General features: G+C 50.0%; 52 protein-coding genes and 1 pseudogene. 31 read left to right on the plus strand and 22 right to left on the minus strand.

Features of this window, described 5'->3' with window-relative positions; genetic code table 11:
- Window positions 1-722 precede the first annotated feature (722 nt).
- From ACO6UY_RS12555 to ACO6UY_RS12575, 5 genes and pseudogenes are all read left to right on the plus strand, one after another.
- On the plus strand, window positions 723-2,282 hold the full coding sequence (locus tag ACO6UY_RS12555) for a SulP family inorganic anion transporter (RefSeq protein WP_422444086.1): 1,560 nt from the start codon (window positions 723-725) through the stop codon (window positions 2,280-2,282).
- Between the two features lie 165 nt (window positions 2,283-2,447).
- Window positions 2,448-2,873, plus strand: a complete 426-nt coding sequence (locus ACO6UY_RS12560) for a DUF962 domain-containing protein (protein ID WP_422444088.1) — start codon at window positions 2,448-2,450, stop codon at window positions 2,871-2,873.
- 269 nt (window positions 2,874-3,142) lie between these two features.
- Entirely contained in the window at window positions 3,143-5,074 is a 1,932-nt protein-coding gene (locus ACO6UY_RS12565; RefSeq protein ID WP_422490129.1) for a hypothetical protein, read from the plus strand.
- A gap of 1 nt (window position 5,075) precedes the next feature.
- Window positions 5,076-5,216, plus strand: a pseudogene (locus ACO6UY_RS12570) (Mpo1-like protein); the annotation flags it as partial.
- A gap of 268 nt (window positions 5,217-5,484) precedes the next feature.
- Complete coding sequence (locus ACO6UY_RS12575) at window positions 5,485-7,443, plus strand: hypothetical protein (RefSeq protein WP_422490131.1); 1,959 nt, start codon at window positions 5,485-5,487, stop codon at window positions 7,441-7,443.
- A gap of 34 nt (window positions 7,444-7,477) precedes the next feature.
- Here ACO6UY_RS12575 and recG read toward each other — a convergent pair whose 3' ends face one another.
- Together recG and ACO6UY_RS12585 are read right to left on the minus strand one after the other, a co-directional pair.
- Window positions 7,478-9,562, minus strand: coding sequence for an ATP-dependent DNA helicase RecG (gene recG, locus ACO6UY_RS12580; protein ID WP_422444094.1), 2,085 nt, complete (start codon window positions 9,560-9,562; stop codon window positions 7,478-7,480).
- A 17-nt stretch (window positions 9,563-9,579) separates the two neighbouring features.
- The gene (locus ACO6UY_RS12585) at window positions 9,580-10,488 is read right to left on the minus strand and encodes a hydrogen peroxide-inducible genes activator (RefSeq protein WP_422444096.1); all 909 of its coding nucleotides are present in this window, start codon (window positions 10,486-10,488) and stop codon (window positions 9,580-9,582) included.
- 195 nt (window positions 10,489-10,683) lie between these two features.
- Between ACO6UY_RS12585 and ACO6UY_RS12590 the strand changes: the two genes are divergently transcribed.
- Window positions 10,684-11,541, plus strand: coding sequence for an SDR family oxidoreductase (locus ACO6UY_RS12590; RefSeq protein ID WP_422444237.1), 858 nt, complete (start codon window positions 10,684-10,686; stop codon window positions 11,539-11,541).
- 669 nt (window positions 11,542-12,210) lie between these two features.
- Here the strand turns inward: ACO6UY_RS12590 and ACO6UY_RS12595 are convergent.
- From ACO6UY_RS12595 to rpoZ, 3 genes are all read right to left on the minus strand, one after another.
- Complete coding sequence (locus ACO6UY_RS12595; RefSeq protein ID WP_422490133.1) at window positions 12,211-12,597, minus strand: RidA family protein; 387 nt, start codon at window positions 12,595-12,597, stop codon at window positions 12,211-12,213.
- Window positions 12,598-12,772: 175 nt separating this feature from the next.
- Window positions 12,773-14,905 (minus strand): bifunctional GTP diphosphokinase/guanosine-3',5'-bis pyrophosphate 3'-pyrophosphohydrolase, encoded by a 2,133-nt coding sequence (spoT, locus tag ACO6UY_RS12600; protein ID WP_101748582.1) that lies wholly within the window; start codon window positions 14,903-14,905, stop codon window positions 12,773-12,775.
- Between the two features lie 85 nt (window positions 14,906-14,990).
- Window positions 14,991-15,242: a DNA-directed RNA polymerase subunit omega gene (rpoZ, locus tag ACO6UY_RS12605; RefSeq protein ID WP_066016900.1), complete on the minus strand. Its 252-nt coding sequence runs from the start codon at window positions 15,240-15,242 to the stop codon at window positions 14,991-14,993.
- A gap of 221 nt (window positions 15,243-15,463) precedes the next feature.
- On the opposite strand from rpoZ, the gene ACO6UY_RS12610 reads away from it, so the two are divergent.
- A complete protein-coding gene (locus ACO6UY_RS12610; protein ID WP_422490135.1) occupies window positions 15,464-17,281 on the plus strand; it encodes an aminopeptidase P family protein in 1,818 nt (605 codons plus the stop codon).
- A 317-nt stretch (window positions 17,282-17,598) separates the two neighbouring features.
- On the opposite strand, the gene ACO6UY_RS12615 is transcribed toward ACO6UY_RS12610, so the two are convergent.
- The 3 genes from ACO6UY_RS12615 to ACO6UY_RS12625 form a co-directional block, all read right to left on the minus strand.
- Window positions 17,599-19,155, minus strand: coding sequence for a hypothetical protein (locus ACO6UY_RS12615; protein WP_422466689.1), 1,557 nt, complete (start codon window positions 19,153-19,155; stop codon window positions 17,599-17,601).
- A gap of 145 nt (window positions 19,156-19,300) precedes the next feature.
- Window positions 19,301-19,915 (minus strand): guanylate kinase, encoded by a 615-nt coding sequence (gene gmk, locus ACO6UY_RS12620; RefSeq protein ID WP_101748579.1) that lies wholly within the window; start codon window positions 19,913-19,915, stop codon window positions 19,301-19,303.
- A 119-nt stretch (window positions 19,916-20,034) separates the two neighbouring features.
- Window positions 20,035-20,892, minus strand: a complete 858-nt coding sequence (locus ACO6UY_RS12625) for a YicC/YloC family endoribonuclease (protein WP_422444246.1) — start codon at window positions 20,890-20,892, stop codon at window positions 20,035-20,037.
- 274 nt (window positions 20,893-21,166) lie between these two features.
- Between ACO6UY_RS12625 and rph the strand changes: the two genes are divergently transcribed.
- Together rph and ACO6UY_RS12635 are read left to right on the plus strand one after the other, a co-directional pair.
- Window positions 21,167-21,883 (plus strand): ribonuclease PH, encoded by a 717-nt coding sequence (gene rph / locus ACO6UY_RS12630; protein WP_422466687.1) that lies wholly within the window; start codon window positions 21,167-21,169, stop codon window positions 21,881-21,883.
- 86 nt (window positions 21,884-21,969) lie between these two features.
- Window positions 21,970-22,557, plus strand: coding sequence for an AAA family ATPase (locus tag ACO6UY_RS12635; protein WP_422490137.1), 588 nt, complete (start codon window positions 21,970-21,972; stop codon window positions 22,555-22,557).
- Between the two features lie 185 nt (window positions 22,558-22,742).
- On the opposite strand, the gene ACO6UY_RS12640 is transcribed toward ACO6UY_RS12635, so the two are convergent.
- Both ACO6UY_RS12640 and ACO6UY_RS12645 read right to left on the minus strand, forming a co-directional pair.
- Window positions 22,743-23,957, minus strand: a complete 1,215-nt coding sequence (locus ACO6UY_RS12640) for a hypothetical protein (protein WP_422490139.1) — start codon at window positions 23,955-23,957, stop codon at window positions 22,743-22,745.
- Window positions 23,958-24,448: 491 nt separating this feature from the next.
- Window positions 24,449-25,222 (minus strand): exodeoxyribonuclease III, encoded by a 774-nt coding sequence (locus ACO6UY_RS12645; protein WP_422466683.1) that lies wholly within the window; start codon window positions 25,220-25,222, stop codon window positions 24,449-24,451.
- Between the two features lie 563 nt (window positions 25,223-25,785).
- On the opposite strand from ACO6UY_RS12645, the gene pyrE reads away from it, so the two are divergent.
- The 5 genes from pyrE (at window position 25,786) to ACO6UY_RS12670 (ending at window position 31,103) form a co-directional block, all read left to right on the plus strand.
- Window positions 25,786-26,463, plus strand: coding sequence for an orotate phosphoribosyltransferase (pyrE, locus tag ACO6UY_RS12650; RefSeq protein ID WP_422466681.1), 678 nt, complete (start codon window positions 25,786-25,788; stop codon window positions 26,461-26,463).
- 152 nt (window positions 26,464-26,615) lie between these two features.
- Window positions 26,616-27,155, plus strand: a complete 540-nt coding sequence (locus ACO6UY_RS12655) for a (2Fe-2S)-binding protein (RefSeq protein ID WP_163372303.1) — start codon at window positions 26,616-26,618, stop codon at window positions 27,153-27,155.
- Window positions 27,152-29,407: a molybdopterin cofactor-binding domain-containing protein gene (locus tag ACO6UY_RS12660; RefSeq protein WP_422444257.1), complete on the plus strand. Its 2,256-nt coding sequence runs from the start codon at window positions 27,152-27,154 to the stop codon at window positions 29,405-29,407. The genes ACO6UY_RS12655 and ACO6UY_RS12660 overlap by 4 nt, the downstream gene beginning before the upstream one ends.
- 75 nt (window positions 29,408-29,482) lie before the next feature.
- Entirely contained in the window at window positions 29,483-30,484 is a 1,002-nt protein-coding gene (locus tag ACO6UY_RS12665; RefSeq protein WP_422490141.1) for an XdhC family protein, read from the plus strand.
- Entirely contained in the window at window positions 30,408-31,103 is a 696-nt protein-coding gene (locus ACO6UY_RS12670; RefSeq protein ID WP_422490142.1) for a nucleotidyltransferase family protein, read from the plus strand. The genes ACO6UY_RS12665 and ACO6UY_RS12670 overlap by 77 nt, the downstream gene beginning before the upstream one ends.
- A gap of 29 nt (window positions 31,104-31,132) precedes the next feature.
- Here ACO6UY_RS12670 and slmA read toward each other — a convergent pair whose 3' ends face one another.
- The 4 genes from slmA to coaBC all read right to left on the minus strand — a co-directional run bounded on the left by slmA (window position 31,133) and on the right by coaBC (window position 34,545).
- Window positions 31,133-31,723, minus strand: a complete 591-nt coding sequence (gene slmA / locus ACO6UY_RS12675; protein ID WP_422461646.1) for a nucleoid occlusion factor SlmA — start codon at window positions 31,721-31,723, stop codon at window positions 31,133-31,135.
- An 8-nt stretch (window positions 31,724-31,731) separates the two neighbouring features.
- Window positions 31,732-32,634: an acetylglutamate kinase gene (gene argB / locus ACO6UY_RS12680; protein WP_422461648.1), complete on the minus strand. Its 903-nt coding sequence runs from the start codon at window positions 32,632-32,634 to the stop codon at window positions 31,732-31,734.
- A gap of 166 nt (window positions 32,635-32,800) precedes the next feature.
- A complete protein-coding gene (gene dut, locus ACO6UY_RS12685; RefSeq protein WP_422490144.1) occupies window positions 32,801-33,256 on the minus strand; it encodes a dUTP diphosphatase in 456 nt (151 codons plus the stop codon).
- 38 nt (window positions 33,257-33,294) lie between these two features.
- Window positions 33,295-34,545, minus strand: coding sequence for a bifunctional phosphopantothenoylcysteine decarboxylase/phosphopantothenate--cysteine ligase CoaBC (gene coaBC / locus ACO6UY_RS12690; RefSeq protein WP_422490146.1), 1,251 nt, complete (start codon window positions 34,543-34,545; stop codon window positions 33,295-33,297).
- Window positions 34,546-34,699: 154 nt separating this feature from the next.
- Here coaBC and radC point away from each other — a divergent pair, with 154 nt between their 5' ends.
- Window positions 34,700-35,347, plus strand: coding sequence for a RadC family protein (radC, locus tag ACO6UY_RS12695; protein ID WP_276508144.1), 648 nt, complete (start codon window positions 34,700-34,702; stop codon window positions 35,345-35,347).
- A gap of 23 nt (window positions 35,348-35,370) precedes the next feature.
- On the opposite strand, the gene yihA is transcribed toward radC, so the two are convergent.
- Window positions 35,371-36,030 carry a ribosome biogenesis GTP-binding protein YihA/YsxC gene (gene yihA, locus ACO6UY_RS12700; protein ID WP_269672081.1) on the minus strand — a complete coding sequence of 220 codons (660 nt, stop codon included), beginning with the start codon at window positions 36,028-36,030 and terminating at the stop codon, window positions 35,371-35,373.
- Between the two features lie 513 nt (window positions 36,031-36,543).
- On the opposite strand from yihA, the gene ACO6UY_RS12705 reads away from it, so the two are divergent.
- The 7 genes from ACO6UY_RS12705 to ACO6UY_RS12735 all read left to right on the plus strand — a co-directional run bounded on the left by ACO6UY_RS12705 (window position 36,544) and on the right by ACO6UY_RS12735 (window position 41,828).
- Window positions 36,544-37,149, plus strand: coding sequence for a c-type cytochrome (locus tag ACO6UY_RS12705; protein ID WP_422444274.1), 606 nt, complete (start codon window positions 36,544-36,546; stop codon window positions 37,147-37,149).
- A gap of 174 nt (window positions 37,150-37,323) precedes the next feature.
- Entirely contained in the window at window positions 37,324-38,109 is a 786-nt protein-coding gene (locus tag ACO6UY_RS12710; protein WP_422444276.1) for a thiol:disulfide interchange protein DsbA/DsbL, read from the plus strand.
- A gap of 336 nt (window positions 38,110-38,445) precedes the next feature.
- Entirely contained in the window at window positions 38,446-39,321 is an 876-nt protein-coding gene (locus tag ACO6UY_RS12715; protein ID WP_422461650.1) for an endonuclease/exonuclease/phosphatase family protein, read from the plus strand.
- Window positions 39,322-39,686: 365 nt separating this feature from the next.
- The gene (locus tag ACO6UY_RS12720) at window positions 39,687-40,262 is read left to right on the plus strand and encodes an adenylyltransferase/cytidyltransferase family protein (protein WP_422467017.1); all 576 of its coding nucleotides are present in this window, start codon (window positions 39,687-39,689) and stop codon (window positions 40,260-40,262) included.
- Window positions 40,259-40,873: an NUDIX domain-containing protein gene (locus tag ACO6UY_RS12725; protein WP_422444282.1), complete on the plus strand. Its 615-nt coding sequence runs from the start codon at window positions 40,259-40,261 to the stop codon at window positions 40,871-40,873. The genes ACO6UY_RS12720 and ACO6UY_RS12725 overlap by 4 nt, the downstream gene beginning before the upstream one ends.
- Window positions 40,863-41,429 carry a hypothetical protein gene (locus ACO6UY_RS12730; RefSeq protein WP_422490149.1) on the plus strand — a complete coding sequence of 189 codons (567 nt, stop codon included), beginning with the start codon at window positions 40,863-40,865 and terminating at the stop codon, window positions 41,427-41,429. Before ACO6UY_RS12725 ends, ACO6UY_RS12730 begins: the two co-directional genes overlap by 11 nt.
- Before the next feature lie 54 nt (window positions 41,430-41,483).
- Window positions 41,484-41,828: a hypothetical protein gene (locus ACO6UY_RS12735; RefSeq protein ID WP_422444286.1), complete on the plus strand. Its 345-nt coding sequence runs from the start codon at window positions 41,484-41,486 to the stop codon at window positions 41,826-41,828.
- Window positions 41,829-41,893: 65 nt separating this feature from the next.
- Here the strand turns inward: ACO6UY_RS12735 and ACO6UY_RS12740 are convergent, their stop codons facing one another.
- Entirely contained in the window at window positions 41,894-42,091 is a 198-nt protein-coding gene (locus ACO6UY_RS12740) for a peptide deformylase (RefSeq protein ID WP_422490157.1), read from the minus strand.
- Complete coding sequence (locus ACO6UY_RS12745) at window positions 41,998-42,279, minus strand: peptide deformylase (protein ID WP_422490159.1); 282 nt, start codon at window positions 42,277-42,279, stop codon at window positions 41,998-42,000. Before ACO6UY_RS12745 ends, ACO6UY_RS12740 begins: the two co-directional genes overlap by 94 nt.
- Here ACO6UY_RS12745 and ACO6UY_RS12750 point away from each other — a divergent pair.
- From ACO6UY_RS12750 to ACO6UY_RS12760, 3 genes are all read left to right on the plus strand, one after another.
- On the plus strand, window positions 42,214-42,393 hold the full coding sequence (locus ACO6UY_RS12750; RefSeq protein WP_422490161.1) for a hypothetical protein: 180 nt from the start codon (window positions 42,214-42,216) through the stop codon (window positions 42,391-42,393). The two genes, ACO6UY_RS12745 and ACO6UY_RS12750, sit on opposite strands and share 66 nt — an antisense overlap.
- Before the next feature lie 119 nt (window positions 42,394-42,512).
- Window positions 42,513-43,367 carry a formyltetrahydrofolate deformylase gene (purU, locus tag ACO6UY_RS12755; protein ID WP_422444292.1) on the plus strand — a complete coding sequence of 285 codons (855 nt, stop codon included), beginning with the start codon at window positions 42,513-42,515 and terminating at the stop codon, window positions 43,365-43,367.
- A gap of 110 nt (window positions 43,368-43,477) precedes the next feature.
- A complete protein-coding gene (locus ACO6UY_RS12760; RefSeq protein ID WP_163372288.1) occupies window positions 43,478-43,762 on the plus strand; it encodes a Lar family restriction alleviation protein in 285 nt (94 codons plus the stop codon).
- Here ACO6UY_RS12760 and znuA read toward each other — a convergent pair.
- Entirely contained in the window at window positions 43,755-44,696 is a 942-nt protein-coding gene (znuA, locus tag ACO6UY_RS12765; protein WP_422461658.1) for a zinc ABC transporter substrate-binding protein ZnuA, read from the minus strand. The genes ACO6UY_RS12760 and znuA overlap by 8 nt on opposite strands.
- A 291-nt stretch (window positions 44,697-44,987) precedes the next feature.
- Window positions 44,988-45,164 (minus strand): hypothetical protein, encoded by a 177-nt coding sequence (locus ACO6UY_RS12770; protein WP_163372284.1) that lies wholly within the window; start codon window positions 45,162-45,164, stop codon window positions 44,988-44,990.
- Between the two features lie 227 nt (window positions 45,165-45,391).
- Between ACO6UY_RS12770 and uvrD the strand changes: the two genes are divergently transcribed.
- Together uvrD and ACO6UY_RS12780 are read left to right on the plus strand one after the other, a co-directional pair.
- Window positions 45,392-47,569: a DNA helicase II gene (uvrD, locus tag ACO6UY_RS12775; RefSeq protein WP_422444297.1), complete on the plus strand. Its 2,178-nt coding sequence runs from the start codon at window positions 45,392-45,394 to the stop codon at window positions 47,567-47,569.
- 223 nt (window positions 47,570-47,792) lie between these two features.
- Window positions 47,793-50,042: a WD40 repeat domain-containing protein gene (locus ACO6UY_RS12780; protein ID WP_422461660.1), complete on the plus strand. Its 2,250-nt coding sequence runs from the start codon at window positions 47,793-47,795 to the stop codon at window positions 50,040-50,042.
- Between the two features lie 70 nt (window positions 50,043-50,112).
- Here ACO6UY_RS12780 and ACO6UY_RS12785 read toward each other — a convergent pair whose 3' ends face one another.
- The gene (locus ACO6UY_RS12785; RefSeq protein WP_422444301.1) at window positions 50,113-51,087 is read right to left on the minus strand and encodes an ankyrin repeat domain-containing protein; all 975 of its coding nucleotides are present in this window, start codon (window positions 51,085-51,087) and stop codon (window positions 50,113-50,115) included.
- A 232-nt stretch (window positions 51,088-51,319) separates the two neighbouring features.
- On the opposite strand from ACO6UY_RS12785, the gene ACO6UY_RS12790 reads away from it, so the two are divergent.
- Complete coding sequence (locus tag ACO6UY_RS12790; RefSeq protein WP_422444303.1) at window positions 51,320-52,441, plus strand: TRAP transporter substrate-binding protein; 1,122 nt, start codon at window positions 51,320-51,322, stop codon at window positions 52,439-52,441.
- On the opposite strand, the gene murI is transcribed toward ACO6UY_RS12790, so the two are convergent.
- Window positions 52,417-53,319: a glutamate racemase gene (murI, locus tag ACO6UY_RS12795; RefSeq protein ID WP_422490151.1), complete on the minus strand. Its 903-nt coding sequence runs from the start codon at window positions 53,317-53,319 to the stop codon at window positions 52,417-52,419. The genes ACO6UY_RS12790 and murI overlap by 25 nt on opposite strands.
- A 276-nt stretch (window positions 53,320-53,595) precedes the next feature.
- Window positions 53,596-54,579 carry an ankyrin repeat domain-containing protein gene (locus ACO6UY_RS12800; RefSeq protein WP_422444307.1) on the minus strand — a complete coding sequence of 328 codons (984 nt, stop codon included), beginning with the start codon at window positions 54,577-54,579 and terminating at the stop codon, window positions 53,596-53,598.
- Window positions 54,580-54,755: 176 nt separating this feature from the next.
- Here ACO6UY_RS12800 and cdd point away from each other — a divergent pair, with 176 nt between their 5' ends.
- From cdd to ACO6UY_RS12815, 3 genes are all read left to right on the plus strand, one after another.
- Window positions 54,756-55,664: a cytidine deaminase gene (gene cdd, locus ACO6UY_RS12805; RefSeq protein ID WP_422467027.1), complete on the plus strand. Its 909-nt coding sequence runs from the start codon at window positions 54,756-54,758 to the stop codon at window positions 55,662-55,664.
- Between the two features lie 35 nt (window positions 55,665-55,699).
- Window positions 55,700-55,963 carry a hypothetical protein gene (locus ACO6UY_RS12810; protein ID WP_422444311.1) on the plus strand — a complete coding sequence of 88 codons (264 nt, stop codon included), beginning with the start codon at window positions 55,700-55,702 and terminating at the stop codon, window positions 55,961-55,963.
- 191 nt (window positions 55,964-56,154) lie between these two features.
- Entirely contained in the window at window positions 56,155-57,447 is a 1,293-nt protein-coding gene (locus ACO6UY_RS12815; RefSeq protein ID WP_422490153.1) for an FAD-dependent monooxygenase, read from the plus strand.
- Window positions 57,448-57,671: the final 224 nt, after the last annotated feature.

Here is a 57,671-nt window from a genome sequence, read left to right on the forward strand (position 1 = left end):
ATCTTGTTAAAGAACTGATTAAATCGTGGTGATTTAATCGCTGATTCAGCAGTCAGTGCCGATCAGCAAGGCCGCCTATCTTACCGTGGCGACTTTCGTTGTCAAGCGATCATTTTCAGAAGCTTTCCAACTCACTGACGTTGCCCAAAGCCCTGTCAGCGGAGGCGCATCTTACCGCGCCAGTTTGATTTGTCAACCGGTTGTTTTTCGTTCATCTCCAAACAACCCATTTTCAAACCGCACTTCCCGGTCAGCGATGATGATTCATTCTGCCGATCCGTGGTGACCGTTTGGGTCAGTCCGTGGAAGTGGGGCGCATTATACGGCAGATGTTTTATGTAACAACCTGAGGACAATACCTATAATTAAGCCACACTCCGAAGCAGGGGTGGCTGATAGCCTTTATGTAGGGGAGAGCCATGACATTGCCTTTACAAACCCCCTTCTTTAGAATGCCCTTCACAAAACAGACAATAGTTTGCGCCTGATTTAAAAGCGGCAAGTGGCTTCAGGATACTCAATCGTCCCAATGTGGCAGCAATGCTCCCAGCCAGCTTGCCGACACTCCATGTGTCTCGTTTGCTCCCGGTTCTTTTCACAATACTCCACCGGGCAGTAAGACATATGACAGCTCTACTATTCTCCAATAGTAAACAATCAATACCGGCACCTATATGCCGTTAACACCTTTCAAGACTCATATATATTACTGGAGACACCACTTGTTCGAACCCCACGCCAGAAACGTTGCCACCATAAAGAATGATCTTCTTTCCGGTTTAACGGTAGCACTTGCTCTTGTTCCAGAAGCTGTCGCCTTTGCCTTCGTTGCCGGGGTCGAACCTCTGGTCGGCTTATATGCCGCCTTTCTTGTTGGTCTGATTACAGCTGCCATTGGTGGCCGCCCGGGGATGATATCCGGAGCAACGGGCGCCCTGGCCGTGGTTATGGTCAGCCTGGTTGCCAGTCACGGGGTACAGTACCTGTTCGCGGCGGTGGTTCTGATGGGCATTATTCAAGTGCTCGCCGGCCTATTCAAACTCGGCAAGTTCATCAGAATGGTTCCCCATCCGGTGATGCTTGGCTTTGTAAATGGTCTGGCCATCGTGATCTTCCTGGCGCAGCTGAGTCAGTTTGGTGTTCAGGGTGAAGTCGGCTGGTTAACCGGCTCTTTCCTGGAAAATAGTGTTATTGATGTTGCCTGGATGAAAGGCAGTGAGCTCTATTTGATGCTCGGGCTGGTTGCCTTAACCATGGCCATCATCCATTTTCTGCCCAGGCTGACCACGGCCATTCCCTCTTCTCTGGCCGCCATCATGGTGGTCACCGCTCTCGCCCTTGGTTTGAATCTGGATACCAGAACCGTTGGTGATGTTGCCGGTATTGCGGGCGGGCTTCCGGCATTCAGCATTCCTTCAGTGCCGTTTACTTTTGAAACCCTGACGATCATCTTACCCTACTCTCTGATTCTGGCCGCTATTGGTATCATTGAGTCACTGCTGACCCTGAGAATGGTTGATGAAATCACCGAAACACACGGCAGCAGTAACCGGGAGTGTGTGGGCCAGGGTGTGGCCAATGTGGTTACCGGTTTCTTTGGCGGCATGGGTGGCTGTGCGATGATTGGCCAGAGTATGATCAATGTGAACTCTGGTGGCCGGGGCCGTCTGTCTGGTATTTCTGCGGCATTATTCTTGCTGAGCTTTATCCTCTTTGCTTCTTCATTAATTGAAATGATTCCGGTGGCGGCCCTGGTTGGTGTTATGTTCATCGTTGTTATCGGAACCTTTGAGTGGAGTAGCTTCCGAATCATCAACAAAGTGCCCAAAGGGGATGCCTTTGTGCTGGTGCTGGTTTCGGTAGTGACCGTTCTGACGGACCTGGCTGTGGCGGTTATTGTCGGCGTTATTGTTTCTGCCCTGATTTTTGCCTGGGAGCATGCCAAACAGATCAAAATCACAAAACTGGAAGACCAGGATGGCTCAACGATTTATAAGGTGCATGGTCCACTCTTCTTTGGTTCCACCACACACTTTCTGACGCAGTTTTCGCCTAAAGACGACAACAGAGATGTGATTATCGACTTCCGGGACTCCAGGGTCTGTGACCATTCCGGACTGGAAGCCATTGATACGCTGGCCGAGCGCTATATGAACAGTGGCAGGACGCTACACCTGCTTCACCTCAGCAATGACTGCAGAAAGCTGCTGAAAAAGGCGGGTAACCTGGTGGAAGTGAACGTCATCGAAGATCCCAAGTACTTTGTTGCTACCAATGCCTGATTATCATCCAGCATGACTCAGAGCCCGGACTTAACTCCGGGCTTTTTAATTGATGCAACTTTATACCCGTGGATAGCTGACCAGACACCAATTGAGAACCGTTGCACCAAATGATAAATTACCTCATGGTGTCAATAATAAGAAATATAAAGAGGCGTCTTAGCTATGAAAACCGTCGAGCAGTGGTTCACGGAATATGGCGAAAGCCACCAGAATCCCACCAATAAATTGATCCACTGGATCTGTGTGCCAGCCATCCTTTTCAGCATTATCGGTATACTATGGGCATTCAGCCCCGTTGCCACCTGGGCGATGATGGCCGTTACCCTGCTGTTCTATTTCAAGCTCTCCTATAAACTGTCGCTGGCCATGATTGTTGTCTTTGCCGCATCAGCAGCCATCTCTCAAGCGCTTGGAGCTTATGTCTTACAGGCCAGTATTGCGATTTTTGTCGTCGCCTGGATCTTTCAGTTTATTGGTCACAAGGTTGAAGGGAAAAAGCCGTCGTTTTTTGAGGATCTGCAGTTTCTGTTGATTGGGCCATTGTGGTGCCTGGGCTTCCTGTTTAGAAAGCTCAATATCAATTATTGAATCCCTTCTTTTAAAGGGGTGACCACTGTCGCTCATCCCTCCTTACCATGGCAATGGCCTCTTCAGCATCTTTCCAGCCCCCTTGGCTGGACAAGATCTGATCGAAAGCAGGTAACGCCTGTTTTATCGGTAACTTTCACAGGTATAAACAGTTGATCGCAGTTAAATTACGCCATTTGTACTTTTGATTCTGCCTCGCAGATTGTGCCTGATAATCCTTGCAGCAGGACTATACTTGACTGCCTGAGTCACCTTGGGGGGTTAACATTATGCTACCTGCAACAGGGTTAAAGACCAGTACCGATGTCGATACAGCGGGCAATGAAATCAAGCCTGAAGTAGTCCGTGATATGGCTCGCTTTGATCACCGGTGGGTTCGCGTACCCCAAGAAGTGTTCGACAAAATCGCCAGCTATTTATCAATCAACGATATCAATAATTTTGGGCAAGCATCGACGACAACAGGCAATCGTCTGCGGTCATGCGGCCTGGCAGAGGTCCAATACTTCCTCTCCCTGACCAGGCAAAGGCAGTCTTCGTGCCGGGCAATCATTCAGTCCAGTCAGCGACTCCTTGAGCACCTCAGGACGTTGTCCATATTTTCTGTTCGACGCTTTCCTGCGCAACTGGGCCCGGCCTTTTACTCATTTTATGCCAGCCATTTGCGCCAGCAGATTCTTGATGGGGCAGCACTGACCCTTATACCCAGTGGCAGCATAAATTTTAAACCCTACAGGCATCTTCTGCGTGATCATATTCCCGTCATCATTGAGAGGAAGGTGGAGAATTACAGTGATATTCTGGCTCTTGAGCATGGTCACTGGGTCAGGAAAGCTGAAATCATACAAGATGATTTTGTCATTTCTGAACATCAGTATGCCGACCATATCTTATTTGTCCCGCAACCGGTAAGTGTTGAGTGGGCGGGACTTTTTCACCGCAACTACAGTGGTAAAGAGCATTTACTGTCTGTTTATGAATGCAGGAATGGTGAGTGGGTTGAGCAACAGCAACTGACAACGGGTGACGTTTTTCCTCAATCCAGGTTCAAGTCTATTAGTGAAATATACCTGTCACCTGATGCCAGGTCACTGGTCTGCATTAACACGGGGCGAACGGGTGCAATTCTTTGTCGTGGGAGTGATGGTCAGTGGGTCAATAGAGGCAACATTAATACAAGTCGTAATCATTTCTGGCTGTTCAGTGCCGACAGCAAACATCTTGTGGTTTATGATGAATCATCCTTTACGCTGATGAGCCAGGCAGACGATGAATCCTGGTCACAAACGGGTGATATTACTGTCAGTGATCGTTATGAAGACCTGAAACTCACACCCAATGGCGAGAAAATGAGCGAGTATCAGTTTTCTCTGGAAGTGGTATTCAGCCCGGATAACCGTCATTTTGCCATATGGTTTGACGATGATTATGTTGAAGATGCTATTGAGCGAGATTATTTCTTTGTCGTTATTTTGGCCCCTGACCCCCTAGGGCAGTGGTGTGAAAAACAGAGAATTATAAAAACCTGCGAGTCGCCACGTAATTGCTACCATCTCAAACCCCATTTCAGCCCCGATGGTCGGCTTATGATCATCACCAGTCAAGATAGTTTGGATATCTGGGAATTAAATACTGACGACCAATGGCTACCCGCTGTTCAGGAGGAGTCCCAATGCGGTTGTGGTGAGATTCACTTTTCTGCGGACCCCTGTGAATTCATCAGACAGGAGTGGAAGAGCGTAACGATCTGGCGCAAGGCTGCGTCCGGTATGTGGGTCCAGACAGAAACATTTACGGCAAAGTCCCTGACAAAAATCAGTCCCAACGGTGAAACCATTGTGTGTAACGATCTTGCAGGCCATACGGATATCTATCAACGTAAACCTGTTGGTGAAACCGCCGGTGAGTGGGTTCGGCAACGCTTCGAATTTTCCGTCACAAAAGCACGTTTCAATCAAGAAGGTTACTTGCTGGCTTTGCTTCCTGAAGCGGATTCGCACAGTCTGATTCTGTTCGGATTGACGGCAGAAGGGAGCTGGCTGCAAATGGCCAGCTTGCAAACAGAAAACTGGATTATGAAATTTTACTTCAGCCCGTGCAGCCGCACCATTCAGGTCTCCAGTTGGCACCCTGACAATGGCGATGATGAAGTGCAAGAGGTGGTTTCCTTTTGGCAAATTTGTCAAGAATCCCACCAATAAATTGATCCACTGGATCTTTCAGTTTGTTGGTCACAAGGTTGAAGGGAAAAAGCCGTCATTTTTTGAGGATCTGCAGTTTCTGTTGATTGGGCCATTGTGGTGCCTGGGCTTCCTGTTTAGAAAGCTCAATATCAATTATTGAATCCCTTCTTTTGAAGGGTGGACCACTGCTCATCGGGCCCACCCCTTGTCATGGTTGCCTCTTCAGCATCTTTCCAGCCCCCTTGGCTGGACAAGATCTGATCGAAAGCAGGTAACGCCTGTTTTATCGGTAACTTTCACAGGTATAAACAGTTGATCGCAGTAAAAGTACGACATTTGTACTTTTGATTCTGCCTCACAGATTGTGCCTGACCATCCTTGAGCAGGACTATACTTGACTGCCTGAGTCTCCTTGGGGGTTTAACATTATGTCACCTGCAATGAGGTTAAAGACCAGTACCGATATCAATACATTGGGCAATGAAATCAAGCCTGAAGTAGCCCGTGATATGGCTCGCTTTGATCACCGGTGGGTTCGCGTATCCCAGGAAGTGTTCACCAAAATCGCCAGCTATTTATCAATCAACGAAATCAATAATTTTGCACAAGCATCGCCGACAACGGCTGATCGTCTGCGGTCATGCGGCCTGGCAGAGGTCCAGTACTTCCTCTCCCTGACCAGGCAAAGGCAGTCTTCGTGCCGGGCAATCATTCAGTCCAGCCAGCAACTCCTTGAGCACCTCAGATCGTTGTCTATATTTTCTGTTCGACGCTTTCCGGCGCAACTGGGCCCGGCGTTTTACTCATTTTATGCCAGCCATTTGCGCCAGCAGATTCTTGATGGGGCAGCACTGACCCTTATACCCCGTGGCAGCTTAAGTGTTAAACGCTTTACCCATCATCTGCATGATCATATTCCCATCCTCACCGAGAGGAAGGCGGACAATTACAGTGATATTCTGGCTCTGGAGCATGGTCACTGGGTCAGGAAAGCTGAAATCAAACACGATCACATTACCAGTTTTAGTCATCAGAATGCCGACCATATTATATTTGTCACACAATCCGTTCCGGCAAGCTTTGGGAGTATGGGATTGTTTTGCTACAAAAGTGGTGAAGAGCACTTACTGTCTGTTTATGAATGCCGGAATGGTGCGTGGGTTGAGCAACAGCAACTGACAACGGGTGACGTTTTTCCTCAATGTCAGTCAGCGTTTACGACTTCCATGTACCTGTCACCTGATGCCAGGTCACTGGTCTGTATTAAAGCGGGACAATCTGGTGCTATTCTCGGTCGGGGTACCGATGGCCGGTGGGTCAATAGAGGCAACATTCATACAGGTCTTAATCATGATTTACTGTTCAGTGCCGACTGCAAACATCTTGTGCTTTATAGTGGATCATTCATTACGGTGATGAGCAAGGCAGACGATGAATCCTGGTCACAAACGGGTGACATTACTGTTAAAGATCCTGATGATGACCTGAAACTCACATCCAGTGGCGATAAAGTGAGCGAGTATGATTTTGATCTCCAAGTGCTATTCAGCCCGGATAACCGCCATTTTGCCACATGGTTTGAAGATGCCGGCGATGATTGCTACAACGCTTCTATTCGACGAGATTATTTCTTTGTCGTCATTTTTGCCCCGGACCCGGAAGGGCAGTGGCGTGAAAAACAGAGAATTATTAAAACCTGCGATTGTCCAAGTCGTTATTACGATATTCAACCTGATTTCAGCCCCGATGGTCGCTGTCTGATTATCACCACTGAAGATGATCTGGATATCTGGGAATTAAATGCTGACGACCAATGGCTGCCTGCTGTTCAGGAGCCCCCCCCTTGCCGTGGTGGTATGATTCATTTTTCTGAGAAGCCTTATGAATTCATTAGAAAGAGGTGGTGGTGCTTAACAATCTGGCGCAAGGCGGAGTCCGGAATGTGGTGCCGGACACAAACATTTCCGGCTGAGTCCCTGACAAAAATCAGCCCCAGCGGTGAAACCATTGTTTGCAATGATCCTGCGGGCCATACGGATATCTATCAGCGTAAGTCTGTTGGTGGACCTGCCGGTGAGTGGGTCAGCCAACGCATCGATTTTTCCATCAAGGAAGCAGATTTCAATCAAGAAGGTTACCTGCTGGCTGTAGTTCCTGAAACAAATACTCACAGCCTGATTTTGTTCGCGTTGACGGCAGACGGGAGCTGGCAGGAAAGGGCTCGTTTGCAAACAGAAAACAGTATTGCGAAATTCTGCTTCAGCCCTTGCAGCCGAAGTCTTAAGGTCACCGTTTTGCCCCCTGAAAATGGAGAAGCTTTTGTGCCAGAGGTTGTTTCCTTCTGGCAGATCATGCCCGATACAGGTTCACGGGAGGCCGACCAATAATTAACTGACCTGCTGTGGATTCCCCTGAATCTGGTCAAACATTCGCGTACTCTTCCCCCTTGCTCAGCCAGCGATTCACCAACGGCTCTACCGCTTCTGGTGACTGGTGAATTAATTCCTGAGCAGCCGTGCGCACAGCCATCAGCAAGTCACGATCCCGCTCCAGATCGGCAACCCGGAATTGTGCCAGACCTGTTTGCCGGGTACCTAAAACCTCACCCGGGCCTCTTAGCTGCAGATCTTTTTCAGCGATCACAAAGCCGTCATTCGAATCCCTCATCACCTGTAAACGTTCCCTGCTTTGCCGGGATAAAGGCGCGTGATACATCAACAGACAGTGGCTGGCAATATTCCCTCGACCCACTCGCCCCCGAAGCTGATGCAACTGGGCCAGCCCCAGCCTTTCCGGGTTTTCAATGATCATCAGGCTTGAATTGGGTACATCAACACCCACTTCAATAACGGTGGTTGCCACCAGCAGGTGCAGATGCCCCTCCTTGAAAGCGTTCATCACCTCCGCCTTTTCGTTGGCTTTCATCCGGCCATGAACCAGACCTATAGACAACTCTGGAAGTGTTTCTCGCAATTGCTCTGCCGTCACTTCTGCGGCCTGACACTGCAATGCTTCAGACTCTTCGATCAGCGTGCATACCCAATAAGCCTGGCGTCCTTCAAGGCAGGCGGCCTTGAGGCGTTTAATGACCTCTTCACGACGGTCGTCACCTATAACGACGGTGTTGATGGGTGTCCGTCCCGGTGGCAGCTCGTCAATCACAGAAACATCGAGATCGGCGTAAGCACTCATGGCCAATGTTCTGGGGATCGGGGTGGCGGTCATAATCAGCTGGTCCGGCAGCCCGCCATTTTTTGCCCCTTTTTTTCGCAGTGCCAGGCGTTGATGAACGCCAAATCGATGTTGCTCATCAATCACTGCCATGCCCAGCTTATGGAATATCACATCGTCCTGAAACAGGGCGTGAGTGCCGACCACAACCATGGCTTCGCCAGAAGCGATCCGGGCTAAAATCTCCTGACGTTTTTTACCTTTGGTTTTTCCGGACAGGAAAGCCGTGGCAATACCCAGCGGCTTAAGCCAGTTTGCGAAGTTAAGCTGATGTTGTTCAGCCAGAATTTCCGTTGGCGCCATCACTGCGGCCTGATAACCATTTTCCACCGCCTGCAGTGCTGCCAGGGCGGCGACAACGGTTTTGCCCGAACCAACATCCCCCTGCACCAGTCGCAGCATGGGCTTTTCCAGGGCCATATCCTGGCTGATATCATCGGCCACTCGCTGCTGGGCAGAGGTCAGGGAAAAGGGAAGTTGCGCCAATAACTGTTGGGTTAACCGGCTTTTTGGTGGCATGGCAAAACCTCCGATCGCCTGTACCCGCCTTCTGAGCTGCTGAAGACTGAGGTTATGGGCCAATAACTCCTCAAAAGCCAGACGTTGCTGGGCAGGATGCCGCCCTTCGCTGAGCAGTATCATCGACTCTTCCGGTGGCGGCTGATGCAGGAGTCGAACGGCTTCCACCAGTGAGCTGAGGTGATATTGCTGCCGAATCTGCTCCGGGAGAAGCTCTTGCAGAGAGCTTTCATCGGCGAGCAGCTTCAATGCCTGCTCGCACAAACTGCGGATTCGCTGTTGGGTCAGACCTTCTGTAGCCGGATAGACCGGCGTTAATGTCTCTTCAACGTCCGCCGGGGCATCGGCCTTGATCACCCGATATTCAGGGTGATACATCTCAAGCCCCGTAGCACCCCGCCGGGGTTCTCCGAAGCAGCGAATCTCAACCCCATGCCGGAGGTTGTTTTTCTGGGCAGCGGTAAAGTGAAAGAACCTCAGGCTTATGGAGCCGGACCCGTCGCCAACCCGGCAAAGCAGGCTGCGACGTTTGCCCATCACGATATCCGATGCCAGCACCTTCCCCTGAATCACCACATCGGTTTGAGGCTGAAGTGTGCCGATGGGTGTCACCCTGGTTCTGTCCTGATAACGCATTGGCAGGTGAAACAGCAGGTCCTGAATAGTGACAATGCCGATTCTGGCCAACTTCCCGGCCAGGGCATCACCAACGCCTTTTAACGTGGTTACCGGAATATCGTGTAATGACCTGTTCATACTCACCATAGGCCCACTTATTGATTAACCGAACACTGCCTCAAGGCATCAGAAAGCACATCAATTGCCTTCGGCCTCGGGAAGCTGGCGCGCCAGGCCAGGGCCACCGTCCTGCCAGGTGCTGGCGTACGAAATGGCCGGGTGCTGAGAATATTGGGCGCGTAGTGATGATCGACAACGGCTGACTGTGGCAGCACACTGATCCCCATACCCGACGCCACCATGTGTCGGATGGTTTCCAGTGAGGTTGCTTCAATACCACTGCCATCATCGCCCGCCTCTTTTTTACTGGCCAGCATCGGGCAGGCCTCCAGCACCTGGTCACGGAAACAGTGGCCTTCGCCCAGCAGCAGCAGCTTTTCCTGGGCCAGGTCAGCCGGATCAATTTCGCTCTGACGTTCCCAGGGATGACCACCTGGCAACAATACCCGGAAGGGCTCATCATAAAGCGGCCTGGTTAACACATCCGGTTCATTAAAGGGCAGGGCAATGATAATGGCATCCAGCTCACCCAGACGCAGTTTTTTGCGCAAAACAGCGGTAAAGTTTTCCTCAATATACAGCGGCATATTGGGGGCGGACTGTGCCAGTTGAGGAATCAGATGGGGAAAAAGGTAAGGGCCAATGGTGTAGATCGCGCCCACTCGCAGGGGAGAACTGAGCTGATCCTGACCGGTTTTCGCCAGTTGTTTGATGGCCGAGGCCTCTTCCAGAACTTTCTGGGCCTGACTGACGATCAATTCACCCATTGGGGTAACACGAACCGCATTCCGGGTTCGCTCAAACAGGGCAACACCCAGTTCATCTTCCAGCTTTTTGACCCCGACACTCAGTGTTGGCTGGCTGACAAAGCACTTACTGGCAGCTCTGCCAAAGTGCTGCTCCTGGGCAAGGGTGACAATGTAGCGAAGTTCTGTCAGTGTCATAATGATTTTCAACTGTTTTGATAAGACAGCTCGATAAACAGCCCTGAGTTCATATCAAGCCTTCAGCTCCTGAAAGCCCTGAAAGACTGGCAAGGATGCTCGTGCCATCTATAATACTGTAAATTTATACAGCCATATAAACGAAATTGCCATTATGTTTTTTCCGAAGATTATACCAACCAATAGACTATAGCTATGAATAAGCTCAATATACTGATTGCGGGTTGTGGCGATGTTGGCTGTGAACTCGCCCGGCAGTTAACCGCCATGAAATGCTTTAATGTCTGGGGGTTACGGCGAAATATTGCCAGGTTACCTGCTGACGTTAACCCCATCCGGGGTGACCTGTTTAATGCCAAAATGCTCGGTGACTGGCCTGAACAGATTGACTACGTGGTCTATGCCGCCGCCTCTAATGGACGAACAGAAGCGCATTATCAACAGGCTTACATTGATGGGCTGCAAAATATTCTTAACCGTCTGGTGAACGAGCAATACCAGCCAAAACGTATTTTTTTCACCTCCAGTACCAGCACTTTCCACCAGAGTAATGGCGAATGGGTGAACGAAACGTCGGCCACCCAGCCGGTGAAGTTCAATGGTCGAATCATGCTGGCCGCAGAAAAACAGTTACAGCATGCTCCCTTCCCTGGCACGGCCATACGTTTTGGCGGGATTTATGGGCCTGGCCGAAACCGGCTGATCAGCCGGGTGTTGAAAGGTGAAGGCTGCCCGATAAAGCCCGCCGTATACAGTAACCGAATTCACCAGAAAGACTGTGCCGGCATCATCGCCCACCTTATTCGGCGCGATATGGACCATCTGCCGGTGGATAACTTATATCTCGGCGTTGACAGTACCCCGGCGACCACGTTTGATGTGCTGCAATGGCTTGGTGAGCAGTTGAATGTGGCATTAGACAATAGCCATTATCCATCGCCACAAAGGGGTAATCGACGGTGCTCTAACCAGCGGATTATTGAGACAGGTTATAAATTTTACTTTCCTGATTACAAAAGTGGTTATACCAGCCTTCTCCATAACAGGGATTAAATCAGGCAGGTTCTGCGGGCAGACTGACAGCCAGCAGAGCCTGATCATCCACAGGCTAAAAAAACCTGAACGACCGTTAATACAGGCTTATTAACGGCTTACCAAGATATAATTCACAGAGTTATCCACAAGACAGGTTGATGGGCATGTCGAACCACAATTCGCTTTATTATTTTTGAACTATCGCTTTAAAAATCTTTCTAATGGTTATTAACCACTGGAAAGAGCACAAGATTGTGAGCGCCGCCCCATCAACTTCTGTCGCACCAATACACAACAGGGTGCAGAGCCTCAATGCAGAAAACACCAAGAGCACTTTGTCAGCGCATTGCCACTCAGGACGATCTGTTAATGAAATTGCCGGAGGGCAGGGTGATATAGCAATGCACTCATTACCGGCAGGGCAAGGCTGTATCAAGAATGAATCAGGCAAACATCACTCAGAAATTTTTGATATGCAATGGCAGAGCCACTGCCAGTTCTATTCTGAGTGCTCACACTGCCTGAGACTTCAGACTAAGCCCAGTATCGACAACGCAACTCGACCCATTGTGATTATTGATACATCAGAAAGCTGCCAAAGAATCAAACCAAAAAGCAATGTTCGCCGCAGAATATTCGTAAAGCCCCTGACTCAAGATGACCAGGAGCTGCTATCACTGCAAAAACTTATTTCAGTTCCAGAATAGCCTCTACCTCAACCGGTACACCTTTTGGCAACTCTTTGACACCAATAGCGGCACGGGCAGGATAAGGCTGTTTAAAAAACTCAGCCATGACCTCATTGACTTCAGCAAAGTTCGCCATATCGGTCAGGTAAATTGTCACCTTGGCAGCATCGCCAAGGGTTCCGCCAGCCGCCATGGCAATGGCTTTCAGGTTTTCAAAGCAGAGGCGGGTCTTCTCCTTAAAGCTTCCCTCCAGTAATTCCATGGTGTCTGCAACCAGTGGAATCTGGCCCGAGATATAAACAGCGGTTCCTGCTTTTACTGCCTGAGAATAGGTGCCAATAGCCTTGGGAGCCTTATCAGTATTAATCGTCTGTCGGTTACTCATCGATCTACTCTCTTAAGCTTGGGAATCAGAAGCCCATGGAAAAAAAGAAAAAGAAGACACCCGATACTAGGGTGTAAACATTATTTTTCAAGGATTTAGAGCGATATTTACGGGATACTGTGTTTTTGCGGTGCAGCATCCGGTTTTTTCTTGTAATGCTTTAATTCACAGACGTTTATGAATCCCGACGTCGTCGAATAATCGAGTAAACTCCTTTAATAACCCGAAGTCGTTTAATAATTTTGGCCAGATGAACCCGGTCACGAACACTGAGCAGCAACTGAACAATGCTGCAACGGGAGTCCTGCTCGACCATACTGATCTTCTCAATATTGCCTTCCACCGCGGTAATGGCGGTAGCCAGAGAGGCAATCATGCCACGGTGATGCTCCAGCTCTACGCTGAGTTCTACGGTAAACTCACCGGAGACGTCCTTGTCCCACTCAACTTCCAGAACCTTCTCGGGATTGTGTCGAATTTCAGAGACATTCGGGCAGGTATCCGTATGAATAACAATGCCACGGCCCGAGCTGACATGGCCAACCACCGGGTCTCCCGGTATTGGATAGCAGCACTTGCCAAAGCTGATGACCATGCCTTCAGAGCCACGAATGGAGAGCGGTTTCTCACTGTTGGACAGGTCCAGCTGACTCTTGTTCTCAGGCAGGCTACCGGGCTCAACCAGTATCTTGGCAACGATATAGGCCATACGGTTACCGAGACCAATATCTTCCAGCAGCCCATCAAGGTCATCCAGATCAAACACGGACAGTTGCTGGCGAATGACCTCTTCACTGATTTGCTCAAGGCTGCTGTCAAAACTGACCAGTGCTTTGCTCAGCAAACGTCGGCCCAGGGCAATTGACTCATTTCTGCGCTGATGCTTGAGGAAGTGGCGAATGTTGGATCGTGCTTTACCCGTGACAACAAAATTCAACCAGGCCGCATTGGGTCGTGCGCCAGGCGCGGTAACCACTTCAACGGTTTGACCACTCTGCAACGGCTGACTGAGTGACGCCAGACGTTTATTGATACGACAAGCTACACAGGTATTCCCCACATCGGTATGAACGGCATAAGCATAGTCAACCGCTGTCGCACCTTTGGGCAGCTCTAAAATATGCCCTTTGGGGGTAAAGACATACACCTCATCCGGGAAGAGATCGATTTTCACGTTCTCGATAAACTCCAGAGAGTCTCCGGCATTTTTCTGCAGTTCCAGTACGCCTTTGAGCCACTGCCGGGTTCTGGCATGACTGCCTGACAGCGCTTCTTCTCCAGACTTGTAAAGCCAGTGGGCAGCAATGCCATTATTGGCCATGTCTTCCATTTCCTGGGTCCGGATCTGGATTTCTATGGGCACACCGTGCATACCAAACAGGGTGGTATGAAGCGACTGATAGCCATTGGCTTTCGGGATGGCAATGTAATCTTTGAACCGCCCGGGAATGGGCTTATAGAAGTTATGGACAATGCCCAGCGCCCGATAGCAGCTGTCTACCTTGTCCACAATGATTCGGAACGCAAACATGTCCATGATGTCGTCAAAGGACTTACTCTGGTTCTTCATCTTGCTGTAGATGCTGTACAGATGCTTTTCACGCCCCACTACCCGGCCTTTCAGGCCTTCTTCTTCAAGACGGGCCGCAATCGCCTGCTGAACCTGGCTGACCAGATCTTTACGGTTGCCACGGGCATTACGCACAGCCTGTCGAATCAGCCGGGCCCGCATGGGGTACATGGCAAAGAAGCCCAGATCCTCCAGCTCTATTCGGAGCGTGTGCATGCCAAGACGGTTGGCAATTGGCACATAGATATCCAGCGTTTCTTTGGCTATACGACGGCGCTTGTCAGGCCTCAGCACACCCAGCGTGCGCATATTATGGAGGCGGTCTGACAGCTTAACCAGAATGACGCGGATATCCTTGGCCATGGCCAGCGCCATTTTCTGGAAGTTTTCTGCCTGGGCCAGCGTCTTGTTTTCAAAGTTCATGTGGGTCAGCTTACTGACCCCATCCACAAGGTCCGCAATCACATCACCGAACTGCCCGGCAATGTCCTGCTTTTCGATACCGGTGTCTTCAATGACATCGTGCAACATGGCGGCCATCAGGCTCTGATGGTCCATGTGCATATCGGCAAGAATGGAGGCTACTTCCAGGGGATGAATAATGTACGGATCGCCGCTGCGGCGGGTTTGTCCGTCATGGGCCTGCTCCGCATAATAGTAGGCCCGACGAACCAGGTTGACCTGCTCGGGATTCAGATAGGACTTCAAGCGGCCGGCAAACTCATCGATGGTCAGCAAAGTCCGCTCCTTAAGCGCAGATCATCCATTGCACCTTCTTATCTTCTAAAGCTTGTGATCCAAAGATAGTACGAAGGTAAAACGCTTATTGTTCTACACCAGCGAGAAACATTGCTGCTTCGTCGTCATCAACCGTGCGGTCGTCAACGGAAAGAGGGGTTACCAGGCCTTCGGCGATTTCACGCAGAGCAACCACGGTTGCCTTATCATTTTCCCAGTCTACCTTGGGGTCCTTGCCACCAATGGTCAGCTGGCGGGCACGCTTGGAGGCGACCATCACCAGTTCAAAGCGGTTATCTACGTTATCCAGACAGTCTTCTACAGTTACTCGAGCCACGTTTTACTCCATCAATTAGAATCAGGTTCAGAAACAGAACCTTAATGCCGGTTTGCCTGACCCTTTAGTGTACTTTACGACCTGTAGCCAGACAAGCTTTAGCAGGGTTAGTGTTTGCTCCATGAAGGGTGCGGATTATAGTATTCGTAAGCATCATCTAAGTAGAAAAAAAACCTGCCCAACACTAACTCGCCGAATGGCCAAAAGCCTGGAATAGATACATGGTGAATACCCCGAACCGCTCTGACTCAACCAAGAGCCCAAAGAGCACCAAAAAGCTGCAAGATCTGCGTGGCGCAATGGCTGAATACGGCATTGACGTCTGGATTATCCCGTCTTCCGATGCCCATAACAGTGAGTACGTAGCCCCCCACTGGGAAGGGAGAGCCTGGCTCTCTGGCTTTACTGGCTCTGCTGGTACGATCGTAGTGACACAGGATAAAGCAGCCCTGTGGACAGACGGCCGCTACTTTATTCAGGCCTCAGAACAGCTGGCAGGCTCAGAAATCACCCTGATGAAAGATGGTCAGCCCGGCGTCCCATCAATGGTTGACTGGGTGACAGAAGCAGTCTCTGAGCAGGGTTGCATTGGCTTCGATGGTGCCACTCTGAGTCTGAGCCACGTCAGAAATCTCGAAAAGAAACTGGCGGCTAAATCCGTTACGTTGAAATTTGATCACGATCTGCTGAATGGTATCTGGACCGACAGGCCAGCACGGCCTGCTGAGCCCGTCTTTATTCACCAGGATACCTATGCCGGTAAAACCCTCACAGAGAAGGTGACAGAGGTTCGAGAGATTCTCAAGGAGCGAAAAGCAACAGAGCTTCTTATCACCACACTGGATGATATTGCCTGGCTGTTTAATCTGAGGGGGTCTGATATTGACTGTAACCCGGTATTTCTTGCCTATGCACTGATTTCACCGGACAGCATCACGCTGTTTACCAACAAAGAGCGAATAGCAGCGGATGCGCTGTCAGCCCTGGCCAAGGCTGGTGTAGAGCTGGCGGCCTATGATGACGTCCTGGATAGGTTGTCAACGCTTGCGGATAGCACCCGCCTGATGATCAACCCGGCCACCACGGGTTACCAGCTGGCCTCCGCGATTCCTGCATCGATTCACCTGATCGAAGACAGATTGCCCACCACCGACCTGAAGTCCATCAAAAACAGCACTGAGATAGAGCGGATGAAGGAGTGCCATCGTCGTGATGGCGCTGCCATGGTTCGCTTTATCCGTTGGCTGGAAACCAATATTCCCACAGGGCAGCTGAATGAAGTCAATATTGATGAACAGCTGCTGCAGTTCCGCTCAGAGTCAGAGCATTTCCGGGGGGTCAGCTTTCCCTCGATTGTCGGTTATGCCGCCCATGGTGCTATCTGTCACTATCGGGCGGATGAAGAGTCTGCTTACTCCATTCAAACCAAAGGGTTGCTGTTAATCGACTCAGGCGCTCAATACCCGGATGGAACAACGGATATCACCCGCACATTTGCCTGCGGTGAGATGACGGATGAGGAGAAGAGAGACTATACCCTGGTGATGAAAAGCCATATCGCCCTGGCAACGGCCAGGTTCAAGGAGGGAACACGGGGAATACAGCTGGATGCCATTACCCGGCAGCCTTTGTGGAGTGAAGGTATCGACTTTAATCACGGCACCGGCCACGGAGTGGGCTATTTCCTGAATGTGCATGAAGGCCCCCAGAGCATCAGCCCGAGATGGTTTGACGTTGCCCTGAAGCCCGGCATGCTGGTGACCAACGAGCCCGGCATTTACCGTGATAACAAACATGGTGTCAGGCTTGAGAATATTATGCTGATCGCGGAGGACATTGAGAATGAGTTTGGCAAGTTCTATAAACTCATCCCGATGACCCTTGCGCCCTTTGACACTCGCCCGCTGCTGAAAGATTTGATGACGGATACAGAAATTAACTGGCTGAATGGGTACCACGAAATGGTCAGGGAGGCGCTTTCACCTGAACTTCAGGGGCAAGATTTTGAATGGCTGAGGGAAGCGACCAAGGCTTTGTAAAATAAGGAAACAACACTATACCGCTCGCTGGCATAACAAAAGGCTAGTGCATGGTTTTTGACGTGTACAATCTCCGTTCACCCTGAGCGGAGTCGAAGGGTGCTTGGCACAATCTATCAGAGTCCGGAGTTTCCGCCTTTAGGCCCTATGGGTCCTTCGACAGGCTCAGGACTAACGGAGTGCGGAGGCACAACAACCCGTCAAACTCATTGAAACCATGTACTAGTGCGTAGTTTATAGCCAGATTGATTAAAGCCCGGAGACTCCCATATTCTGTAGCTGGGCAAATGGAACCCAATATTATTTCATTGGGTTTACTACTTATCCTCAATTCTGTGCTTCTCAGCAACGTCTTCAAAGAACTTGATCAGATCCTTAACTGCGGCCTGATTCTTAACATCAGAAGGCTTGTGCTGAATAGCTGCAGGAGCTTCTGGATTGTGATCCTCCTTATCAATAGCTTCTTTTAATACTTCCGTGACTGAGGTCGACCGTTTATTAGCTTCAGGGCTCTTTTTCCTGTGCACAGGCTTACGTGACCCACTGTTTCTATCAAAACTTGTTTTATCATCAACTTTATGAGTTGGCACTGCATCATTTTTATGCACAGGTAAAGGTTTTAAGTCAGAAGATTCTTTTATACCCCCAAGAAGCCCTGAAACCTCTTCATTCAGAAGTAAAAAAAGGTCGGTTCTTTTTTTCAGATAAACATCTTCCGCTTGAATACCCTTTTTCTGGTTGGCTGCATTTTTAGCTATAGACTCAGCTTTACTACGAAGGGTTGAATCCATCTTCCCCATTATTTGGTTAACCAACTTCTCTCCTTCATCAAAATTTACTTTATTTTTTTGCTTTAATTGTTTCTTTAAGCCAACCCTGATTTCAGACCTGACTTGCTTCATCATAATTTCATAGCAGCTTTGGAAAAACTCTTTTTGGCCATGCATCCCCCCTACTTCTTTAGACACCAGCAGTTGATGCTTTCTCTCTAAATCAGCCCGTTCAATACCCGCAGATTTGATTCTGTGTTTCAGGCCTTCCGCCTCACCTTTTTTTGAACCAGCTAACTTCGTCTTCAGACTAGAAATTTTATTGTCTAAATTTCTTATGTCAGCAGTGTATTTATCCACAGAAATAATTTGAGTATTCAGGCAGGAGCCAAAAAGAAACGCTTTATCCTCTGGGGTCATCATTCCAAGGGAAAGAACGGCTGTCACCTGGCTGTTTACAAACTCAGCAGAAGAGGTTTTCAGGCCACTCAGCATTTGTTGAAGAAGCTCTGCTGTTAAACCAAGCGTTTTTTCCTTATCCTTATCCCGACCAGCGGTAAATTCAAAGCTCATTACCTTGGCAGACAGTTTTACAACGTCGTTATATAACTGCTCTCTTATTTCTGGTGAAGGAGGAGCCTCTCTGGAGTAAGATCTCCTCAGCAGCTGGAAATACTTTTGGATTGCACCTCTTGCCTCTTCTGCTGATTTAGCCTTGATCCCTTTGTTAGCCACTTTGGAAAGGAATTTTGGTGGTTTATCTCGATCAGACTGATGACTTTTCTCACCATTACGCTTCATAAAAGTGTCAGAAAGATGATCCAGAGCATCGACCTGTTTTGGCTTTATTGCTGCATGATCAACCTGGTAATGTTCAGTATTCGTTTTTCTAATTTGACTGTCACAGGAGACACTACCAACTTTATGATGATTATCCTGTGCGGAATTCTGACCTTTGTCAGACTTCTGATGTTTCTGATCATACCTTGGAACGTTTCCACCAGGTACTCTGTTCACACCCATAGCATTACTTCCTTTTAATTCTATGGATTTAAATATAGCTTGTTGCTTAAAGCTGATAAGTAGCTGGCCAAATGGGATCATATATTTCTACCTGAATGAACAGTCACTATGCAAGGACAACACAGGGAGCATAGCCGTTACATGACCCAAGTTGTAACGCCACGGAGTGACATACACCTGATCAGAAAATATGACCTTTTTTGATCAACTACTTACCCTTAATCACTCAGTTTATGAGACCTTTAATCAGATCTTCTTTATAGTGCTGCATCCAATTAATTGACAGGCGCTGGCTGCGAATAATGGTTTGCAGATCCCGCAAGGCAAGATCAAACTCATCATTGATTACCAGGTAGTCAAACTCACCATAATGGGACATTTCACTGACTGCCTGAGACATGCGCCTTTCAATGATCGAAAGGTCATCGGTAGCCCGCCCGATCAACCGTTCCCTCAGAGCCTCTAGAGAAGGCGGCAGGATAAAGATTGATACGGCATCAGGCAACAAACGGCGTACCTGCTGCGCCCCCTGCCAGTCAATCTCCAGAATAACATCTTCACCTTTGTTCAGCTGTTCACGAACCCAGTGTGCCGAGGTTCCATAATAATTTCCAAAGACTTCAGCATGCTCAAGAAACATGCCTTTGCTCAACATGTCCCGGAAGCCTTCGACAGAGGTAAAGTGATAGTTTACGCCATCCTGCTCACCAGGCCGGATACCCCGGGTGGTATGAGAGACCGACACACGCACATGGGGCGTAGATTCCACCATGGCCTTTACCAGGCTTGTCTTGCCAGCGCCGGAAGGGGCAGCGATTATATAAAGTTTGCCAATATTCATGAACACTCCAGGGAAGCCTCCCTGTTTTAAACCTATGTACTTCAGGATAAGTCAGACTAAGAAATAAGCCCTGTTATTTACCACAAGACAAAAATAACTTGTTGATTATATAAGGTTTCCTATTCAATATTCTGAACCTGCTCACGCATTTGCTCGATCAGGACCTTAAGATTAACAGCGGTCTGGGTAAGTCCAGCATGAATGGACTTGGACGACAGGGTATTTGCCTCCCGGTTGAGTTCCTGCATCAGAAAATCCAATCGCCGTCCAACCGCTCCCTGCCCGGGGCTTTTCAGTGTTCGGCGCACTTCCGCTATATGCGTTTCCAGACGATCCAGCTCTTCATCGACATCCATCTTCTGAGCCAACATCACCATTTCCTGCTCCAGCCTCTCCGGATTTAACTCCTGTCTGGCTTCAGCCAGTCGATCAAGGATTTTCTCACGCTGGCTTTGCAGAATGTCTGGCAGCAACCCACGAAGCCGCTGCACCTCATCCCCCATTTTATCCAAACGGGCCTCAATGAAAGACTGCAGTTCCTGTCCTTCCCGCTGTCTCATCTCATTCAGTTGAATAAGCGCTGTGTTGAACCCTTTTATGGCAGCCCGATGAACAACGGCCATTTCCGTCTCTTCATTGCTCTGCACGCCGGGCCACTGCAGAACCTCAAGAGGATTGACCGGTGCAACCCGGGAAAAATGGGCCTCAACCTCACGCACTGCCAGTTGCAGCTTTTCCAGCAGGACACGATTCAGGTCAAGCACCTGTTCTTTCTCAACCAGCTGAAATTTCAGGCTGCATTCAACCTTGCCTCGTTTCAGCTGCTTGCGAATCAGTTCTCTCAACGCAGGCTCGATCTCCCGTGCCTGTTCCATGAGACGGAAGTGGGGTTCAAGGTAACGGTGATTAACGGATCGAATCTCCCATACCAGGCTTCCCCAATCCTCCTGTATCTGAACACGGGCGAATGCAGTCATGCTGGAAGTCATGAAATACTCTTTAATCGGTGGGCTAATAAACACTCATTATTTCAGAAGTTTATCCACAAAATAAACCGATGAGATAAGATTTTGGAAAAACTATAGTTCTAAAAATACTGACCACTTGGGCGTATGTCATTGATTTAATAACGCAGCATCAACAAAGAGAGCTGATTATTCAAACTCTATTTTCCCGAAAACCCACTGAACAGTTATAATTCCGCAAATTTTGCAGTGCTCACGTTTTTTCAGACATACCAAGGTAACCCAAATGCGCCCTAGCGGAAGAACGGCAGACCAATTACGTGATGTAAACATCACCCGCAACTATACCAAACACGCAGAAGGATCTGTGCTCGTTGAGTTTGGCGATACCAAAGTCATCTGTACCGCGTCGGTCGAACGCGGTGTACCCCGGTTTCTCAAAGGAACCGGCCAGGGCTGGATCACCGCCGAGTACGGCATGCTACCCCGGTCCACCACGGAACGGATGGGGAGGGAAGCCTCCAGAGGCAAGCAGGGTGGCAGGACGCTGGAGATTCAACGCCTGATCGGCCGTGCCTTGCGTGCGGCGGTAGACATGAAAAAGCTCGGTGAAAACACCATTAATATTGACTGTGATGTGATTCAGGCCGACGGTGGCACACGCACAGCCTCAATTACCGGATCCTGTGTGGCACTAGTGGATGCACTGCGCTATATGCAGGAGAAGAAGATGGTCAAAAGTGATCCTTTCCTGCACATGATTGCCGCCGTTTCCGTGGGAATCTACAAAGGCAGCCCGGTTCTTGACCTTGATTATCCTGAGGACTCCAGTGCCGAAACGGACATGAACGTTGTGATGACCGATGCTGGCGGCTTTATCGAGGTCCAGGGAACGGCAGAAGCAGCCCCTTTCAGCCAGAATGAAATGCTGGCGATGATGGCCTTGGCACGATCCGGTATTGAGGAAATTATCGAGTTACAGAAAAAAGCGTTAGCAGAATGACACTTTACTGCCTGCCCTTTTGCTTGAGCTATTTTTAATAGAACCCGGCTATATGCCGGGTTCTTACTCTGTAACAGGTCAGCAGTATGATTATTGCACTCATTGGTTCCCATGGAACGGGTAAAACAACGCTCTGCAACGCTCTGGTGAAAGAGCTTGGGAGTGAATGGTCGCTGTTCAGCGACTATTACCGGAAAATCGCAAAACATCTGAAGTATAAGACGCCCCGCGATGCAATAGTTGAAGATCAGGCAATCCGTCAGGTGACTTCCACGGCCATGGCGGGATCGGCACTGGGTGCCATGCTTGAGTGGACAGACAATCTGCAAGGTCATGGCATTATCGATACAGGCCCTCCGTCATTACTTGCCTACCATCGATATTGGCTGAAAATATGCGAGACTCCTATCAGCCCTTATATGCTCAAGCTGGCCAACGCCATTAGCCAGAAAATTGATGCTTACTGCTATCTGCCAACAGGAAAATTTGCACTGGAGAGTGACGGCATTCGCAGTGACGATATCATTTTCCAGAAAGATATTGATCAGTGGGTACTGTGCAACACCGTCGATCCCGGAATATCTGAAAAAAAGATCCTGATGATGGAAAGTACTGATATTGAAAAAAGAACCGACGAATGTATCCAGATGATCCAAAGCTTCATCAGAAAATAACAGTATATTAATCTTTTCTTAATTAATTGATGAAATATCCGGACTCTGATAGATCGTACCAAGCACCCTTCGACTCCGCTCAGGGTGAACGGAGATTGTACACTTCAAACCCATTGAAACCATGTACTAACGCCCGGATCAACTTCACGAACACTCATTTTACGGCAAAGTACCCAATGTCCTGTTTACTCCGTCGGGCGGGCCATTTTACTGGCGTGCGGAAGAGTATCATCGCTATTTTCTGGTCGTTTTCGAGTATTGTTGCCTGAGTTAGCTATAAAGCCCGGGCCTGAACTGCTGCCAGGTTGGTTATTCTGGTGATACTCCGGGGCGTATTGAGGGGTAAGCTTGAATTTCTCACAAACCCATGGGTTATTAATCATCCTGAAAAAGTTGGTATCCGGTACATACGTCAGTTGTTTACCGCACTCTTTGACCAATGCTTCCATGTTGTTTGATGTTTTTATGTACGATAAAACCGATAAGATCCTGCTGCTTTGCGACCAGGCATGCAATAAACTTTCCGAGGAGATCTCCACCTGCTGGATTTTCTGATCCCGTTTTGCCAGTTGATGCACATTCAGGCAGCCAACAATTACAGAAGACAGCGCTTCTGGATCCAGGCCTGAAGCCATCAGGCTCGCCCTGAATTCAAATGCGAACTGCAAATAAAACAGACATGCCTCAGGGCCAGGTATGGGCATTTGGGCGTGGCGATGGGTCAATGCTGTTCTGAGGATTTGTTTGTCACCAGCGGCCAGCATGCCAGCAGCGCGTTTATCGTCCAGCATCATACTGACCAGCTTTGAGTCAGGGTTGGTCATTTGTGCCAGCACTCGGGTCATCTTTGCCTGCAGGACACCCCGAATTTTCTGTACGCCGGATTCATCCCCCGGAAACACTCTGTTAGCCTCAATATCGATAATTGTTTGTGGGGAACTCAAGTCGAATAGTTGGGGTGCCGGGGGGTATAGACCCAGAGCATTCTGATAGGCTAACTGATGTCTGAACAGGTTGAGGGCTTGAGTTGTTTTTTCCACTGCAGCAGCGTTATCAAAGAGGGTCTGGTTTTTCAGAATATAGTTCTTGACCGCAGCTTTCCGGTCACTGTTCAGGTTTTCGTACGGGATGGTGATTCGCGTTGTTTCATAAACCAGGTTTTTCTTCAGACGTTTCGATGCTTCAATATTCCATCCCTCTACCATCAGAGTTTCCAGGCTGTTAATGCACTCACCCAAATATTGAAGGCCTCCTCCTTCCAGCCTGCCCTCCGTTTTACCGATAGGCATTTGCACATTAATGGCCGTGGCGATGGCACATTCGGCAATAAATCTTTTGCCCTGCTCTTTGGCAATGCATTTGGACAAGCCAAATTTAGCCAGCAAGGTAGTCTCAATCAATGGAAAATTAATCAATGACGCATTTGTTCTGATAATTTTGATTTTTCGGGACAACTCCTCCTGGCATACTTTCGTTCTTTGGTGAGGAAAACAGGTGTTATATAAATAACGGGGAGCAATAAGTTTCACCTCCTTTCCAAGGTGATTGATAGCACTTGTTTCTGTTTGCGTGGCTACATCCCGAGTCTGAACGACAGGACAGAATGACTGAGCGGGTTTGGGTTGAATATTCATGGCAACCAGCACTCCTGAATTAACCTGCCAGCATTTTTTAACTGTGATATTGACTGTGTGTCTATTTAAAAAGTTCCATACACAACGGGCTGCAAATCGACATATTACAGAGTGATCGGTCAAACCAGATACTTTATTCTTTTTTATTCACTAAAAATAAAAAAAGGAGATTGCCAACGTCGTTGACTCTCTCCTTTTTCAGCAATGTTCCCATTTATCCGGGAACAACAAAATGATGAATCAGGTTCAGAAAATAGTCAGAACCCCAGCTCCCAGTCATAATCAATGATGACCGGTGCATGGGATGAGAAGGCCTGACCCTTGTAGATACCGCCATTCAGCACGCGGTGACGCATGCCCGGAGTGATAATCTGGTAATCAATGCGCATGCCAACATTGTCATGGCGCAGATACTCATCTTGCCACCAGCTGTACTTGCCCGCCTCCCGGTCAACCTCACGGTAAGCATCAAAGAAGCCCATATCACCCAGCAAACCTTCCATCCAGCCACGCTCCGCCTGATTGAAACCTGAGACCTCCTGGGCATCACGCCAGTTGGCCACATCAATCTTGCGGTGTGCAATGTTCCAGGTGCCACACATAAGGAACTCACGACGCTTACGACGTTGTTTGCTTAAGTGGTGGGAATAGCCGTCCAGGAAACGGTACTTGAAATTCAGGTTTTCTTCAGTGTCACCTTCCGGTACGTACAGGCTGACAAGACTGATCTTGTCAAAGTCTGCCTGAAGGTAACGGCCGGTTTCATCAACCTCAGGAATACCAAGGCCGCTGATAATAGCCTTGGGAGCATGACGGGTATAGATGGCTACACCGCCTCGCTCAGCCCTGTTGTAACCACTGAAAGCATAACCAAAGTAGCCATCAAGAAAATACTGATCCTCAATCACCTGCTCGTCTTCACGAGTATCCTGCAGACAGATAAGGTCAGCATCCTGCTCCAGGAGCCAGTCAAACAGGCCTTTTTCCCGTGCGCTTTTAATGCCTTCGCAATTTAAACTGATAACTCTCATCGAATACACCTTACCAGGCCGTTTACACGCTCTGGCATTAAGCTTGTTACCTCGGCAAGACAGTAACCGGAAAAACAGAAACTGAAGACCTGCAAAACCATTTGAGCAAATCTCAGCCTGAGCAGCAGTTGCTTTGATCAGGATGAACGACGACTAAAGTCTATGCTTTTCAAGGATACAGTTACTCAACCGGGATTAACCCTGCATCAACTGTACGACAGAGTTGGTAAGAGCCCTCACCCCTATTATAAGGCATGATTAACATTCTTATGGTACGGTTGAACACAGAAATTTCTGGATTATATCGGACAAATGATAACGGGTCGCCTCCCGTATGTTTATCCGCATAAATCCGGTCTCTTCTACAGCAGCCTGCAGTTCTGACGAAGTGACACCTGACGGTTTCCGTAATTTCACACCTGCTGACCGGGATGCAACCAATATTATAAATTGCACAATATCTCTGAAATAACACCCCACACAGGGGATTTAGGGTTGTATATTGGTATAAGATCAGCCCTTGAGTCCGGCACTACGGGCATATAGCGAACAGGACCCTCCCGATGCATCAGTACCAAAAAGAATTTCTGGATTTCGCCATTGAGCAGCAGGTGCTCCGTTTTGGAGAGTTCACCCTGAAGTCCGGAAGAAAATCTCCCTACTTCTTTAATGCCGGGTTATTCCATAGCGGTGAAGCCATCAGCAAACTCGGTCAGTTTTATGCCTCAGCCATGGTCAATGCCGGGCTTGAATTTGACCTGCTGTTTGGGCCCGCCTATAAAGGTATCCCCCTGGCCACAGCTACCGCTGTCGCATTGTTCGAAAGGCATAACCGGAATGTGCCGTGGTGCTTCAATCGCAAGGAGGCCAAAGATCACGGCGAAGGAGGGAATATTGTCGGTGCGCCCCTGGAAGGGCGAGTCGTGATTGTTGATGATGTTATCACGGCAGGCACAGCGATTCGTGAAGTGATAACCATTATTGAGCAAACAGACGCGACGCCCGCAGCCGTTGTGGTCGCCATGGATCGTCAGGAAAAAGGGCAAGGGGAGTCTTCAACGCCAGGAGAGTCCGCAACGCTAAAAGAGCTTTCTGCCATCCAGGAAGTAGAGCGTGATTTCAATATTCCGGTGTTGAGTATTGTTTCCCTGTCTGACTTGCTTGAGTATAGTGAACATCATCCGGAGATCCGCCGATACGCACCGGAAATTAAAGCCTATAGAGATGCCTATGGAGTATGAGGTCGTCATTATACTGTTTGTTAAAGTGCGACCGTAGCCAATCTGGCTGCGGCGCAGGATCTATAAAAATATAGAAATATTGACGACAAGCGTCTGCTGATAAAAAAAGTATTTTAGCTAATAAGAAACTGACACGGCCGGGGGAGGCACACGTGATTAGCTTTAAGTTAAATGGACAAACGGTAAATGTCGACGCACCGGGAGATACACCGTTGCTCTGGGTGGTTCGTGAACATTTGACCATGAAAGGCACAAAATTCGGTTGCGGTATGGGCTTATGTGGTGCCTGTAGCATGCTAATCGATGGTGTGAGTACCCGAACCTGCATCATGCCGGTTCAAGCCGTGGCCAATCGACATATCACCACCATTGAAGGCCTTGGTAACCCACAAATGATGTCCACTTTGCAGAACGCTTGGGTTGAAGCCGACGTTCCCCAGTGTGGCTATTGCCAAAGTGGGCAAATCATCAGTGCTACCGCATTGCTGAGCCAGAACAACAACCCCAGTGACAGCGATATCGACATCGCCATGAGCGGCAATATCTGCCGATGCGGCACCTATCCCAATGTAAAAAAAGCCATCAAAAATGCAGCGGCAGATTTAAGAAATGGCAAAGGCCGTTTGCAAGCGGTTCAGGTATTTGATCCAACGGCAACTGCATCACCGGAGACACAGGAGGTGCAGTCATGAGTGTCATTGAACAACCACTAACGCAAAACAAACAGACATTAGAAAACAGCTCCCGCCGTAGCTTTCTCAAAAAAATGGGCATTGTCGGTGGTGGTTTAGTGGTGGGAATTCCACTGACGGGCTGTGCCAGTGTTAAATTTCCCAATGCCATGGATGGTGATTTGCAACCCAATGCATTGCTGCAAATTACCGCCAATAATGACATTTATTTTTATCTTCCCCGTTCCGAAATGGGCCAGGGCGTATACACGGGCCTGACCACCATGCTGGCGGAAGAACTCGACGTTCATCCGGGTAAAATCCAGGTTAAAAATGTTGGCGCTCACGAAGAATATGCAAACCCGGAATATGGACTGCAACTGACCGGTGGTAGCAACAGCATTCGTGTGCATTTTATTCCGCTGCGGCAAATGGCTGCAAATGTCCGTATGGTTATTCGACAGGCGGCCGCACAAGTACTTCAACTGCCGCTGGATCAAATTCAAACGGATAACGGCATGATTGTCGCCAATGGTAAAAAGCTGCCTTACGGTGACTTTACCAAAGTGGCTGCTCATTTGAGTCTTCCTGAAGAGACACCGCTCAAGAAAAAAGCAGACTTCAAATACATTGGTAAACACTCAAAACGTTTGGACGCCGTAGCGAAAAGCACAGGCTCAGCGGAATTTGGTCTGGACGTGGAGTTTGCTGGCCTGCACCGGGCGGCATTAAAACGCTGCCCCGTATCGGGTGGCACCGTGAAAAACTTTGATGATAGCAAAGTGAAAAGCCTGCCCGGCGTCAAAGCCGTGGTCAGCATCTTTAACGGTGTGGCCGTGGTAGCGGATCATTACTATCAGGCAAAAGCCGCCTTGCCTGTGCTGGACGTACAATGGGAATTACCGGAGACCCTGTCTGACTTTTCCAGTGACTCCACTGAAGCAGGCAACGGCAAACAATTATTTAAAGCTGCATTGGATAGCGATGAATCCGATAATGCACACAAAGAAGGCAACGGTCGTGATGCATTAAAAACCTCTGATACGGTTGTGTCCGGAGAGTATTGGGCCCCCTACCTGGCCCACGCCACAATGGAGCCGATGAATTGCACGGCGAAATTCACCGGTAATAAATTAGAAATCTGGACAGGCTGCCAAAACCCGGGTGTTGCTGCCAAATTAGCCGCCTTTTACGGTGATGTAGCAAAAGACGATGTAACTGTTCACAGTACGTTCCTGGGAGGAGGGTTCGGACGTCGTATCTCAAGCGATTATGTTGCAGAAGCCGTTTCCATAGCCAAAGCATCGGGTTTTCCGGTGCAACTGATCTGGAGCCGTGAAGACGATACAAAACGCGATTATTATCGTCCTGCATCCATGGCTGAATTTCAGGTTGGCCTGGATAAAGACGGTAATATTGACAGCTGGAACGTTAAGCGCTCCGGTCCAAACATCCTGCCCTATACCATCGACGAAGTGACCGATGCCATGATGCCGGGATTCCTGCCGGATGGCATGGTTGATTGGATCAGTAAAGCGGGTTATGGCCTGTTTGACGGCTGGACGGTCGATCCTACTTCCGTCGAAGGCTTATTCGAAGATTATGATGCCAACCATAAATCCGTTGACCACGTGACGGTTGATCCGGGGCTACCGGTAGGTTTCTGGCGCAGTGTTGGTCACTCATTCAGTGGCTTCTTTAAAGAAAGCATGATGGATGAAGTGGCCATTTCGCAACAACAAGACCCTGTCGCCTATCGCCTGAAACACTTAAAAAGTAATCCTCGACTGGCGAACACGCTGAAGCTGGCAGCCGAAAAAGCGGGATGGGGAAAATCCTTGCCTGAAGGTCACTATCACGGCGTAGCCGTTCATGCTTCGTTCCTGTCTTACGTGACTCAAATCGCAGAGGTGTCGGTGAACAACGGTCAAATTAAAGTTCACAAAGTGACCTGTGTGCTGGATTGCGGCTTGGCGGTTAACCCTGAAATCGTTATCCAGCAAATGGAAAGTGGCATCCTGTTTGGCTTAACCGCTGCCCTTTACGGTGAGATCACCGTTAAAGACGGTGCAGTGGTGCAAAGTAACTTCCATGATTACCCGATACTGCGAATGAATGAATCACCAGACATTGAGGTAGTCATTGTAGAAAGTGATGAAGCACCAACGGGTGTCGGTGAACCCGGTTTACCGCCCATTGCCGGTGCCGTGGGCAATGCCATCTTTGCCGCAACGGGTAAGCGTTTAAGAAGCTTGCCTCTTAAACTGAGTTAATTTGAGTGTGGTGCTTCGTCCCTTGCTCTCTGAGGGACGAGGACCAGTTATGCGCAAAGGTTTAATTAAAACAATATGCAAGATTCACAATTAGAAGTATTAAATGGTTGTTTATCCTGCCTTGAGCAAGGCGAGAACATTACCCTCGTCAGTGTGGCTAAAACCTGGGGTACCTCCCCCCGCCCGGTAGGCTCCCTTTTAGCGGTAAGTTCTTCTGGTCGTTTTTTTGGCAGTGTCAGTGGCGGTTGTGTTGAAGAAGATTTGATCGAACAGCTAGCCCAACACCCGGTCAGATTTGTACAAAAAATCATGTACGGAGAAACGGCCGAAGAGCGTCACCGTTTTGGATTGCCTTGTGGCGGTGCTTTAGAACTGATGGCGGAACCTCTCAATGACATTAAAGACGTTGAATGTCTGATTGATCATATTGCAACCAGAAAAACCTGCTTAAGAAAGGTAAGCCTGGAAACGGGTCAGGTGACTTATCTTACCTGGCAGCAACAGGCACCCGAGCTGTCACCAACCCACTGGCAAAACGTATTTGGCCCAACCTGGCGATTAATGGTGATTGGTGCCGGTGAAACTGGCCGATATCTGGCCGAATTTGCCCAGGGCCTTGGGTTTGAAGTGTTGGTTAGTGATCCCAGGCCTGATTATCGGAGCAACTGGCCCTTAAAAGACTTACCGCTGTTACAAGGTTTTCCTGACGATATCATTCAGGATTTAAACGTGGATGTTCGTACAGCCATTGTCGCCGTCGCCCATGACCCGAAAGTAGACGACATGGCGTTACTCACCGCCTTAAAAAGCGATGCCTTCTATGTTGGTGCCCTTGGCTCGAAACTCAACAACCAGGAACGCCGCGCCCGCCTCAGGGAACACTTTGATTTCACTGAAGCTGAAGTTAACCAGCTCCATGGCCCGGTGGGATTGAATATCGGCAGTAAATCCCCGGCTGAAATTGCGCTGTCTATTCTTGCTGAAATCACAGCCATTAAAAATGGCATACAGCCTGGTAAGGCACTGGAAAAGAAAGAAGATCAAATCAGTCAGACGGTCGCCTGTGACATCCGTTAGCATTTCAGCTTCGAACCCTGGCGAAAAAATAACGGCGGTTATTTTAGCCGCCGGTAAAGGGACGCGATTTAACGGCCATAAAATGATGCATGGTATTAACGGCATTCCTATGGCCATCCGCAGTGCATTGAATGCTCAGCCCCATGTTCATCACGTTTTAGTTATCGTCAGGCCTCAGGATCACCGCCTCAAACGTGCATTGGATAAATACCGGCTTGCCTACACGGACAACCCTGATTTTGAACAAGGTATGAGTTCATCCATTGTGCAAGCCATTGACCATATTCCTGACGATCAACATATCCTTCTCTGCCTGGGAGATATGCCCCACATCGAACCTGATACTTACCAGCGCCTTATTGCAGGTTTTAGAAACCATGAATTCAAGAAAATCATCAGGCCGATCTATCAATCTGAAGATCCGATTCCGGCCCACCCCGTGTTATTTCCCGCATCTCTTCAGGCAGATTTGAAGTTACTCAGTGGCGATGCAGGGGCTAAACCTATTCTTAAGATCAACCAGCCGATTTTGCTGGAAACATCTGACGAAGGCGTGATCAAGGATATTGATTACTATACCGGTCATAACGAAATAGTTGGTCAGGTATCCGGTGCCTGACCATGGCCAGACACCAGGAAAACCAGAACTTATCTGAACGCCGCCGCAGAAAGAATTTGCCACTGATCCGCCCAGTTTTCCGTGGGCTTGCGCTTGAATTCACTGCGAACATACTGGGCAATTCGGCCTTCGGCAGCAGCCAGCATCAGATTTGCAGTTACGCTGACGGTCAGGCGGGGTCGCACACCTTCCTTGATTTCCGCTTCACGTAACGTCTGCTTGAGTTGTGTCTCCAGACGGTCAAACAGCTGAGTCACACGCTGGCGCAACCGCTCGGTCTCACCAGCCAATGCATCCCCGGTCAGGATACGGGTCAAGCCGGGGTTTTTCTCACAGAAGCCAATCAGCAACAGCAGGATCTTTTCACACCTTGCAGTCACATGGGGCTCTTCAGAAAGAATCAGCGAGATTCGGGAAAACAGCGTCTCCTCAATAAACTCGATCAGCCCTTCAAACATTTTTGCCTTGCTCGGGAAGTGACGGTACAGGGCCGCTTCGGAAACACCCACCGCTCTGGCCAGGGCCGAGGTGGTAATCCGGTTCCCCGGAGCCGTCTCCAGCATATGAGCCAGGGCTTCCAGAATCTGCTGCTTGCGAGAAATTTTCTGAGACATATCCATTATGAGTACTAAACACTATCTCCGGTTATCAGGGTGCCCACTCCCCGGTCAGTTAACAGTTCAAGCAGAACGGCATGTGGCACCCGGCCGTCAATGATGTGCGCTGTTTTTACACCGCACTTCACGGCATTAAGCGCGCATTGTATCTTGGGAAGCATACCGCCATAAATAGTTCCGTCAGCAATTAATGCTTCGACCTGCTCTGAGTTCAGCCCGGTCAGCAGGTTGTCATCCTTATCCAGCAGGCCTGCCGTATTGGTCAGTAACAACAGTTTTTCTGCCACCAGCTCTTCCGCCAGGCGTCCGGCAACGAGGTCGGCGTTGATATTGTAGGAGGCACCGGCATCATCCACCCCGATAGGCGCAACCACCGGAATAAAGTCGGAGTTTTGCAGCATGGTGATGATATCGGTGTCGATGGATTCCACTTCGCCCACCTGACCAATATCAATAATCTCCCGTGCGGTTATCTCCGGGGTCACCTCGGTCACCAGCAACCGTTTGGCACGAATAAATCGACCATCCTTGCCGGTAACACCAACAGCCCGCCCGCCATTGTTGTTGATAAGTGTCACTATCTCCTTGTTTACCAGCCCGCCCAATACCATCTGTACCACATCCATGGTATTGGAGTCGGTGACTCGCATGCCCTGGACAAAGCGGCTTTCGATGTTCAGCCGTTTCAGCATGTCGCCTATCTGTGGACCGCCACCGTGAACCACCACAGGATTAATACCCACCGCCTTCAGCAAGACCACGCCCTGGGCAAAGCTGTTTTTCAGTTCGTCGTTTTCCATGGCATTGCCACCGTATTTAACGACGACGGTCTTACCGGCGTAGCGTTGCAAATAGGGCAGTGCCTCGGTCAGAACCGTGGCGATTTCCTGAGAGGATAAAGCAGGCTTATCCATGACTCCTCCTGCGGTGCTCTAACTGATTGAGCGTGGTGTCCGGGCCTGTTGACGTTTCGTGGCGGGCTCATTTTGAACTGGCAACGTAACATCAACAGGCCCTGGTTATTTTTTATTGGTGAAGGCCTGGCACAATCAGCCACGCCCTGGTGACAAAAATCCGTAATCAGTGGGTTCCGGAGTGCCCAAAGCCTCCGGCACCACGGTCACTCTCGTCAAAGCTTGCCACAATCTCCAGTCGGGCCTGAACCACGGGAACCAGTATTAACTGGGCAATACGCTCCCCCGGCTGAACCGTGAACGTGGTATTTCCCCGGTTCCAGCAGGAGACCATCAGCTGCCCCTGGTAGTCAGAGTCAATCAGTCCCACAAGATTACCCAGAACGATGCCATGCTTATGACCCAGGCCGGAGCGGGGAAGGATCATCGCCGCCAGGGACGAGTCTTCAATGTGGATGGCCATACCGGTAGGCAGCAACTGGGTTTGACCCGGCTCCAGAGTCATCGGTTGATCAAGACAGGCTCGCAGATCAATACCTGCTGAGCCTTCTGTGGCATATTCCGGCAATGGAAACTCTGTGCCCAGCCGTGGATCCAGAATACGGGTTTTCAGTGTTCTCATGTCGTTTAATTCCCTGTGTATTTACCGTGAAATGCCTTTCAAGGCTGTTCAACTGTCTCAGTTACAGGCTGCTGGCTTTTCCACTTTCTGAAACGGCGGGCAACAATTTGCAGCAGCTTGCGGGACACCACCTTTTTCGATGCTCTTGGTAATGGCTCTTCCAGCGCTTCGCCGATGACAGTGACTTCATTGCTGTCGCTGCTGAAGCCAATCTCCCGGTCACCCACATCATTGGCCACCACCAGATTCATCTTCTTGCGGCGCAGCTTATCCGCAGCGTAGCCCAGTACATTGTGCGTCTCTGCGGCAAAACCCACCACAAAGGGCGGTGTGTCCAGAGCGGAGACCGAAGCAATAATATCGGGGTTCCGTACCAGTTTAATCTCCAGGGTTTCACTGCCATTGTCAGGGTCTTTCTTGATCTTTTCCCGGGCAACCTCGGCAGGGCGATAGTCACTGACAGCAGCACAACCGATAAAGATATCCACATCGGCTATCCGGTCATGAACCGCCTGATGCATATCCCTGGCACTGACCACATCCACCCGCCGGACCCGATCCGGTGTGTCCAGATTCACCGGGCCACTGATCAGGGTAACCGTTGCCCCGGATGCAACAGCCGCTTCGGCAATGGCAAAGCCCATTTTTCCGGAACTGTGGTTGGAAATATACCGAACCGGATCAATATCTTCGCGGGTGCCGCCAGCGGTGATCATGATATTCACCCCGGTGAGAATATCATGGCTGAACAGCCCCGATGTTTTTTCCACAATCAGCTCAGGGTCTAGCATCCTGCCCGGGCCGATATCACCACAGGCCTGGCTGCCATCGCCCGGGCCAAACAAATGGATATTCCGCTCCAGCAGCTCTTCGCAATTTCGCTGGGTCACACTATCACGCCACATCCCCTGGTTCATGGCCGGTGCCAGGCAGATAGGTGCACTGGTGGCCAGGCACAAAGTGGTTAACAGATCATCCGCATGGCCACCGGCCAGTCGTGCAATAAAGTCAGCCGTGGCAGGGGCAATCAGAACCACATCCGCCCAGCGGGCCAGTTCGATATGCCCCATGGCCGCTTCCGCCCCGGTGTCGAGCAGATCCAGATGCACCGGGTTGTGAGACAGTGCCTGCAGGGTTAACGGGGTAATAAACTCACAGGCGGCACTGGTCATGACCACACGGACATCAGCCCCCAGTTTGGTCAGCAGACGAATCAGCTCTGCACTCTTATAAGCAGCAATGCCACCGGTAACACCAAGAACAATGCGTTTGTTACTTAGCTGTTGCATTTTTTGCAAATTTCCTCAGGGAATTAAACCGGCAATTTTTTGTCTGAGTAGTCAGGAACCGCACAGAACGCCATGGGCTACTCACCATAAATCCGCTCCATCATAGCAGTGAATAGCTGACGGTATAACCACCATAAAAGCCCGGAGTCATCATTTGCTACCAAGAGAAAAGATACTGGCCATGGGCCCTTCAGCCCTCACTGAAGCGGAGCTATTGGCACTGCTGTTAAGAACGGGTTGCCAGGGTATGAACGTGATGGAACTGGCCAGCCATCTGCTGGAACAGTTTGGTGGCCTGGAAAAACTGCTGACCACCCGCCATCAGCATCTTATGTCCGTTAAAGGCCTTGGGCCTGCCAAAGCTACGCAGCTCAGCGCTACCCTGGAGCTTTGCCGAAGGGTACTGCGTGAAAAGGTAGCCAACTCCGATGTTATCTCCAGCCCGGAGTCAACCCGGGAGTACCTGCAGCTGCACTTCCAGGGTCTTCAGCGAGAGCAGTTTGCCTGTCTTTTTCTGGACACCCGGCACCGGGTTATTACGCTGGAAACACTCTTTCAGGGCACCTTGAACACAGCCACCGTTCATCCCAGGGAGGTGGTGAAGCAGGCGCTGGCGTTGAATGCAGCATCACTGATTCTCTGTCACAACCACCCATCGGGCGACCCTGAGCCCAGTCAGGCTGACATTCGCATTACCCAACGGTTGAAAGAGGCGTTGCAACTGGTGGATATTCAGGTGCTGGATCATATGATTGTGGGACAGGGAAAGATACTATCCATGGCGGAACGAGGGCTGGTTTAGCTTTCCATGCTCAGCAGTGAAACCTAATCATCAGACTCCGGGTGCTCGTCACCGTCATAAATGTCATCGGGCTCAGGTGCAAGAAACCACTCATCCAGTTTCATAGAGAGCTGATCAACACCGGTTTTCTTGAGCGAAGAGAATAACTGAACACTCACCTGTGGGAATCGGGACAGATCCTTTTTGAGGCTGTTCAGAACCTGTTTGGCGGCCCCCTGTTTCAGTTTGTCCGCCTTGGTGAGCAGTATGTGCAGCGGTAAGTTTGCACTTACACTCCAGTTAAGCATCATCTGATCGAACTCTTTCATCGGATGACGAATATCCATCAACAACACCAGGCCAACCAGCGCCTCACGGCGCTCCAGATAATCGGTCATGTGATGCTGCCACTCTTGCTTCATGGCTTCAGGCACTTTGGCATAACCATAGCCCGGAAGATCCACCAGAAAGACACCATCCTGCACGTCAAAGAAGTTGATGAGCTGGGTTCTTCCCGGCGTCTTACTGGTACGAGCCAGTTTGTTGGAACCCGTCAGCGCATTCAGGGCGCTGGACTTTCCTGCATTAGAGCGACCTGCAAAGGCCACTTCACGACCTTCATTCTCCGGACACTGGCTCAGCCTGGCCGCGCTCTTGTAAAAAGAGGCCTGGCGGTAATTTAATGAAGATCTGGTATCACTCATGGGGTTTCATCTATTCCAGTAATCTTTGCTGATTGCCAATAAGTAGTTAACCAAATGAAATCATATATTTCTGACTAAGTTGTCAGTCACTCTGCGGCGTTGCAACTCCGGTCACATAGCTACGGCTATGCTCCCTACGTTGCGCCTTGCATAGCAACTGCCCACTTAGCCAGAAATATACGATTCCATTTGGCCAACTACGTAAGCCGGTGATAAATAAGCACGGGACTCAATAAATCACGTAAAAGAGATCAGCAAACGGGCAACGGGAGCCTGTCCGACTCCCGGGTATTACTTCCAACGGATCGATATCGCTCTGCCTGTACCGGTCGCCGGTTGAGTAGTTTATACTATCGTCGTTCAAGGTACATGCCGTCATGTCACCTGATGCTGAAACAGACAGAAAGCAGATGCGAATCTCTGTATAGGTCTTGTTTCGCTAAACAATAAAAGCTGTCAGGTCTGATGAATAATAACAGCCATTTAAGGCAAACGCCGTAACTGGGTCAGGTAATGAAAAAAGTCATTCTCACTCTGGTAATTTCTTTGGGGATAACGGGCATCGCCTTTGCCAAAGGCGATGCAGCAGCAGGCAAGAGCAAAGCAACGACCTGCGCCGCCTGCCATGGTGCCACAGGGATCAGTCTTGCTCCAAACTGGCCAAATCTCGCCGGTCAGGGGGAGCGTTACCTGATCAAACAGATCACTGAAATCAAGGACGGCACACGCTCTGTGCCAGAGATGATGCCCTTTGTCAGCGCTCTGACCACGCAGGATATTGCTGACCTGGCGGCTTACTTTGCCAGTCAGCCAGCCCCTCAGGGAGCAACTGACACCAAGTATGTCACATTGGGTCAAGCACTTTACCGTGGTGGGGATGCCAAGAAAGGTATTCCGGCCTGCTCCAGCTGTCACTCTCCCACGGGTAAGGGTAACTTCCTGGCGGGCTTCCCCTTACTGGCGGGCCAGAATGCAGAGTACACCGCCAAGCAGCTGCGTGACCTTCGTGAAGGTGATCGAACCAACGATGGTGACACCAAAATCATGAGAACCATTGCCGAGAAGATGAGCAATAAAGAGATCGAAGCGGTTTCTCACTACATCAGCGGTCTTCGTTGATCGTTTTTTATCCCTGATTAATGACAGAAGCCTGAGCTTTACCGGCTTCTGTCATTTTCCTCTCATACAAACCTGCCTGCTTGATCAGACTTCCTTTTCGTCAGATGCTGGCGTAATGTGTCGTCTATAAAGCGCCATATCCCTGAATAACAATGAAAAATAGAGGACTCTCGTATGATAAAAAAAACGAAGGGTATATTAGGTATCGCTGCATTCCTGGGCATCGCCACGGTCGCAGCGGGTTATCTGTTCAGTGATACCCAACACAGTCAGGAAGTGATCGTTACTCAAAATACCCCGGTAGCTCAGGCCAGCACGACCACGCACTCAGCAGCCGGTGATACCTCATCAGCGTCAGTCATCACTCAATCCGGTACACCGCAATTATTTCAGCCAGGCCAGCACTATCGGGTTTTATCCAATCCGGTTACCACGGACGCCATACCGGAGAAAGTGGAGGTGGTCTCCATATTCTGGTACGGATGCCCCCACTGTTACGCACTTGAGCCCAGGATTGAACAGTGGCAACAGACCTTGCCTGGCGATGTTGAGTTTATTCGAACGCCCGGTTTCTTCGGCCCTAACCTTTGGCAGACCCACGCCCGGCTTTACTATACTGTGCGCAATTTGGGACTGGAAGAGCAGGTTCATGCCGGTATCTTCAGTGAAATACAGAACCGCCGAAATCAGCTCAAGGACAGTGAACAAATGGCCGAGTTCCTGAATCGGGAGTTTGGTGTTGAACCTGAAGCGTTTAATAAAGCGTTCAAGGGTTTCGGTGTTAATAATCAGCTGCAAAAAGCCTTCTCCAAACTGAAAGGCTACAGGTTGTCTGGTGTACCCGCCATCGTGATTGATGGGCGCTATGTGGTTGAGCCCGGGCTGGCTGGATCACTGGCTAATATGCCGGTGATTGCCGACTACCTGATCCGGAAAGTTAAACAGGATCGAAAAGGCTAGGAGGCTCCTAGTGCATGGTTTCAATGAGTTTGACGGGTTGTCGTGCCTCCGCACTCCGTTCGTCCTGAGCCTGTCGAAGGACCCATAGGGCCTAAAGGCGGAAACTCCGGACTCTGATAGATCGTGCCAAGCACCCTTCGACTCCGCTCAGGGTGAACGGAGATTGTTCAGAAACCATGTGCTAGAGACATTGCAGCAGTGGTTAAATGTCATACATTTTGGCTTTTAACCACTTTCATTTGGTAAATCATCGATCATTCTTTGCAGGAAGTCGGATAAAAGGCCTGTAATATCTGTCTATCAGTTTCCCTTGTCCATTTCTGGCGGTAAAGCACTATGCCCATTCGAACCCTCACAGGTGCCATTCGACGACGTTTACACCGGCAGCGTTGTCAGTACCGTTCCGGGCATATTCATCACTCGGCACCGGGCGGGCCCCCGCGTCGGCTCAACAAAAAGACCCTCAAGCTGCTCAGCTTTAATATTCAGGTGGGCATCAATACTCAGCAATACCGCCATTATCTGACCCGCAGCTGGCAGCATATTCTGCCTCACGCCAAACGCCAGGCGACCCTTGACCGGATTGCCAGTGTTCTTCCTGACTTTGACCTTGTTGCCTTGCAGGAAGCTGACGGTGGCAGTATTCGCAGCAGCTTTATTAACCAGACTGAATATCTGGCTCTCAAAGGACACTTCCCTTACTGGTATCACCAGATCAACCGCAACCTTGGCAAGCTGGCACAACACAGTAATGGCTTTCTTAGCCGGTTTGAGCCTCTATCGCTGGAAGACCATAAACTGCCCGGTCTGATTCCCGGCCGGGGTGCCATTGTCGCCCGCTTTGGCAACCCTGAGGAGCCTCTTACGGTGGTGATGATGCATCTGGCCCTGAGCAAAAGGACCCGAAATATCCAGCTTTCCTATATCCGTGATGTTGTGCAGCACAATCAGCATGTGGTGCTGATGGGGGATATGAACACCCACGCGGATCAATTACTCAATGACTCACCGCTGAAAAATACATCCCTTCATGCGGCGCACTGGGGGCAAAATACCTTTCCCAGCTGGCAACCGAAGCGTTCTCTGGATCATATTCTGATCAGCCCATCCCTGATTGTTAATCGATTTGGCGTTATCGATATGCCCATCACGGACCACTTGCCGGTATCTGTGGAAATCCGGGTGCCTGACGCCGTATTGAGCAAAGTGTGATTCATCGAAATAGGGCTGAAGCTTCTCAGGCTCTGTTGGCAGGCTATTTGAGAAATGCTGGTCGACTACCACAAGGCAGGAAAAAATAAAAAAGGCCCGATATCAAGGGGGGAAGTAAGGAGGGAGATATCGGGCCTCGAAAAAAAAACCATCACTGTTTCAGTGACAGGGAGTCATTCCAGAAGGTGCATCTTACCTGACACACATTATTTGCCTATCAGTAAAAAACCCGCACCGGGTACGTAATGAATCTTTAACCGCTTCGGAATAAACCCACTGTCTGGTTGCCTTCGGTAGACCCTGTAAAATCGATATAATGAGGCCACGCTTTTGTCAGCGCGGATACCACCAAACACGGAGACTCAATGATGAGCCCTATCAAGCTGGGTGTTTTTGGCTCAGCATTTGACCCACCAACACTTGGGCATCTGGATGTGTTACAACAGGCAGCCACCTGCCATGACTGCATCCTGCTGGTTCCCAGTGCCTTTCATGCTTTTGACAAAAACCCTCTGCCATTCGGCCTCCGTCTGCAGATGCTGCAATGCTTTATTGATGAAGCAGAGGCTGGCTGCACCCTGGAGGTATGTGACCTGGAGGCAGAACTGCTGGAACAGAATCCCGGCAGGCCGGTATACACCTATGACCTGATGGCAGCCTTGACCAGTCAGTACCAGGATAAAGCCACACTGTCCTTCATCAGAGGGCCGGATAATGCCAGGCCTGAAACCTGGAACCGATTTTATAAATCGCAGGAAATTGAGGAAACGTGGCCGATCTTTACCGCCACTGAACGGGTGGCCATCCGCAGCAGTAATGTCCGCAATATTCTTGAATCCGCAAAAATAGCCGATGATCTTCAGCAGGGGTTGAATATGCTGCTACCTTCTGTTCAGGCGTTTATTATCAATAACAACTTATACCAGACAGGGAACCCATGAAGCTTTCAGGTCTTGATGCCCGCGATGTACAGGTTCAGGAAGAGGCAAAGGTTTATTCAGGCTTTCTGAAGCTCTTTAAATACACGATTACGCATCGGCTCTTTAACGGGGGAATCAGCCGTCCCCTGATCCGTGAAGCCACCGTCAGGCCACCCTCTGTGGGCGTTATATTGTTTGATCCGGTGCATGACCAGGTGGTTCTGGTGGAGCAATTCCGCATGGGGCCTTTTTTGAGCGACGATGACCCCTGGTTGCTGGAGGTGGTTGCCGGTATCAGTGAGCCTGGCGAAACCCTGGAAGAAGTTGCCCTGCGCGAAGTAGAGGAAGAAACCGGTTATCAGATTACCTCGTTAATGCCGGTCTCGGATTTCTATGTCAGCCCCGGTGCCAGTAACGAAAAACTCAAGCTGTTCTGTGGTCTGGTAGATGCCACGGCTGCTGGCGGCATTTTTGGTGTTGCCGATGAAGGGGAGGATATCAAGGTTCATGTTCTTCCCTTCCAGGAAGCTTATGATATGGTGGAAGACGGAAGGATTGCCAATGCTCCAGCGGTCATTGCACTGCAATGGCTTAAGCTGCATCACCATGAGTTATGCCAACATGAAAAATAACGTCTTCCCAACCTGGCTCCGGCAACGGTATGCCTTTATCTTTATTGTCAGCTTTTTTGCGGTGACGCTCGCTGGATGCCAGACGAACGGCAAGATGTTCCCTGAGCTTAAGCAGGAAAAGCTCACAAAGGATAATAATTGGACCGTATTACCCTTTATCAGCCACGCTAAAGTGCCATACGAGGATCTTATTCAGCTTGAACGTATGTTGTTGGTCCAACTGCCCTCGAAAGGTATAAAAAACCCTGCAATTTATCACTTACCTAAAACTTTCTCGGTTCCAGATTACCTTTCCGAGGTCTTCCAGGTTGAGCAAGCGCGCGTGTGGGCCATCAGTCAACACATCAAGTACTCCATATCTGCTGAAATTCTTGAATGGCACTATGACCAGCAGAACCGTTTTTCCACAGCTCTGAGTTTGAAAGTTAATGATTTATCATCGGGAGACCTGGTTTGGAGCATAGATGGCCTGGGAGAAGGGCGACCTGGTGAAGCGGCCTACGATGTGAGCCGCAAACTGATTGCTGACCTGGTGGCTGCCATGCCGCTTCAATAAGTACAGCGGCACCGGAAAACTGATACCAATTAATCAAAAACGAGAGAAAAGGACATGCTCTACGTACTCAGGGATGATAACAATCAGGTGTGTGCCGTTTCAGAGAAACCGCTGTCCAATGAGTGGCAACAGGCCGGGATGGACGACGAAAGCCTGATGCTCTTTCTGCACAATAATCCGGAAATCAGCTCCGGCATCATGGTGTCTTCCGATGCCGATTTTATCCGGGTACTTGAGGATGTGATTGATCTATTAATTGATAAGCAGATCATCCAGTTCACTGAGTTTCCGGATGTCGTTCAGGCAAAACTGCTCCATCGTCGCAGATATCGTGAAAGTCTCAGGAGTAATGCGGATACTACGCAGCTTCTGGAAGACGGTGATGACAGCATCTTTTAATTGAAAATCGGCGATCGTCAGAGTCAGATGGCTTGCACATGAATTCTTAATGCCTGGTCAGCAGGCTATCTTTCCGCCGAAATCATCCCCGGTGGAGTCATTCGGGCATTGATGGTTGGCCAGTTTTCCGGCCAGCGGCTCTGGGTTTCCATTGATATATTGGGCACCATCAGCGTTGTTTCATCAATCCGTTCCGGAAACAAGATCCCGTCCAGGTGATCAATTTCATGCAGCATAACTCTGGCGGCAAACCCATCCAGAATGAAAGCGGAATATCGGGCACGGCGGGATAACGTGATTTCGTCTCTTCAGTCACGCCTATGCACAATACCCTTGCTCCCCAGCCAATCTGAGGCGCGGCAATACCAATACCGTTTGCCTCAATTTGCCTGTTACGCAGAGTCTGGAGATTGTGCTGGAAATCATCGGTCAATATATCATCAACACACACCTGCTGATGTTGCTGAAAAAGCAGGGGGTCACCCATGATGACCAGATCCGGGCTATCAGGCAAACGCATCATGACAAGAACCACTCCACATCTGGTTACGATCAATCAGTGTAACTTAATGAACCCGCAGAACGGTGAAAATTCCACTGAAGCACTGATCAGCATCAGGCAAAATATGATTTCATAACGACTTCTACTTATAATTGCTGCTCAATTTACGTTTATTAAGCACCATGAACAGAACTTATCGCTTACTTGTTTCCTGCCCGGACGCTACAGGCATCGTAGCCACCGTCAGTGACTTTATCGCCAGACACGGCGGCTGGATTGTTGAAGCCAATCATCACTCTGATCCAGTGACCGGGCGCTTTTACATGCGCAACGAAATCAAAGCGGACAGTCTGCCTTTTTCTCTGGATGAATTTAAACATCATTTCACCCCTGTTGCTGAAAAACTCAGTCTGGACTGGCGCATCAATGACTCAGGAGTTCCCCAGCGTGTTGCCCTTCTGGCCAGCAAAGAGGCCCACTGCCTGTCTGACCTGCTTTACCGCTGGCGAAGTGGCGACCTGAACATGGAAATACCCTGTGTCATCTCCAATCATGAAGATTTGCGCAGCTATGTGGAGTGGCACGGTATTCCCTATCACCATGTACCTGTGGGTAAAGGGGATAAGGCATCGGCCTTTGAGGCAATGACATCACTGCTGGAACAGTACAGTGTTGATACAATTGTACTTGCACGCTATATGCAAATTTTGCCCCCGCAACTGTGTGAGCAGTATGCCGACCGTGTCATTAATATCCATCACAGCTTTCTGCCTTCCTTTGTGGGTGCCAAGCCCTACCATCAGGCCTACGAGCGAGGCGTTAAGCTGGTGGGTGCCACCTGCCACTACGTGACGGAAATCCTTGATGCGGGCCCGATCATCGAGCAGGACGTCATCCGGGTTGGGCATCACCACCTGCCAGAAGATATGGTGCGTTTAGGAAAGGATGTCGAGAAAAGTGTACTGGCGCGGGGATTGAGATATCACATCGAAGACCGGGTTATTGTTGATGGCAGCAAGACCATTATTTTAGGATAGTGCTATACGATTGCCACCATCCTGTGGATAAGCTGTGAAAGTCTGTGCATAAGCTATGAATACACAGGGTATAACTAATCCATGACGCAGATATCGCTCAGGGAAGAGTCATGAAACTACAGTCCTGCCCCTGTTGCCGGGGTAAAGCTATATTTGCCGACCTGATTATCGGCAAAGGCAGTCAACGGGTGAAAATGTGGCAGGTCAGCTGCAGTGGCTGTGGTTTATCCACAGAAATGGACGAAGATAAAAGATATGTGGCAAAACGCTGGAATCTTCGCCAGGAGTACGCAAATCTGAAAATGTGGGTAACATTGCTGGCAGCGCTGCTGCCAGCGTCGATCATCATCAGTCTGCTGCTTGGCAACCTGATGGGTATCAGCCTGATCAGCTGAGTTTATCACTCTTCTTCACCGTACCCTGGATACAACTGGTGATGTTATCCACAAGCTGGTTGATAAACGTTGCATAGCTTTCAGGTCCGGATTGAATATTTTCTGCTAGTGGGTCAAGCACACCAACCTGGACGGAAAGCCCTTCTGTCAGCCGCTCAATATAAGCAGGCTGGAACTGCGGTTCCCGGAAAATGCAAGCTGACCCCGCTTTGTTCAACTGCCCTTTCAGGCTTACCAGGTGCCGGGCTCCGGGTTGCTGCTCAGGATTCAGGGTGAAATAGCCGGCAACTTCCAACCCATACTGCTCTTGTAAATAGCCATAGGCATTATGAAAAACGAAAAATGGCTGCCTGCCTGATTGTTCTACTTTTTGACCGTTGCGCACGTCCGTCTGGTCCATGCTGTTCAGAAACAGAGCAAGATTACGCTGATAGCGAGACTGGTTAACCTTGTCCACAGACATCAACACCCGGGCCATCTCTCTGGCAATAACCCTGGCGTTATCGGTGCTCAACCAGATATGAGGGTCATAGTCACCATGATCGTGATGCTCTCCATGCTCATGAATATGGTGCTCATGCTCTTCACTGCTGCGCAGGCGAATGCCATGCATGTCCATCGCGGATACGGCTTTTACCCCCTTTGCCGAGGCCAGCATTTTGGGCAGGAAAGTCTCCATTGAAGGGCCTACCCAGAAAATGACATCCGCACTTCTTAACTTGCGGGCATCAGAGGGCTTGAGGCTATGGCTATGAGGCGAACTTCCCGGAGGCAACAATACCTCAGTATGAGTCACCCCTTCCGTCACCGCCTGGGCAATCAGCTGCAATGGCTTGATGCTGGCCAGCACTTTTGGTGATTCTGCACGTGCACAAAAGCTGGCAGTCATTAGCAACACTGTTATCAGCAACTGTTTAATGGGGACAAACTGCATACGAAAACCGCTTCTTTTGGAAAGCGTTATAATATAACACTTCAATCTAAAAAAGGATCCCCACATTCATAGTTCAGAACCAAGATCTCAGTTAACTTTTTCTGAACCGTAGTAATACTTACAGAGACATAAAAAGGAATAGTGATTGAAAGTGACAGGCTGGAAATCAAATGAACAATCCGGCGGGGATTTTATGGTACTAACGTTCATTAAATCTATGGACGGGGTAGCGTATTTTTGAATACGAACCCTCACCGAGGAGTAAGCAAAGGTTCGCAGTTTTTGAAGTGGTTAGATGCCTTCCCAGTAATCTTCCCCAAAGATGGCGCTGAGCCGTTTGTCTTCTTCCCGATCCTCAAGTGCTCTGCGGATTTGCAGGGAGCGCTTGGAACCTTTCTGCTCAAGTTCAGGACGGATCAGGTGCTCATCCAGAATGAACTCTTTCTCGGCTTTTTTACCTTTTCCCATAACAGCATCCTCTTCTTGTATTTGTTATTAAATGATGCCTGATTACGATTACCAAAATATTAAATTACTGGTCGTACGACAACTACTCATGTCGTATAAAAATGTGCGATAAATCGCACAAATCAACCATTACAAGACCTCATGGCGCAGTTTCGCTAAACTCTCACTGTTCTGGAAAATACTCTCCCCATCACCAGGGGGCATCGACTTCTGACTGAAAGATTCTTATGGACGTAACCTCAATACTTGATTCACTGAATGATGCACAGCGCAGTGCTGTTGCAGCTCCCGTCAGCTCTATGCTGGTTCTGGCCGGTGCCGGTAGTGGTAAAACCCGCGTGCTTGTCCACCGGATCGCCTGGCTAGTGCAGGCTGAAGCCATGTCCCCTTATTCGGTGATGGCGGTAACCTTCACCAACAAGGCCGCGGCAGAGATGCGCTCACGTATTGAGGAACTGCTGGGCATCGCCCCCAGGGGAATGTGGGTGGGTACGTTTCATGGTCTTTCCCACCGTCTGCTCAGGGCACACTGGAAGGAAACAGGGCTGCCCGAAAACTTTCAGATTCTGGACAGTGACGATCAGCTGCGCGTGCTCAAGCGGATCATGAAAGCCATGCAGCTGGATGAACAGAAGTGGCCGCCACGTCAGGCCCAGTGGTTTATCAACAGCAAAAAAGATGAAGGGCTTCGTCCCGATTACATCGATCCCGGTTACGACCCATTCGAACGCACCATGGTTGATGTTTATCGACGCTACCATGAGTACTGCGAACAGATGGGAGTGGTGGACTTCGGGGAGCTGCTGCTGCGGGCACACGAACTGCTGCTGAAGCGGGCCGATATTCTCCAGCATTACCGTGAACGTTTCCGATACATTCTGGTGGATGAGTTTCAGGATACCAACGCCGTGCAGTATGCCTGGCTGCGATTACTGGCGGGAGACCAGGACAAGCTGATGGTGGTGGGTGATGATGACCAGTCCATTTATGGCTGGCGGGGTGCCAGAATTGAGAATATACGTCAGTTCACCCATGACTTCCCCAATGCCCAGACCATCAAACTGGAACAGAATTACCGCTCTACCGGCAATATCCTGCAGGCCGCCAATGCCGTTATTGCCAATAACCCGGATCGTCTGGGAAAAGAGCTTCGTACCGATGGTGATAAAGGCGAGCCAGTGCACCTGTACGCTGGCTTTAACGAGATGGACGAAGCCCGATTTATTACTGACCGGATTAAAGATGCCATCACCAAAGGCACGGCCCGCAGCGATATTGCCATCCTTTACCGGTCCAATGCGCAGTCCCGTATTCTTGAAGAGGCGATGCTCCGGGCTGCGATACCCTATCGAATCTACGGTGGGCAGCGCTTCTTTGAACGGGCAGAGATCAAAAACGCTCTGGCCTATCTCCGGCTTGTCCGCTCGCCGGATGACGACACCTCTCTGGAGCGGGTGATCAATATTCCCACCCGGGGTATCGGTGAGAAAACCGTAGAAAAGCTCAGAGAGGCGGCCCGGAGTCAGGGTATTTCTCTCTGGCAGGCATTAAAGAACCTGGTGGCAGCCTCGGCGGTTGGCGGTAAGGCGGGTAAATCCATGGCCGCTTTTGTGGAACTGATCGAGTCCCTGAGCCATGCCGGTGAAACACTGGATCTGGGTGAGCTATCCGACCATGTGGTCACCATGAGCGGCCTGATTGACCACCACAGCAAAGAGAAAGGCGAGAAAGGTCAGGCCCGGGTGGAAAACCTGGAGGAACTGGTGAATGCCTGTCGTCAGTTTGATATGGACGAACTGTTCCTTGATGACGAGCAGGGCGAAGAAATCGAAACCATGACACCTCTGGATGCCTTCCTGGCCAATGCCGCACTGGAAGCGGGCACCAGTCAGGCCGATCAGTTCCAGGACAGCGTGCAGATGATGACGCTTCACTCTGCCAAGGGGCTGGAGTTTCCGCTGGTCTTTCTGGCCGGTATGGAGGAGGGGTTATTCCCCCATAAAATGTCGTTGGATGAAGGCAACCTTGAGGAAGAGCGTCGGCTTTGTTATGTGGGTATTACCCGAGCCATGAAAACCCTGTATCTGACCTATGCCGAAAGCCGACGTCTGTACGGCAGCGAAACCATGAACCGCCCTTCCCGTTTTATTCGGGAGATCCCCGGTGAACTGCTCCAGGAAGTGCGCCTTGGTGGCACCATTACCCGACCGGTAGCGACTCGCATGGCACCGGCATCACCTGACCATGGTCTGTCACTTGGCCAGCGCGTCCATCACAACGTGTTTGGCGAGGGAATCGTGATTAATTACGAAGGTGATGGCAACCAGGCCCGGGTGCAGGTCAATTTTGATTCTGAAGGCGCTAAATGGTTGATGATGGCTTACGCCAACCTGTCTCCAATCTAAGGGCATTACTGATGGTGCATTGCCTCTTGCCTATTTTCGCCGCCGACGCAGGCAGCCTCGTAAAACCCCGGAGCAGGAACTTTTGTTAAATTGCCAGATCTTAATGCTCAGGAACTGAATAAATGATCAGGCAGGTAATAGATGATGATTCCAACAACCTTGGGGTACTCATCTACCATGCCCGTATAAATTCCATTCCTGTGTCAATGTGACCGGAGTTATCATGCAACCAATTGCGCAAGGCATTGCAGCCGCAAGCAGAATAGAAACCAATGAACGGCAGTTATTTAATGACCTGAAAACGCTGAATAAATCAGTGGCTGCCTATAACAAACAGGTCTCAGAAATTTCTGGACCGGACCAGTTCAAATCGCTTGAACGGTTGAGGCTGGATTCACCACCCGAATTGACGTTCATCACCGCTATCGGTAAGCGTAAGCTGGAAATTATCGGACTGAACGTTTCCATGGTGCCGCAGTCACCAGGCATTGGTTTGGCCGATGCATCGCAACGAAGACCATCAACTGACGACTCATATATCGAATCATCAACTGACACCTCAGACACCGAATCATCAACTGACATCATTTCAGGCACCAAAGCTATTGACCCAATCAAGGCTCGTATTATCCAATGCCAGGCCAATTATCTGGAACTCCGACTGGCGACCGGCGTCGGTTGTTATATTCGCGATGTCAGCTTCAGCCCAACGAGTAAGAACCTGATTATCAATGGTCGCGATGATGAGAACGAGTTTAGTCTGAGCATCTGGCGACAGGGCGCGGATGGCAACTGGTTGCCAAAAGGGCAGGTCAAGAGTTCTGATGCAATCTTTCGTTACCAGCTTAACCAGTCGGAAAATACACTCCTGAGCATCAGCTATGATGGCAATATCTTGATGAGTACGCTGAACAGCGATGGCCGTTGGCAGGAGGCGGTGGTGCTTGAACACACCACCACTGATGAAAAGTGTCCGAGGGTTAAGGCAGACTTCAGCCCCTTGCAGGACAAAATAATGTCCTACGATCCACAGACCGGCAAAATCAACGTATTGCGCGAGGATAGCAACGGTCGGTGGACCCCGCTAACCCAGGCTAAAGAGATCAGTCACTGTCAGCAAACTGTGACACATCAAGTGCCTTTCGAGGCCACGAACCATTATTTACTGACTTACCAGGGTACAACAGCGACCATTTGGGGCTGTAGTGATGAGACTCACTGCCTGGAGGAGCAAAAGGTCATTGAGTGCAACAGGCAAATTGCCGGTGCTCAACTCAGTCATGATGAGCAGCATGCCGTGATCTTCACCGAAAGTGGCCAGGCCATCTTTCTGGGTTGTAATGTCGATGGCAATTGGTCACAGATCGGGGAGATCTGTCATCCTGAATGGAGTATGAATGAAGACTGCCAACCTTGCGCCAAACCTATTTGCGAAGCCGCCTTCAACGCCTCTGGGCACCTTGCGCTGACCCGTGATACCGACAATACATTTATTATTTCTGGTTATGACGCCAACGGTGACGCTAACGACAATCCCTGGGTAGTAAAAGCGAAAATTCACAGTTGTGCAGAGGCCAAATTCAGCGCCTCCGGGCGTAAATTATTGGCCAACTCCGGTATTGGCATCTTTAAACTCTGGGACTACAACAGTGCTGACCGTCGGCTGGTTAATGGCCAGACCATTTACCACAGTGGCAGTCACAAAGCTATCTTCAGTCCCTCAGAGAACCTTCTTCTGAGCTATGGCAATGAAACAAATTACGCCTGTATTTGGGGGAATTACGAGGAAGGTGATCTGGCTGAGAAAACGAGGATATATCATCAGGGGGGGATTGACTATGCTGCCTTCAACGCTCAGGAGGACTGTGTGCTGACCCGCAGTCGTGACCGGACGGTAAAAATTCAGGCTCTCGACAGCCAGGGCAAATGGCAGGAACAATTGGTGGTTCAACATCGCAACAGTATTATGGATGCTCGGTTTTCCCGTTCAGGGCGGCTTGCCTATACCATTAGCCTGGACGACACCGCTTGTATCCTGGGGCGCAACGATAATGGCCAGTGGGTGAAACTGGCGGTGACGGACTCTGATGCCGACTTCATCGGGGGCGCTAGTTTTAATGAATTGGAAAACCATTTTCTAACCTATGGCAACAAAATGAACCAGAAGGACAAACACCAGCCAGGCCTTGTGCAACTCTGGGATGATATTGCTGGCCTTGTGCAACTCGACCGCAAATGTTGGACAGAAAAAGAGCAGATAAATGGCCTTGTGCAACTCTGGGGTATTGGTGATGATGGCAAATGGTCAAAAAAAGAGCAGATAACACTGGATCATCCCGTTAAATCGGCCAAATTTAGCCCTGATGGCGATCATTTATTGATTTACTGTAACGATGGTATGTTTCCCATTGCTGGCTTTTTAAAAGGCGGTACTGCATTACTCTGGAAGGTTCCTGCCAGCCCGGGGCAGTGATAACCCATCTGGTTATTTCATGCCCGATTTTTCTTCCTCATATCAGACGGCATTCCTGCTCTTTTCTTGCCTATTTCTGCTGTAGTACTTTCAGCTCCAGCGACGTTTTTGCCCCTTTGGCAATCAGGCGTTCTGCACACGCTGGGTCGCTCCTGTGTTTGGCGAGGTCCAGTGGTGTGATGCCAGGGCGATCAGTAGCAGTAGCGACGGCATTGACATTCGCTCCCTTGAAGAGCAGCGCTTCCACGCAATCGACTCTTTCCCAATTGGCTGCGTGGTGCAGAGGAGTGAGGCCAAATGTACAGGTAACGTGGATATCTATCCCCGGGGTGTCGAGCAGCAACTTCAGGCTATCGGTGTTACCCTTTGCGGCGGCCCAGTGTAAAGGAGTGAGACCATAGACATCCTTGGCATTGATATCCACCCCGGGGTGAGCAATCAGCAATTTCAGGCAATCAGTGTGACAGGGATTACCATTTGTGGCAGCCCAGTGTAAAGGAGTGAAACCATCGTCTTCGAGGGCACTGACATTCACTCCCGGGGTCTTGAGCAGCACCTTGAGGGAATCGGTGTCACCACAAAAGGCGACCATGTGTAAAAGGGTGGATCCATCGCTTAAGGTAGCGTTGACATTCGCGCCCGCCATACACAAAAGCTCCAGGCATTTGCTATTCTTTTCCTGCAAAGTAATTAACAACAGACGTTTATCCACAGGTATGCTGGCACCATGATCGGCTTTAATCTTCAGAATCAGTGCCAGTGCTTGCCAATTTCCGGAGCGGCAGGCGTACTCCTCTAGCAATTTGGATTCGCAAAGCAATGGCAGCACGGGAAGTGTCTGACATTCGGAACAGCGGCGTTGGCCCAGTTTGAGTTGCTGCTGATCAGTCAGGGGAATACAACCAAGGTGAAGCTGGCATCCGTACTGACACGATGCCTTGACTTGCAACCGGCCAGCAAATTCGTTTGTGGCGCCGCCATCCTGCTCCTGACAGATACTGCATTTAAACAACTGATCGCTAGTATTAACCCTGACACTATCCATGTTTGCACCTGTATTCATGACTATTAACTGGCATGAGACAATAAGCGGCAGAGGAAGTTCCTTATCCTGAGTAACTTCCATTTTTTTCCTGCTCGTAACAAAACCTCAACAGGCCCTGAGGCTCCTGCTTCAAAGCCTCCCTGTTAATGGCAGCTTGTCAGCTTCCACCTATCCAATTACTATGCTTCTGTCGTGTTCCCTATAAATAAGATTAAGAAAACAGGGTCTTTTCATGAAACGTCGTCATTTATTGTCCTCTTTCGGGGTCGTTGCCGCAGTTGCAGCACTGGCAGGCTGTGGCCAGGGTGAACAACCGCAGCAAACCACCAACACCGAATCAGTAGCACCAGAAGCTCAAACAGCCATCGAGTGGAAGCTGGTGACCTCCTGGCCCAAAAATTTCCCGGGTCTGGGTATCGCGCCTGAGCGCTTTGCCGAGTCCGTTAATAAAATGAGTAATGGCCGACTGACCGTCAAAGTGTATGGCGGCGGTGAACTGGTACCACCTCTGGAAGTCTTTGATGCCGTATCCAGCGGCACGGCGGATATGGGGCACAGTGGCGCTTATTACTGGAAGGGTAAAGACCCGGCCACCCAGTTTTTTACTGCCGTTCCCTTTGGCTTGAACGCCCAGGAAATCAGCAGCTGGATTCACTATGGTGGCGGGCAGGCACTCTGGGACGAAGTGTATAAACCATTCAATGTGAAACCGATGGCCGGTGGCAACACCGGGGTTCAGATGGCGGGCTGGTTCAACAAGGAGATCAACAGCCTGGATGATCTGAAAGGTCTGAAAATGCGCATCCCGGGTATGGGCGGTGAAGTACTGCAGCGCCTTGGCGGGGTACCTGTAAATATCCCCGGTGGCGAGCTATTTACGGCGCTTCAGACCGGTGCTATTGATGCGACTGAGTGGGTCGGCCCATACAATGACCTGGCCTTTGGTTTCTATAAGGCCGCTTCTTACTACTACTATCCGGGCTGGCATGAGCCAGGCAGCATGATGGAATTCACCATCAATCTGGATGCATGGAATAAACTGCCAGAAGACCTGCAGGCCATTGTCAAAACGGCAGCCCGCGCAGCAAACCAGGACATGATTGATGAGTACACCGCACGGAATAATGCGGCGTTGCAACAGCTGGTGAATGAGCACGGGGTAACCGTAAAACGTTTGCCAGATGACGTACTTGCTGAACTGAAAAAGGTGGCTGATGAGATTACCGAGGAAGTTGCGGCCACCAGCGATGTGGCTGGACGGGTTTATCAATCGTTCAGCGAGTTCCGCGAGCAGTCCAAGGCCTACCACAGTATTTCAGAAGTCGCTTTTTATGAAGCCCGATCTTTTGAGTAATTGACAACGTTCTCACCGCAATGGACGCCACCGTCATTCTGTGACGGTGGCGTCATCACCTTCGACCCGACGGGTAAATGTCTCAGGGCAACAAATCCCATTTTCTCCAACGCTGGAACCAGGGCACTTACCTGATCATCCAGCCCTGTGTGCATAAAGAGATCGTGCGGTGCTGACTCTGCATCAAACCCGGCCGGGTCCAACAGGCTGACAACCCTGCGGGCAATAGCAGAGCCTGAGTCGATCCAGTGAATGTCGGCAGATACCTGCTGCAACGCTGTTCTCAGCAAAGGGAAGTGGGTACAGCCAAGAACTACCACATCCGGTACCTCTTCTTCGGCAAAAAAAGGGCCAAGAATCCGGTGCAGATCGTGCTCTGAAACCAGCTCACCCCGAAGGTGCCGTTCAGCCATCTGTACCAATTCGCTGGAACCCACTCGAATCACCTGACAGTCCCCGGCAAAATCATCAATCAGCTGGTCGGTATAGCTGCGGGCAATCGTGCCCGGTGTCGCCAGAAGCCCGATGCAGCGTTTTTTTGAGTACTCACTGGCCGTCTTGATGGCTGGCACCACGCCAACAACGGGGAAATCCAGCTCTTCGCGCACCCTGGGCAGTGAGATGGTACTGGCGGTATTGCAGGCAATGACGGCGAGCGAGGGATCAAACTGCCCGGCTAACGCATTCAGACAGAGGCTGGTACGCTCAATCACTTCCTGCTCGGGCTTTGGGCCGTAGGGAAACCCCTGAGTATCGGAACAGTAAACCACCGGAGCATAAGGTAAAGCCTGCTTTATTTCCTGATAGATGCTGAGGCCGCCGACACCGGAATCGAAAATAACGATCGGCTTTCCCTTTTTATTCACGGCTGTTTTCACAAGATTTTTCCACAAAAATGGTTCGTTTAGCTTTTGACCATCAACAGAGTGATGAAGTTTCTCCAACCGCCATTGATGACGCAATAAGCGTTGTTCCCCATTAATACAGTGAGTCGGTTAGACGGTAATCTGAAGGAATGCATTATCTTTGGTCACATGCCGCCCTGCAACCCGCCTGCATCTGGACAACTCTGCGGGTGTGGGAGGGAGAAAAGCAAGAAGGATGGGGGCAGGGGAAGCCCCCAAAGAGGCTTAAGACGCAATCACTAACGTCGGTCATTCAGCCAGAGACTGAAGCAGTTGAAGATCTTTATCAATTTGTCCTGCCATTGCTCCGAGTGTGGTGATGTCAAGTCTATCCTGGCTGAAGACCGGGTCAGGATTCTCGATACCATCACCCATTTTTTCCGCTTTTTGCTCACCCTCCAGACGGTTTATAACCGGTCTCATATCAAAGAGTTTTGACTCAAGCTCGCCCTGTTGAGCCAAAAGAGCCTCCCCTAATTGATCCCTGACATCCTGGGGTATCTTGCTGAGGATTTCTTCGCAACCAATGAGACTGCCGCCGTGTTGCAAAAAGGCTTTTGCCGCCTCATAGTTGCCGGAGCTTAACGCATAATGAACGGGTGTGCCTGGATGACACCACCAACTGGCCTCATTTAACTCGCCCTTGTGGAGACTGTCTTCGACATAGTCGCTCATAGCAGCATCCTGAAATACCGGGACTGTATAGAAACTTCTGGGAGCGATTTTATCGGCGGTGCACAGTGCTGCAATCATCTCAGGACTGCCGGATTCTGCCAAGGCATAAAGCAGGGGCTTATTGTTGACTGACAGTTGCTGTATAGGTTCCTGCAACAACTTTAATTCTGATTGCCGATTATTTTCCACACACCTTTTGTTATGTGCTATTACTTCATTCCTCATCGCCTTGAGATGTTTGGTAAACATCCGGACATTATTTTCCTTCAATACCTTGGAGACCTCTGCCGCCCTGGCGGACTGACCGCACATCCTGTTATTGATGCTGCTGGCGATCCCTGAGATGGCTTTGGTAATTGTCCAGTTGCTTTTATCACTGTGCACCTCTGGACCGACTCTCGGAACCTGCTGTTGACTGGGGGTCGCACTTATTGTTCTCCCATTCCAACTGCCCTCTTTACCGATTTTGCCGGATTTTTCCGGAAATTCGCCTTCATTTCCAGGGATTTTTGTTGGGGCATTCCCGGGTTTGTATAGTCCATTGGTATGGAAGGTCATAATTAAATCCTTTTTTAATCAATCCTCGATTAACTTTAGCTAAGGTGTGTTTCCGTTTCTGTTACTGGTAAATCCATAGCTCTTCGAGCCCTGCAAACCATTGAAAAAGAGCAATGGAAATTCTCTCTTTTCCGTAGTACATAAGCAGCCTTGAATCCTGTCACCGGAGTAGCGCTATGAATCACAGAGCTTTTCAGGATCAACTGGCTCAGTTCCCGGCTAATGCTGCGGATATCCTGCAACAGTTGATTCACCAGCAGGGCCGCCTTGAGCCAGAACAGGTGAATGAGCTTCAGGGCTTAATGGAGGTGCCATCAGAGCATCTTCTCAAAGCACTGCTGCCTCTCGCTGCTGCCATGAGCACCTGCCCGATCTCAAATTTTTCCGTAGGGGCGATTGTTGAAGGCTTTCGACCGGAAGGACAAGGGCCGGTCTATCTGGGTGCAAACCTTGAAATAGCCGGGCAGCCTCTGAAAATGGCCATTCACGCCGAGCAGGCAGCGATCTGCAACGCCTGGCACCAGGGAGAAACCCGGCTGCGCCGCCTGATGGTCAATGAAGCCCCCTGTGGGCACTGCCGACAGTTTATGAACGAACTGAACGGGATCGACCAGGTGGATATTCTGGTCAGTCAGCTCAATAGTGACCAGCAGCGCCACTATAGGATCTCAACCCTGCTACCAGACGCCTTTGGCCCCGGCGATCTGAAGCAAGACACTCGACTGATGAGCCCGTCGCTGCTCTCCTTCGAGAGCCCGGCCCCTGCTGATAAGCTGGTCAATGCAGCAACAGAAGCGGCCCGCCGGAGTTATGCGCCTTATTCTGGCTGTCATTCAGGTGTTGCTCTTCTTATAGATAATGGAGATATAATTTCTGGTAGATATGCTGAAAACGTAGCTTTCAACCCGGGAATGACTGCCGTAGAGGCCACCCTGGTTAATCTCCGCCTATCCAGCCTGACCAAGGCACCGGGTAAGATTATTGACGCGGTTATGGTTGAAAACCAGGCCTCGATCTCTCATAGGGCCATGGCAGATTCAATCATTAGTCATGCAGGAACAGAATTACGCTATTTCGTTGTATAAACTTATAGGAACTCATTGAGCAAGGAGGCCAGATTGTGAGTTCCGGTTACAGAATTGATTCAGCATCCTCTCCCCATCTTGACTACGGCCAGGGCAATGGCGACAGTACGGGTCACAATGACAGCAGTGCCAATGCTTCCTCTACAGACCACAAGTCTTACATTGACCGCTCAGGCTCAAGAAAGGGGCGGGATAAATCTCTGGAAATGCGTAAAGCCCGGAAAAAAAACCGGCGCAAAAAGAAAAAAATCTCTGAGAGAAATACCAAAGAGTTTAATGATGGCCAGACCGATGAGTGAAGGCCATCACCAGACTGCCGTTAACGTTCTTTCTCAATAATCCTTTCTCAGCCAATAGCATCTTCGCCCCGAAGGGCAACCCCGGACACTTCATTTGACTAATTCCATTCCCGGTGAAAAGATCCTGATCGGGAAGATAGATGGTGTGCGCTGCTGCACGGATTTATGACGCTTACATACAATGCTTGCTTATGAAAAGAACAGACGCTTCCGGACAAAGTGATGACCAGCAACACTACGATGTACTTATTGTCGGCGGAGGTATGGTGGGTGCCACGATTGCCTGTGGCCTCGGCCAGCAGGGAATAAAGGTTGCCTTATTCGACCACTGTGCGCCATCGCCATTACCAGTGGACGCACTACCTGAACTGCGAGTATCTGCGCTCAGCACAGCATCGGAGGAAATTCTTCGCCAACTGGGCGCATGGCCACATATGCAGTCCATGCGTATGACGCCGTATCGTCGTATGGCGGTGTGGGAAAAACTGCACTCCCCCTTTGGCAAAGAGATAGATTCAAGAGCCAACCGGGTGATGTTTGACGCCAGGCAGATTCATCACTCGCAGCTGGGTTTTATTGTTGAAAACCGGGTGACTCAATCAGGTCTGTTAGAAGCCATCAAATCCTACCCATCCGTCTCTTTTTTCTGTCCGGTCAGTATTCAAACCATTCATACCTCTTCGACGCCCCCGGTGATTGAGTTGTCCGATGGTCGTCGCTTTTCCGGTGATCTTTTAGTGGGGGCAGACGGTGCTAACTCACGGGTTCGCCAAGCTGCCGGGCTGGGCATAAAACAACGGGATTATGAGCAGCAATGCCTGGTGGCAACGGTCGAAATTGTCGGCGGTTGCCAGGACATTACCTGGCAGGCCTTTACCCCGACAGGTCCGGAGGCCTTTTTGCCACTGCCGGATATTAACGGCAGAAGTTACGGATCGATTGTCTGGTATAACCATCCGGAGAAAGTTCGGGAACTGCTGGCACTGTCCGAAGAGGACTTCATTGAAGCGCTGGTAACCACTTTTCCTGCTGAACTACCGGATGTTATTCAGCTCCATGAGCGTGGTGCTTTTCCTATTGCCCGCCGTCATGTTACTGAATATTTTCGCCAGGGGGTGGTTCTTGCCGGCGATGCAGCCCACACGATAAACCCCCTGGCAGGACAGGGGGTAAACCTCGGTTTGCAGGATGCCGCCTGGCTGATTGAAATTCTGGTGGATGCCTTGAGGGCCGGTGAAAACCCCGGCAGCCCGGAGGTTCTTGCCCGGTATGAACAGGCCAGGCGAAGCGATAATGCCTTGATGATGAACACCATGGACGCTTTTTACCATACCTTCAGTAATCAGAGTAAGCCGCTGCAGCTTCTGCGAAATCTCGGCCTGACTCTGGCTGGCAAGCTGTCACCCGCGATCAACCAAGTGATGAAGTACGCCATGGGGCTTTCTGGCAAACAGCCCAGGCTGGCCACCGGAAAAAAACTATAAATCCAATATTGGTCTTGTTGTTATGGCCTGCGGTGTGTTCAACGCCATAATTTCTGACTCTCTGTGCTGACGGCTCATTTGCATATCACCGTTAGCCCGGGCAATTGATTATTGTCGGACTTTTGCCGATTAACAGCATTACAAATAAACAAAAATAACACATGAAGACAGCCTCAATTTAAAGCACGCTCATCGTGCTTCTGCCTTCAGGCTTCCCTGGCAGC

The sequence above is a fragment of the Endozoicomonas sp. ALE010 genome (assembly GCF_049310165.1).
Lineage (GTDB): Bacteria > Pseudomonadota > Gammaproteobacteria > Pseudomonadales > Endozoicomonadaceae > Endozoicomonas.

Bases quoted from the DNA above. Each gene is read 5' to 3' on its own strand.
- ACO6UY_RS12560 (WP_422444088.1), top strand. From the start codon at position 2,448: ATGAAAACCGTCGAGCAGTGGTTCACGGAATATGGCGAAAGCCACCAG.
- ACO6UY_RS12565 (WP_422490129.1), top strand. From the start codon at position 3,143: ATGCTACCTGCAACAGGGTTAAAGACCAGTACCGATGTCGATACAGCG.
- ACO6UY_RS12575 (WP_422490131.1), top strand. From the start codon at position 5,485: ATGTCACCTGCAATGAGGTTAAAGACCAGTACCGATATCAATACATTG.
- recG (WP_422444094.1), bottom strand. From the start codon at position 9,562: ATGAACAGGTCATTACACGATATTCCGGTAACCACGTTAAAAGGCGTT.
- ACO6UY_RS12585 (WP_422444096.1), bottom strand. From the start codon at position 10,488: ATGACACTGACAGAACTTCGCTACATTGTCACCCTTGCCCAGGAGCAG.
- ACO6UY_RS12590 (WP_422444237.1), top strand. From the start codon at position 10,684: ATGAATAAGCTCAATATACTGATTGCGGGTTGTGGCGATGTTGGCTGT.
- ACO6UY_RS12595 (WP_422490133.1), bottom strand. From the start codon at position 12,597: ATGAGTAACCGACAGACGATTAATACTGATAAGGCTCCCAAGGCTATT.
- ACO6UY_RS12610 (WP_422490135.1), top strand. From the start codon at position 15,464: ATGGTGAATACCCCGAACCGCTCTGACTCAACCAAGAGCCCAAAGAGC.
- ACO6UY_RS12615 (WP_422466689.1), bottom strand. From the start codon at position 19,155: ATGATCCCATTTGGCCAGCTACTTATCAGCTTTAAGCAACAAGCTATA.
- gmk (WP_101748579.1), bottom strand. From the start codon at position 19,915: ATGAATATTGGCAAACTTTATATAATCGCTGCCCCTTCCGGCGCTGGC.
- ACO6UY_RS12625 (WP_422444246.1), bottom strand. From the start codon at position 20,892: ATGACTGCATTCGCCCGTGTTCAGATACAGGAGGATTGGGGAAGCCTG.
- rph (WP_422466687.1), top strand. From the start codon at position 21,167: ATGCGCCCTAGCGGAAGAACGGCAGACCAATTACGTGATGTAAACATC.
- ACO6UY_RS12635 (WP_422490137.1), top strand. From the start codon at position 21,970: ATGATTATTGCACTCATTGGTTCCCATGGAACGGGTAAAACAACGCTC.
- ACO6UY_RS12645 (WP_422466683.1), bottom strand. From the start codon at position 25,222: ATGAGAGTTATCAGTTTAAATTGCGAAGGCATTAAAAGCGCACGGGAA.
- pyrE (WP_422466681.1), top strand. From the start codon at position 25,786: ATGCATCAGTACCAAAAAGAATTTCTGGATTTCGCCATTGAGCAGCAG.
- ACO6UY_RS12660 (WP_422444257.1), top strand. From the start codon at position 27,152: ATGAGTGTCATTGAACAACCACTAACGCAAAACAAACAGACATTAGAA.
- ACO6UY_RS12665 (WP_422490141.1), top strand. From the start codon at position 29,483: ATGCAAGATTCACAATTAGAAGTATTAAATGGTTGTTTATCCTGCCTT.
- ACO6UY_RS12670 (WP_422490142.1), top strand. From the start codon at position 30,408: ATGGCATACAGCCTGGTAAGGCACTGGAAAAGAAAGAAGATCAAATCA.
- slmA (WP_422461646.1), bottom strand. From the start codon at position 31,723: ATGGATATGTCTCAGAAAATTTCTCGCAAGCAGCAGATTCTGGAAGCC.
- argB (WP_422461648.1), bottom strand. From the start codon at position 32,634: ATGGATAAGCCTGCTTTATCCTCTCAGGAAATCGCCACGGTTCTGACC.
- dut (WP_422490144.1), bottom strand. From the start codon at position 33,256: ATGAGAACACTGAAAACCCGTATTCTGGATCCACGGCTGGGCACAGAG.
- coaBC (WP_422490146.1), bottom strand. From the start codon at position 34,545: ATGCAACAGCTAAGTAACAAACGCATTGTTCTTGGTGTTACCGGTGGC.
- yihA (WP_269672081.1), bottom strand. From the start codon at position 36,030: ATGAGTGATACCAGATCTTCATTAAATTACCGCCAGGCCTCTTTTTAC.
- ACO6UY_RS12705 (WP_422444274.1), top strand. From the start codon at position 36,544: ATGAAAAAAGTCATTCTCACTCTGGTAATTTCTTTGGGGATAACGGGC.
- ACO6UY_RS12710 (WP_422444276.1), top strand. From the start codon at position 37,324: ATGATAAAAAAAACGAAGGGTATATTAGGTATCGCTGCATTCCTGGGC.
- ACO6UY_RS12715 (WP_422461650.1), top strand. From the start codon at position 38,446: ATGCCCATTCGAACCCTCACAGGTGCCATTCGACGACGTTTACACCGG.
- ACO6UY_RS12720 (WP_422467017.1), top strand. From the start codon at position 39,687: ATGATGAGCCCTATCAAGCTGGGTGTTTTTGGCTCAGCATTTGACCCA.
- ACO6UY_RS12725 (WP_422444282.1), top strand. From the start codon at position 40,259: ATGAAGCTTTCAGGTCTTGATGCCCGCGATGTACAGGTTCAGGAAGAG.
- ACO6UY_RS12730 (WP_422490149.1), top strand. From the start codon at position 40,863: ATGAAAAATAACGTCTTCCCAACCTGGCTCCGGCAACGGTATGCCTTT.
- ACO6UY_RS12735 (WP_422444286.1), top strand. From the start codon at position 41,484: ATGCTCTACGTACTCAGGGATGATAACAATCAGGTGTGTGCCGTTTCA.
- purU (WP_422444292.1), top strand. From the start codon at position 42,513: ATGAACAGAACTTATCGCTTACTTGTTTCCTGCCCGGACGCTACAGGC.
- ACO6UY_RS12760 (WP_163372288.1), top strand. From the start codon at position 43,478: ATGAAACTACAGTCCTGCCCCTGTTGCCGGGGTAAAGCTATATTTGCC.
- znuA (WP_422461658.1), bottom strand. From the start codon at position 44,696: ATGCAGTTTGTCCCCATTAAACAGTTGCTGATAACAGTGTTGCTAATG.
- ACO6UY_RS12770 (WP_163372284.1), bottom strand. From the start codon at position 45,164: ATGGGAAAAGGTAAAAAAGCCGAGAAAGAGTTCATTCTGGATGAGCAC.
- uvrD (WP_422444297.1), top strand. From the start codon at position 45,392: ATGGACGTAACCTCAATACTTGATTCACTGAATGATGCACAGCGCAGT.
- ACO6UY_RS12780 (WP_422461660.1), top strand. From the start codon at position 47,793: ATGCAACCAATTGCGCAAGGCATTGCAGCCGCAAGCAGAATAGAAACC.
- ACO6UY_RS12785 (WP_422444301.1), bottom strand. From the start codon at position 51,087: ATGGATAGTGTCAGGGTTAATACTAGCGATCAGTTGTTTAAATGCAGT.
- ACO6UY_RS12790 (WP_422444303.1), top strand. From the start codon at position 51,320: ATGAAACGTCGTCATTTATTGTCCTCTTTCGGGGTCGTTGCCGCAGTT.
- ACO6UY_RS12800 (WP_422444307.1), bottom strand. From the start codon at position 54,579: ATGACCTTCCATACCAATGGACTATACAAACCCGGGAATGCCCCAACA.
- cdd (WP_422467027.1), top strand. From the start codon at position 54,756: ATGAATCACAGAGCTTTTCAGGATCAACTGGCTCAGTTCCCGGCTAAT.
- ACO6UY_RS12815 (WP_422490153.1), top strand. From the start codon at position 56,155: ATGAAAAGAACAGACGCTTCCGGACAAAGTGATGACCAGCAACACTAC.